Origin of the sequence: Bradyrhizobium diazoefficiens (genome assembly GCF_016612535.1) — a bacterium.
Taxonomy (GTDB): domain Bacteria; phylum Pseudomonadota; class Alphaproteobacteria; order Rhizobiales; family Xanthobacteraceae; genus Bradyrhizobium; species Bradyrhizobium diazoefficiens_C.
The window spans coordinates 2,773,074-2,830,483 of the sequence record NZ_JAENXS010000002.1 but is presented as its reverse complement, the minus strand read 5'-3'; the positions used below and the strand labels follow the sequence as shown (position 1 = coordinate 2,830,483).

Sequence of the window (57,410 nt, the reverse complement as noted above, 5' to 3'; positions counted from 1 at the left end):
GCGGCAGCCTTGCCCGCTTATACTGCCCACCCCGCGACCGCTTCCTCCAGCCACAGTGACGACATGACGACACCGACCGGCCCCCTCAGCGGCATTCGCGTTCTCGATCTGACAAGCGTGCTGTTCGGACCCTACGCCGCGCAGATGCTCGGCGACTGGGGCGCCGATGTCATCAAGATCGAGCCACCGTCGGGCGACACCTGGCGCTACACCGGCATGTTTCGGAACCGCGGCATGAGCGGCCAGTTCATGGCGGTCAACCGCAACAAGCGCAGCCTCGCGCTCGACCTGAAGCATCCCGATGGCAAGGCTGCGCTGGCCAGGCTGATCCCGACGGTCGATGTGCTCGTCACCAATGTGCGCCCCGCCGCGATGGCGCGGCTCGGCTTCGGCTATGAGGCCTGCGCCAAACTCAATCCGCGATTGATCTACGCTGCGGCGACGGGCTTCGGACAGGATGGCCCCTGGGCGGCGCGGCCCGCATTCGACGAGATCATCCAGGCAGCTTCCGGCCTCGCATCTTCGATCGGATCGGACGAGGAGCCGGAGTTCATTCCGAGTCTCGTCGGCGACAAGATCTGCGCGCACGCCATGGTCGGCGCGGTGTCCGCCGCTCTGTTCAGGCGCGAGCGCACGGGCGAGGGCCAGATGGTCGAGGTGCCGATGCTGGAAACCATCGCGGGCTTCAACAGCATCGAGATGCTGGGCGGGCACGCCTTCGATCCGCCAATCGGGCCGACCGGTTACAAGCGCATGAAGAACCGGCGCCCTGTGCGGACGAAGGACGGCTGGCTGACGATGCTGCCTTATTCGGGCGACAATTGGTGCGCCTTCTTCGAGGCCGTGGGTCGCCCTGAATTGAGTGATGAACTCGGCGTGCGCGATCCCGTGCTGCGCTTCCAGAACATCGACAAGGTCTACGACCGCATGAGCGAGATCGGGCCGACCCGCACCACGGCGGAGTGGGAGGAGCTTTTGCTGCGGCTCGACGTGCCGCATACGGCCTTCGCGCGGCTGACCGAGATTGGCGATCAGCCGCATCTGTCTGCCGTAGGTCTGTTCGCGGATATCGATCATCCGACCGAGGGACGGATTCGCCAGGCGCGGCCTGCGACAAAATTCTCCGAAAGCCCGGCCGGCATTCACCGCATGGCGCCGCACCTCGGTGAACATTCGCGCGAGGTGTTGCGCGAAGCAGGTATGAGCGACGCCGAGATCGAACAGCTGGTTGCGAACAAGGCCGTTGGCGCGCCGTAAAGCCGGCGCGCCAGTCGTTGAACGCTATCGCTTGCCGCCGGCGGACGCCGTCACGGTCGCCGGTCCAAAGCTCTGCTGCCAGTACATCTCGACTTGCTCGACCAGCGTCGGCGGCAGCGGAACGTAGTTGAGCGTTTCGGCCTGGGTCTTCCCGCTCTCCAATGACCATCGCACGAAGTCGATGGCGGCAGCCGACCTCTCCGGGGATTTCGGCTGCTTCGGCATCACCACGAACGTGGTGGCCGTGATCGGATAGGCGTCGTCACCCGGCGCGTTGGTGAGCACGAGGTGGAAATCCCTGTCCGCCGTCCAGTCGGCGCTCGAAGCCGCCGCCTGGAACGATGCGGCGTTGGGCACCACGAAGTTGCCGGCGCTGTTCTGCACCACACCGAACGAGATCTTGTCGAGCCGTTGCAGCGCATAGGCATATTCGAGATAGCCGATCGCGCCGGGCACGAGGCTGACCAGCGAGGCGACGCCGTCATTGCCTCTCCCGCCAAGGCCGACCGGCCACTCGACGGCCGTGCCTTCACCAACGCCGGTCTTCCATTGCGGGCTAACCTTGGAGAGATAGTTCGACCAGTTGAAGGTCGTGCCAGAGCCATCGATGCGATGCACGACGGTGATCGGCGCGTTCGGCAGTTTCAGTTCGGGGTTGATGGCGCGAATGGCCGGGTCGTTCCAGGTCTTGATCTTGCCGAGATAGATGCCCGCGAGCACCTCGCCGGAAAAATGCATCTGGCCTGGCTTGACGCCGTCGATGTTGACGACCGGAACGACGCCGCCGATCACGATCGGAAACTGGATCATGCCGAGCTTCTCCAGCTCCTTTGGATCAAGCGGCATGTCGGTGGCGCCGAAATCGACGGTGGCCTTCTTGATCAAGGCGACGCCGATGCTCGATCCCACCGCCTGATAGTTGACGGTGCTGCCGGTCTTTGCCTTGTAGGCGTCGATCCATTTCGCCATCACGGGCGAAACGAAGGTTGAGCCTGCGCCCGTGGTCTCGGCAGCAAAACTTTGCGTCGCAACGACGAGTGCGGTGAGGACGATCGGGAGTCTGAGATGTTTCATCATGCGTGCGAAACTAGCAGCACGCCGGGCAAGCCTCTGTGGCTTATGTCACAAAAATGTAATGGAAATTAAAACCATCTGATTTGGCTGCAACGTGATGTCGACCGCGGCGCAAACCTGGTCGCCGCCTGACGCAATTCTCTGTGATTCCGGTCACATCCCGTCCCGCCGCCTCCGGCGGGCATTCTGCCGCGGCGCGCGGCCGCCAGCTCCGGGCCAGTCTCGGCCACGGACCGCCCTTCCGCCCGCGCGGGGCGTCGTATATGAGAGTTTCGTCGCCGGAACGGACCGAAAATCGCCGGATACGGAACGGATGGTGGCTGCGGTTTCTTAATCCAAAGATCGCAATCTGACGGAAGATCGACGCAAGTGCGGACAGGCAACCGGGGTATGGCATGAAAGACCGACTGACGACGGCGCAATCCTATGGGACGATGCGGCGTTGGGGGCCTCCCGGAATTGTGATGTTCGCGGCGGCGGTCGCGCTGGCCGTGCTGACCCCGGGCGCCATCCCGGATGCTATGGCCGCGAAGCAGCCGCGCCAGACCGCCGAGGCGGTGGCGCCGCGCGAGGCCGGCGAGCCGATCATGGCGATCGTGTCGCTCAAGAGCCAGCAGGTCACGTTCTACGATTCCGAGGGCTGGATCCTGCGCGCGCCGGTCTCCACCGGCACGACCGGCCGCGAGACACCCGCCGGCGTCTTCGCCGTGATCGAGAAGGACAAGGACCACCACTCTTCCATGTATGATGATGCCTGGATGCCCAACATGCAGCGCATCACCTGGAACGGCATCGCGCTGCATGGTGGCCCGCTGCCCGGCTATGCGGCCTCGCACGGCTGTGTGCGCATGCCCTTCAACTTCGCCGAGGACCTGTTCGACAAGACCAATATCGGCATGCGGGTGATCATCTCGCCAAACGATGCCGCCCCGGTCGATTTCTCGCATCCCTCGCTGTTCGTGCCGAGCAAGGAGGCCATTGCGGCGGCACCCGGCCGTATCGGCAAACTCTCTGCCGAGGCCGAGGAGGCCACCAGGGCGGCCGACGAGACCAAGAAGGCCGCGACCGCGGCAGCAAAGGAGGCGCAATCGCTCCCCGCTTCGCTGCGCAAGCTCGAGCAGCAGAAGGCCCGCGCCGACGCCGAGAACGCCTATGCCGACAAATTGGTCGCGAATGCCAAGACCGACCAGGCCAAGGCAAAGGCCGACGAGCTGAAGCAGAAGGCCGCGACCAAGGCGGCGGATGCGGCAACCCAGCTCGACGCCGCCAAGGCCGCGGCGCAGCCCAAGCGCGATGCGGTTGCCACCACCAAGGATGCCGCCAAGGCGGCAGCGACCAGGAAGGCCGATGCAGTGAAGGCTGCGACCGACGCAAAGCTCGCGCTCGAGCCGGTCTCGGTCTACATCAGCCGCGCAACCCAAAAACTCTACGTGCGGCGGAACACGCACAAGCCGGCGCCCGATGGCGGCGGCGAGGTGTTCGACACCAGCATCGAGGTTCCCGTCACCATCCGCAATCCCGACCAGCCGCTCGGCACGCACATCTTCACGGCGATGGCGAAGAACGACACCGGCCTGCGCTGGAGCGTGGTCTCGATCGACGAAGGCGACACCGCCAAGGACGCGCTCGACCGCATCACCATCCCGCAGGACGTGTGGGATCGCATCGCGCCGACCGCATTGCCGCGCTCGTCGATCATCATCTCGGACGAGCCGCTGAGCGCCGAAACCAACTACCGCACCGAGTTCGTCGCGGTCCTGAGCAACCATCCGCAGGGCGGCTTCATCACGCGCAAGCCGACCGCGCCTTCGATGGAGATGGCCAACGACGATGGCTGGGACAATGGCGGCAACGGCTTCGGCGGCAATGGCTTCTTCTTCGGGCAGCGCGATCCCAACCCGCAGCCGGTCCAGCGCCGACGCGGCGGCCAGTACCAGTACTATCAATCGACGCAGCCGGTGCAGCGGAGCTTTTGGTAGGCGTGGAGCGGGAGGCGAGGCCTCCCGCAATTAAGGCTGCGCCGTGATCACCAGCGCTTGAATCCTGGCTTCGATCGGTCCGGATCCGTGGCGTTTTCGGATCGCCTCGGCAACGGCGTCGGTTGCGGCCTGAAGCTTGCTCGCATCCCTGGCTTCGATTTCGCCGCGCAGCGGTGTGCCCTGGCAGTACGCGGTCGCGACGTAATCCGCCGTCGGCGCGCGGCTTATCGCGGAGTGCGTTTCGATCGATATGTCGGTGAAGCCCGCGCGTTCGAGATCGGCCTTGATGACGGCCTTGTCGTGATAGCCGTGCGGCGTCCGCGCCATGAACAGAGGGGGATTGTCGGGAAATACCTTACCGAGCGTCACCGTCGCGTCATCCGCGAACACATTGTCTTCGATGCGGTCCCAGACATTGAACAGATACGTGCCCTTCGGCTTCAACACCCGCTTCGCCTCCGCGTAGCCCTTGGTGCGATCCGGAAAGAACATGGCGCCGAACTGGCAGCAGACCACGTCGAACGCGGAATCGTCGAAGGGCAGCGCCAGCGCATCCGCCTGACGCCAGGTCATGCGGGGATCTTCCCCCTGACGCTGCTTTGCGACTGCGAGCATCGGCTCGTTCAGGTCGGTCGCGACATAGCGGACACGGGGAGGCAGCAGCGCCGCTACGGACCGCGTCACCGCGCCGGTGCCTGCTGCGATCTCGAGCAGGTCCGAGGGCGACAGCGCAGCGATGCGCCCGGCAAGGTCGTCGGCATAGGCGGAGAAGATCAGCGGGACCAGATATTCGTCGTAGAGCTTTGGGACCGAGCCGGCGAAAACCTTGTCAGTGCTGGACATGTTTGCCTCGCTGAAGGTTCAGACATCAGAGCATAGCACGGATTGATCGCTCCGAAATCGGCGTGGCGTCGCGTCTTTGTCACCGCGCAGACGCTGGAGGTGGATTGCGGGCTGAGCGGGATGTAAGGCCTGATCCGTAGCCCGGATGGAGCGCAGCGCAATCCGGGACTGCTGCCTAGGCGTGAGATACCCGGATTTCGCTGCGCTCCATCCGGGCTACGCGGGTGAGCAGCGCACTCTAATGCTCGGATGAGAGCACCCGTCCGATCAAATAATCAAGCGAGACGCGCCCCGGCCCGTAAGCCATGATGGCAAGCGCCATTGCCGCCCAGGTGATATGGATCGGCCAGCCGTCGGGCACCGTGAGTTCGACGATCAGCGTCATGAACAGCAGTCCGAGCCCGGCAAACCGCGTGCCGAGGCCGAGCACGAGGAGGATCGGGAATGTGATCTCGCCGCACCCCGACAGGAAGGCCATCGCTGCCGGCACCGGATAATGATAGGGCCCACCCGGCAGATGCAGCATGAACTCGTCGCTGAACAGCGTCACCGCGGTGTCGTTGAGCCTGAGGAAGCCGGCCCATTTGAGCATGCCGGAGCGCCAGAACGGCACGGCCAGCGCGATGCGCAGCACCAGCTGAACGACCGACGGCAAGGCGATGGTCTGCACCAGATGGTTGGCCTTGTCGACGAGCAGCCCGAGTGACGGGAGGCTGCTGCTGGCCGGCATGCGTTGGTCCGCGATCATTATGCGTCTCCGAAGGCAATTGAGGTGAATGCGCCGGCCTCGATCAGGCCGGCAATGTTGGCGGCGATGTCGAAGTCGGTTGATGCGTCCAGCGCCGATGAAGCGGCCTCGCCGAGCGAGCGCCCCTCCATCAGGCAGATCGCGAAGACCGCGCCGCCGGGAGGTAGGTGCCGCACGATGACATCGAATTCGGGCCGCGTGATCAGCGCGTCTTCCGGCCTCGAGGCGTCGATGCGGCTTGTGGGTGCGCCATCGCGGTTGGCGGCAAAGATCGTCACCGCGGAAAATTCCGAGCGCACGATTTGCGCAGCCGGGTGCGGCTTGAGAACGAGATCGGCCAGGCGCTCCGGCGTGACCGCTGCGAGCTGCGCCGCCGCCAGAGGCTCTGCATCGCGCGCGTGGTAGGCGTCGAGCCAGGCCCGCTCGATGCGGGCGACATCGGCCAGCCACGGCATCGTCTGGGCGTGCTCGTACCGTGCAATGAAGTTCGGAAAGCCGTAGCCATATTCGAACAGCAGCGGCGAAGTCGGCGGGCTCTCGCGAACATGGAAGCGCGCCATGGCGCGGAAGAAGTCGGGGCCGGTGATGCGCTGCACCGCCGGATAGATTGCGGCGAGCGCCTCGATCAGACTCACCGTGACGTTGTTGCGATAGACGTCGTAGCGCTTTCCCGCCGTCCTGCCGTTCGGGCCGGTCACGACCGGCGGCGCGGCGCGCAAGGGATCCAGCAGCGCCGGCGTAAAAGCCGCGGCAAAGCAGACCGGCTCAGGCGGCATGACGGTCCTCCGCAGGCTCAGCGATGCCGCAGCGATCGAGGACCGCCTGTGCAGCGGCGGCTTCCGCCTGCAGGACCGGCCAATCCGGAATTTTGGAGTCCCATTCGATCAGCGTCGGCACGTTGCCGCAGCGTTCGATGACGATCTCGTAGAGCTTCCACACGGCGTCCGCGACCGGGCCGTCATGGCTGTCGATCAAGAGCGGATCGCCGTCGTCGTCCGCCTGCTCGTCGTGCCCGGCAAGATGAATCTCGCCGACGCGCGACAGCGGAAAATCGGCGAGATAGTCGAGCGCCGAAAATCCATGATTGGTCGCGGACACGAACACATTGTTGATATCGAGCAGCAGGCCGCATCCGGTGCGCGCGGCGACGCTGCGGATGAAATCGGTCTCGCTCATCGTCGTCTCGGTGAAGGCGAGATAGGCCGACGGGTTTTCCAGAAGGATCGGACGCCGGATCGCCTCCTGCATCTGGTCGATGTGATCGCAGACGTGACGCAGCGTTGCCTCGGTGTAGGGCAGCGGCAACAGATCGTTGAAGAAGCTGGTCTCATGGGTCGACCAGGCGAGATGCTCGGACACCATGGCCGGCTGATAGCGCGCCACCAGGCTCCGGAAGCGTGCCAGATGCGCCTTGTCGAGCGGCTGCGGTCCGCCGATCGACATGCAGACGCCATGCAGCGAGAGCGGATGATCACGGCGGATGGCTTCCAGCGCGCGATGCGGCGGACCGCCCGCGCCCATGTAATTCTCGGCATGGACCTCGAAGAAGCCGCGTTGCGCGCCATCGGCGAGGATCGCCGCGAGGTGCTCGTGCTTGAAGCTGGTGCCGGCGACGCCGCCGAGCGGAGTCGGAAAGCGGAGGGGCGTGGGCGTGGACGGGACAGGCCCGATCGCTGTGTTCATGTTGCTCCCCCGCTTTCCCGTTGGGCGATGTTCCGGTTCGGAACCTCAGACCGGCTTCAGCGAGCCCTTCTTGCCGTTCGGCAGGTCGATGCTGGTGCAGGTGCCGCCCTGCACGAATTTCCAGGCATTGCCCTGGAAGTCGGTGGTCGAGGTGCCCTGGCAGGTCGTGCCGGGCCCGGCCGCGCAGTCGTTCTGGCCCTTCAGCGCGACGCCGAAGCACTTTTCCTTCTTGGCGGCGATGGCGGCATCGGCCTCGGCCTTGGTCAGCGGGGCGGCCGTGGCCAGAGTCGCGAGGGCGGTCGACATGGCGCCGGCGAGTGCGAGCGTGGTGATGGCAAGTTTGGCAGACATCGAGTTCTCCTTTTGGGATGGCTTCGCTTGGCAAAGCGAGGGGCACATCGTCTCTTTCGTCTCGTCCACGATCCCGTTACTTTCGAGCCGCTCACGAATCCGTGAGATCGTTGGGTGAGGGCCCACTGGCCGTGCATTTGGGCCGGGATTTGCGGGCAAACTGCGCGGCAAAGCCAATGCCTAGGCGCTATCGAGACGTTAGCGGCAGAGCATTGGCGGCGGCCCACAGCGCTTGCGACAGGTAACGAACGCAGGCGCGCCACGTAGAGCGAGAGCAGGAGATGTGGCCAGTCGCGGCTTCGCCGGAGCACGGAAACCACGATGAACGTTGATCCCGCACGGCATCTTCACGCGCTTGCAAGGCTGACGGTCAGCATCCGCCTCGCCGTGTCCGCGCTGGTCCTGGCCGCGATCCTGCTGACGGCTGCGCTCTCCAGCCTGCTGTGGTGGCGGACGGCGGAGGCGACCAGCCGGCAGCTCGCCTCCACCATCAACGAGCAGATCGTGGCGGCGGTCCGGAAAGAAGTCGCGGCGATCGTCGACGAGGCGCGCGCCGCGCACACCGCGATCCGTACGCTGTTCCTCCAGAACGTGCTCGGTACCCGTGAGGCTGACAAGCGCGAGTTCGTGTTCTTGTCGCAGCTGCAATCGCAGTCGACGATCTCCTGGGTTGCCTTTGGCTGGCCCGATGGCTCGTTCTTCGCCGCGCACAAGCTCGGCGACCGGCGACTGGAGATGATGGAGATCTCGCTGACCGATCATCCGGGCCAGCGCCGCGTCGATGAATATGACGTCGTGCCCGGCGATATCGAATTCGCAAATCGCCGCTTCGAGCCGACCGGATTCCGCGTCGCCGACCAGGCATGGTTCAAGACGGGGCTCGCTGCGGACGACCCGCAATGGTTCAGGGTCATGGAGCATCCGACCGGCCAGCGGCCGTCGATCGCCTTTGCCGGCCCGATCGATGTCTATCAGGAGCGGCAGGGCGTTCTCGCCGTCAGCATCGAATATACCAGGCTTGCGCGCTTCCTGTCGCAGCTCGAGGTCGGGCGCACCGGAACGGCTTTCATCATCGATGACAGCGGCGAGCTTATCGCTGCACCGGACAAGGATGCCGACGAGCTGCACTCCGCGAAGGGCGACACCGCGCTGCTGCCGCTCGCGCAGACCGCGCGCGTGAAAGCAGGGGAGGCCGGCCGCAAGGAGGCTTGGCGAAGCCGGCTCACCTCGCAGGGCGCGGCCTATGAAGTCGCGCTTACGCCATTGCCGTTTCCCGGCTGGTCGCTGGCAACGGTGATCCCGGAGGCCGAATTTCTCGGTCCGGTCGAAACCACGCTGCGGCACCTGATCCTCGGCCTTGCCGTTGGCGCGGTACTCGCGGCGCTCGCGTCGGCGATGCTGGCGCGTTCGGTCATTGCCGCGCCGCTGTCGCGCGTCGTCGGCGAGCTTCGCCATGTCGAAGCTTTCGCACTGGAGCAGGTCCGCCGTCATCCGTCGCGGCTCAAGGAGATCGCGAGCCTGTCGGGCGCCATTGCCGAGATGGCGTCCGGACTCTCCGCCTTCCGCAAGTTCATCCCGGCCGATCTCGTCCGCGCACTTCTGCGCCAGGGCGTCGAGGCAAGGCCCGGCGGCAGCATCCAGGAGCTCAGCGTGATGTTCATCGACATCGCCGGCTTCACGGGGCTCTCCGAGCGTCTCGGCGATCGGGTCGTGCCGCTGCTGTCGCGTTATCTCGATGTCACGTCGGAGATCATCGTCGCCAATGGCGGGACCATCGACAAGTTCATCGGCGACGCCGTGATGGCGTTCTGGGGCGCGCCGCAGCCGCAGGATGATCACGCCGCGCGATGCTGCCGCGCGGCGGTTGCCTGCCGCAGGGCAATCGAACAGTCGGGCCTCGCCGACGATCTCGGCCAGCCGCTCCAGATCCGGATCGGCATCAATTCCGGCCGCATGCTGGTCGGCAATATCGGTTCGGAGCTGCGGCTGAACTACACGGTGATCGGTGATGCCGTGAACGTTGCCAGCCGCCTCGAAGGCGCCAACAAATCCTATGGAACGCAAATCCTGATCGGCGAGACGACCGAACGTCTGGCGCGCGGGGCCGTGGTCACCCGCGAGATCGACAGTATCGCGGTTTACGGTCGGGAGGAGGGGCTCTCCGTTCATGAGCTGATTGGGGTTGCGAACGAAGGCGCTATTGACGGTGAGGCGATCGGCTGGATCGCGGACTACGCGCGCGGCCTCGCCAACTATCGCGCACGCCGGTTTGCCGCGGCACTCGCCGATTTCGAAGCCGTGTTGAAGCACCGCGGCCATGACCGCCCGGCCGAGCTGATGCGCGACCGCTGCCGGCAGCTCGCTGCAGTCGCGCCCGATGCCGCCTGGCAGCCGGTGGCGGCGCTGACGTCGAAATAGCGACGGCACCCGCGGGGTCTCGCGCGCACCAGATTCAGATTGCGCGGGCTGGCCGTTCCCCCTAATAGAATTGGACAAATGACCAAATAACATGGTCGCGCGCCGAAGGGCGCGGGGCAGGGACGGGACGCGCGGCATGTCGCAGGATGGTTTTGGGCTGGCGGGGGTCATCGGCATGCCGGTGGCGCATTCGCGCTCGCCGGTCATACATAATTACTGGCTGAAAGCGCACGGCATCCGCGGCTCTTATGTGCCGCTCGCGGTGCAGCCGGAGCGGCTCGAGGACGCGCTGGACGGGCTGATCGCGCTCGGGTTCCGCGGCTGCAACGTCACCATGCCGCACAAGCAGACGGCGATGCCGATGCTCGACCGCGTCAACGAGACCGCGAAGCGGATCGGCGCCGTCAACACCATCGTGGTCGAGGCGGACGGCACGTTGTCCGGCTTTAACAATGACGGCAACGGCTTTGTGCAGAGCTTGCGTGATGCCAAGGCGGACTGGCGCGGCGATGCCGGCCCGATCCTGCTGCTGGGCGCAGGCGGCGCCTCGCGCGCGGTCGTCGTTGCGCTGCTCGAAAACGGCGCGCGCGAGATCCGCATCGCCAACCGTACTGCCGAGAAGGCCCAGGCGATCGCAACGGAATTCGGCTCCGCGGTCAGCTCCGTCGCGTGGGATGATCGCGCTGCGGCGCTCGCCGACGTCGCGCTGCTCGTCAATTGCACCGATCGCGGCATGGTCGGCAAAAGCGCGCTCGAGATCGACCTGTCGCGGCTCAAGTCCACGACGCTCACCGCCGATATCATCTATACGCCGCTCGAGACGCCGTTCCTGGCTGGTGCCCGCGCGCGCGGTTGCGTCACGGTGAACGGGCTCGGCCTTCTGCTGAACCAGGCACGGCTGGCCTTCAAGGCCTGGTTCGATGTGATGCCGGACGTGACGCCCGAGCTGATCAGGGATATCGAGGCTACGTTCTGAACCGCGTGGGGAGCTTTGCGCCATGACATTGCCGGCGGGCCCCAAGATCGACTGCCATGTCCACGCCCTCGATCCCCTCCATTTTCCCTATGGCGTCGATACGCCGTACCGGCCGAGCGGGCAGGAGATCGCGCCCGCGGCGCAGCTCATCCGCGTGTTTGACGTCTTCGATGTTCGCCACGCGCTCGTGGTCGCCACCAACACCGGCTATGGCAGCGACAGCCGTATCCTGCTCGACACGCTGAGGCAGGGCGGCGGCCGCTTCAAGGGTGTCGCGGTCGTCGAGAACGACGTCGACGTCAAGGAGCTCGAGCGGTTGAAGGCCGCCGGCGTGATCGGCGTTGCCTTCAATGTGCCGTTCCACGGCGCCGGCTATTATCGCACCGCCGCGCCGCTGCTGGAGAAGCTGACGAGCCTCGGCCTGCTCCTCCAGATCCAGGTCGAGCACGATCAGTTGTTGGACCTGCTGCCGCTGATCGAGGCATCGCCGGTGCGCCTCGTGTTCGACCATTGCGGCCGCCCCTCGGTCGCGCAGGGCGTGAAAGGCAAGGCGTTCCAGGCGCTGCTCGCGATCGGCCGCGAGCGCGACGCGCACGTCAAGCTCTCCGGCTATTACAAATTCTCCGAACTGCCGCATCCCCATGAGGACACCTGGCCGTTCATCGCGGCACTGGTCGACGCCTTCACGCTCGATCGCTGCGTCTGGGGATCGGACTATCCGTTCTTGCGCGCATCTGAACGGCTCGACTACGGGCCGCTGCTGGCGGTGCTGACAAAACTGTTTCCGGATCCGGGCGATCAGCAGCGTCTGCTGTGGCGAACGCCGGCAAAACTGCTCGGTTTCGATAGACCATAAAAACGAAAGCAAAGGGGAGGACATCATGAGGCATCTTGCAGGGACGCTCGCCGTCGCTGTTGCGGCATTGCTCTCGACGGGCGCGGCCCGTGCGCAGAGCACGGTCTACATTCCCGACGTCATTGAGCTCTCCGGCCCCGGCGCCGTCTCCGGCACAAACTGGCGCGACGGCGTCGCGCTCGCTGTCGACGAAATCAATGCCTCCGGCGGCATTCTGGGGCGAAAAATCCAGACCGAGCATCTCGACACCCAGAGCAATCCCGGCATCTCGCGCGCGCAGGTGCAGAAGGTGTTGGACAAGGACCCTTACGTGGTGCTCGGGCCGATCTATTCCGGCTCGGTCAAGGTCAACATGGCGCTGACGCAACAGGCCGAGATCCCGCAGATCGTCGGCGCCGAGGCTGCCGACATCACCACGCAAGGCAATCCCTGGATATTCCGCACCGCCTTCGGTCAGCAATTCTCGATGCCGAAGATCGCCAACTATCTGCACGACAAGCTCAAGGTGAAGAATGTTGCAGTGGTCTGGGTCAACAATGATTTCGGCAAGGGCGGCCACGACAATTTTGTCAAGGAGATGAAGACGCGCAATATCGAGATCGCGGCCGATATCTCCACCGAGCAGGGCCAGGTCGATTTCGGCTCCGACGTCATCAAGCTCAAGAGCGCCAAGGCGGACGCCGTCTTCGTCTACACCAACGAGGAGGAGAGCGCGCGCTTCCTGATCGAGGCGAAGCGGCAGGGGCTCTCGACGCCGCTGTTCGGCGAGACCACGCTGCTCAGCCAGAAAGTGGTCGAGCTCGCCGGCGCTGCGGCCAACGGCGTGCGTGGCCATGTCGGCCTCAGTGCGGATGCCCCGGTGCCCGCGATCCAGGAGTTCGCGAAGAAATTTTCCGCGCGCTTCAAATATCTGCCGGACCACAACGGCATCAAGGGCTACACCGCGGTCTACCTCGTCAAATACGTCACCGAGAAGATCGGCAAATTCGACAGCAAGGCCTTTGGTGCGGCCATGAAGGGCCTGACGCTGACGCCCGACAAGGCACCTGGCATGCTGATGGAAGCCAGCTGGGACCAGAACGGCGATATCGATCGCGCCAGCTTTCTGGCCGAGATCGTCGATGGCAAGCAGAAGATCGTCGAGACGCTGCCGAAGCTGAACGGCGGCAAGAGCGAGTGAGGGGCGCGTAGCCCGGATGGAGCGAAGCGCAATCCGGGACCTCGTCGCAACGCACCAGCTGTGCGTGGATTCGCTCGTCAACGAGCTGAGCATCAGGCTCCAGCTCGACGCGAAGGCGTGAGATGATTAATGATGTGCGGGTGATCCTCCATTGGATGCCCGTCAAACATGAAAACCACGCTGCTGAAATCCGAAGCCTACACCCGCTCGCCCTGGAAGAACGGCGGCGGCATTTTCACCGATATCGCGGATGCGCATCGTCCCGGCACCGCGGCGAAGGATTGGGATAGCCTGCTGTGGCGCTTTGCCGCCACGCCGATCGTGGCGCCCGGGCCGTTCTCGCATATGGCGGGCATCGACCGCTTGCAGATGGTGGTCGGCGGACGCGGGCTGGTGCTGAAAGCCCCGGGGCAGGAATCCGACGAGCGCGAGCCATTCACGACCGTGCGCTTCACCGGCGAGATGGAGATCGTCACCGAGCTCGAGGCCGGCCCGGTCGAGGTCGTCAATCTGATGGCGCGGCGTGGTGCGGTTGAGATCGATCTGCTGGCGCTCAGGCAGCCGGGTGACCGGCGACTAGCCGCCGGTACGCACCTGATCTACGCGGCGCGCGGCGATTGCAACCTTCGTCTCGACGGCGAGGATTTTGCGATTTCGCACGAAAATACGTTGAAGGTCGAACTGACCGGCGCCTCAACGCTCGCGCTCGTCTCGGGGTTGGCCGTGCTGGGATCCATACAACTGGTCGGCTGAGCGGTCATCCTGCACGGCGGGACGATGCGCACAATCCGTGCAACCGGCTAGGTTGACGCGGCCGCGCCGGAACACGATATGTCCGGTGATGCAGACCGCTGCCGAAGGCCAGGATATGAACGCGTCAGACAAGATCCCCACTGCTACGCAAGCCGACGCCGTCGTCGACTGGCTGACCAACGGCACGCGCGACCAGCGTTTCATCGACAACATCTTTGCGGAGATGTGTGTTCGGCTTCAGCAGGCCGGCATCCCGCTCAAGCGGTCGACGCTTCATATCCTGATCCAACACCCGCAATGGCTGGGCGCCCGTTTCATGTGGTCCGACGGCATGCGCGAGGCCGACATCTCGCGGGTCGACTTCGATGTCAGGGAGCGGCCGGAATATATCGGCAGTTCCGCCAACGAGATCCAGACCGGCGCAACTGAAGTCCGCGAGAATCTCGAACGCGATCCGGCGCTCGGCCGCAAGCACAGGCTCTATGACGAGATGCGGGCGACGGGCCTGACCGACTATGTGGCCTGGCCGCTCTACCACACCCTCGGCAAGCAGCATCTCGTCACTTTCGCGACCGACCGCCGTGGCGGCTTCGATGATGCGCATATCGCCGCGCTGAAGAAACTGTTGCCGGTGCTGGCGCTGGTCAGCGAGATCCGCGTCAAGAACCGCCTGGCGCGGACACTGCTCGAGACCTATGTCGGCGCCCATGCCGGCGAGCTGATTCTCGCCGGCGCCACGCGGCGCGGCACCGGCACCACGGTGCGCGCCGCGATCATGATCTGCGATCTCAGGGATTTCACGAAAATCTCCGACAATTGGCCACGCGACGACGTCATCGATCTCCTCAACGACTATTTCGACGCGATGTCGGACCCGATCACGCGGCATGGCGGCGAGATCCTGAAATTCATCGGCGACGGCTTGCTCGCCATCTTCCCGCTTCATGAACCCAACGCCTGCGCCAATCTATTGCGTGCGGTGACCGAGGCGAGGGGAGCCATGGTCGCTCTGAACGAGCGGAACAGCACGACCGGGCGTGCGCCGCTGAATTACGGCATCGGCGTCCATGTCGGCGACGTCATGTACGGCAATATCGGCTCGACCAGCCGGCTCGATTTCACCGTGATCGGTCCTGCCGTCAACATGGCCTCGCGCCTCGAAGCGCTGACCAAGCAGCTCGGAAAACCGGTGCTGCTGTCGCGTGACTTCGCGGAGTTGGTAGATCGGGAGTTCGAGCTCGAACGGGTCGGCCAGCATGCCGTGCGCGGTTTCAGCGAGCCGATCGAGCTGTTTGCGTTTCAGTCCGGCGCCGGGCCGTAAAGGCCACGCTGCACAAACTGATCGATCGCGAGCCGTCGGTCAATCTTCGCGTGCTGTTGCCAACGCGCGAGCGTCCAACTACGCTTCGTCTCAGCTCCGCCTGTCCATCGATTGGCCGCTCGTTCATGCCCAAATTCCTTCGCATCGGCCTCCATCAATCGAACGTGTCAGGATACACGTCGAAGGCGTGGTGCGTGCATCGGGTCGGCTCGGCGGTGTTCTTGAAATGGGGCGCCGTGGAGGTCATGGGCGCCGGAAACGGGCGCAAGGTTTACTGGTCGCGTCCGCCGCAGGAGAAAACGATACGCTGTGGCACGGCGCAGCGCGCCCAGGACTATGCGAAATCCGCGATCGCGCGGCGGCGCAGTCATGACTATGAGCCATTGGCAGGTGCTATCGCGACCCGGCGCAAATCCGCCGACGGCAGTGCCGACGTCAAGCAGGCGCTCGCCACGATCCTGATCGTCGACATCGTCGGCTCCACGGCGAAAGCCGCCAAGCTCGGCGACGCGCGTTGGACCAAGGTGGTGAGCCTCTATTACGCGGCGGTCCGCAAGGAGCTGAAGGCTTCGCGGGGCAAGGAAGTCGTGACGACGGGCGACGGCGTGCTCGCGACCTTCAAGGCGCCTGCCGCCGGCGTCAATTGCGCGACTGCGATCCAGAAAGCCGTGCGAACGCTCGGCCTCGACATCAGGGTGGGCTTGCACGCAGGCGAATACACGATGAGCGGCGGCGAGATGGTCGGTCTCGCCTTCCACATCTGCACCCGCGTCGCCGCGAAAGCGCGCGCCGGCGAGGTCCTGGTCTCGCGTGCGGTGAAGGATTTGCTCGTGACGCAGTCCACCATCCGGCTCAGAGATCATGGCAGCCACCAGCTCAAGGGCGTGCCGGCGCGGTGGCGGCTGTATCGGGTGGAAGTTTAGGGGAGCGCGAGGGCCGATATCGCTTCGTCGCTCGCCCTGTCGTGGCGCCGCCACACGGATACCAGTCCCTCCAGTTCGCGGCGAACGCGATCCACGACGCTGGCCCAGTCGCCTCGTTTGGGTTGCCTGAACAGCCGCATGGAGGAATACCACGGGCTGTCGTCGCGGTTGAGCAGCCAGCGCCAATCCGGGCTGAACGGCAACATCGTCCAGACGGGCGCGCCCAGCGCGCCGGCGAGGTGAACGACGCTGGTGTCGACCGAGATCACCAGATCGAGACGGCAAACCAGCGCTGCCGTGTCGCTGAAATCTGTGAGCCGTTCCGTCAGGTCGACGATATCGGGACGTTCTGCGAGGAAGGCCCGGTCCTGACTCGTGGCGACCGCCAGCGGCGCGACCTTCTGGGATTGCTTGGCCGCGGCCCGGCGTTCTTGGCGGTTCATGAGGTGACCAGAAATGCTGTGCTTGCGGGTCTACCGAGCGCAATCGGAGTGCCCATTGAAGCAGTTTCTGGTGCGAAGCTGGTGCGAGGCTTGGCGCGGCCTGCGCATTCCATGCCGAAAGAAGTGAGAGGCCGTCCGCAATGTCACCGCACCCCCGTGCCTTTGCACCGCTGGCACTTCACCACTTTGTCGCCCTTCTTGAGCAGGCCTTTGCCCTCACAATTTTTGCATTTCTGCTTCTTCTTGATGTTCGGGCCTTTTTCACTGACCATGGAATTCTCCTGCCGCGAGAGAGCGGTCAACTGGTGCTTTGTAGGCGCTGCGCTCGGCGAGGGTGATATCCAAACGGACGCCGACCGGGGCTCTTGAGTCCGAAACCGCATTCGCCCCAAACAAGCCGCAGTAACCTGTCGTGACAAAACCCGCTGTCACCGCAATGACCGTGTCTCACTTAACGGCTGCAGTCCAGCACTGTCACGGTAATTCTGCAATTCTGGCACGCGCGAGATCATGGGCACCGGCGTGCGTGCCGCCTTGGCATGAGGGTCGTTGCTTGGCCGCCAGATTCTCTTCAGATCATCTATTCTGCGGCAGCCCCTGCCGGGGCCGAGGTGACCCGCATCGCGAGGCTGACCGCGATCAGCACGATGAAGTTGATCGCCAGTGCCACGATGCCGATATTGAGGTCCTGGATTTGCGGCGGCAGCCATGACAATGCGTGGAAATTTACGCCGCTCAGGCTTGTCATGGCCACTGTCGCGACGCCGGCGATGAGGCCTGCCGCGGCGCCTTCTCGCGTCGCGATGTTGTGGCGCGCGAGACTGAGCACCAGCGAGGGAAAAAGTTGCGTCACCAGGCTGTAGCCCATCAGAAGCAGGGCGACGATGGTCTCTCCCCCCTTCAGCGTAAAGAATACCGCGACGAGCGCGACCACCGGCACCAGGAGCTTCGCCAGTTGCGAGACCTGCCGGTCGTCGACGGCGGGGTTGATGGCGCGATAGAGGTTATTGGCGATCAGGGTGGCGGCCGTCATCAGGATCATCGAGCCCGGCACCAATGCGGTGAGCACGCCGGTGGCGCCTATGACGCCGACGAACCAGGGATCGAAGCTCTTGACCGACAGCTTGAACAGGGCAAGGTCGATGTCCGAACCCGACAGGCCGCGAACCTGAAGCGTCGCCGCGAAGCCGACGAAAAACACGAACAGCAGAATGAGCTGATAGAGCGGCAGCACGATTGCATTCTTGCGGATCACCGTAGCGCTCTTCGCGGTGTAGATCGACGCGAACGTATGGGGCCACATATAAAAGCCCAGCGCGGTGAGCAGCACGGTCGAGGAAAACCACCACAGGCTCTCGCCGTGGGGCGGCAGCACTGCGAATCCCGGCTTTGCCTGTTCGATCGCCGCGAACATCGATCCCAGCCCGCCATAATAATGGAACGGCAGGTAAATGCCGAGAAAGATCACGATGCCGAGAATCAAGGCGTCCTTGGCGACCGCGGTCCACGCCGAGCCGTGGACGCCCGAGGTCATCACGTAGACCGCGACGACGATGGCGCCGATCCAGATGGCGAGCGTCGAGGAGATCGCACCGTAGCCGGCAACTTCGACGATGATGCCGAGGCCCTTGAACTGGAGGACGAGATAAGGGATCAGCGCCGCGATATCCACGAGCGCGACGATCACACCAAGCGCCGGACTGTCGTATTTGCGTACGAAGAAGTCCGACTGCGAATACAGCCGGTTCTCCTTCCCATAGCGCCAGATTGGCGGCAGCATGAAATAGGACAGCACATAGGCGAGCGTGCCGTAACAGAGAATGTAATAGGCGGGGGCGCCCTTGCCATAGGCGAAACCGCTGCCGCCGAGAAAGGTGAAGGTGGTGTAGATCTCTCCCGCCAGCAGCAGGAACACGAAAATCGCGCCAAAGCCGCGTCCCCCGACCGTCCACTGCTCGAGGTTCATGTCCTTGCCGCGGCGGGCGAGCAGGCCGAGCGCCAGTGCCAGCAGCGCCGCGGCGGCGATGAACGGCAGGGCGGCGTTCACGGCTCGCCCTCGCGGTTGGCGGGATCGGCCATGTAGATCACCGTCATGATGACGGAGGTGAGCAGGATCCAGGCCACGATCCAGGCGAGCAGGAATGGCAAGCCAAGAACCAGCGGGGTCGCCCGGTTGACGAAGAACGGGCCGACGATGAGGGCAAGGAACGGAATGACGGCAAGCCAACGAATGCGGCGCATGGACGAAACTCTCGTATGTCGTGAAAACCGGCCTCAAGGCCGAAAGTTCCTGCAGCGCAGCGACTGTGGATCCAGGCGGGCCATGTCGATCCAGATCATGGCGCCGCGGTTCTCTGAGCGGCCGCAAGGAACGATCCGGGTTCCCTGAAATTGAGATGCCGGCAAGGAGGCATCAGGGTGCCCATTCGTTTCCTGCGGTTGGCGATCGTGTGGTTGTTGCTTTTGGTAAGCATCTGGGTGGTGCAGCCGTACGTAACTGCGCTCTGGTTGTCTGCCTCGGCTCCCCGCACCGTGACGCCCCGTGCCGATCTCGCTGCAGCCGAGCAGGCAACCATTCGTCTCTTCAAGGAGGCATCGCCCTCCGTCGTGCATGTGTACGCGCGCGGCACGCCCCGCACATCGATCTTTTCCGACGAACAGGAAAGCAGGGTGCAATCCGGCTCGGGCATCGTATGGGATCTCGCCGGACACGTGATCACCAACAATCATGTCATCAGTGGCACGGCCGAGATCGGCGTTCGGCTGACCTCCGGTGAATTCGTCGCCGCGCGTGTGGTGGGCGCCGCTCCGAACTACGATCTCGCCGTTCTTCAGCTGGAGCGGCCAAGATCGGCGCTGCATCCGATTGCCGTGGGCCGTTCGGCCGATCTCCAGGTCGGTCAGAGCACATTTGCGATCGGCAATCCCTACGGTCTGGACCAGACTCTAACCTCCGGAATCGTGAGTGCGCTGGGTCGAAAGCTGCCGTCGGTCACCGCGCGCGAAATCAAGGGAATGATTCAGACCGATGCGCCCATCAATCCCGGAAATTCCGGTGGCCCGCTGCTCGACAGTGCCGGACGGCTGATCGGCGTGAACAGTGCCATCGTCTCCGGCTCGGGCGCCTCGGCCGGAATCGGTTTCGCCATTCCAGTCGACATCGTCAACCGCGTTGCGGCCGAGTTGATCCGCAACGGCCGCGTCCCGCTGCCGGGCCTCGGCATCGTGGCTGCCAAGCAGGACGAGGCAACGAGCCTCGGAATTGACGGGGTCATCATCGTCCGAACATTGCCCGGCTCTCCCGCCGCGCAAGCCGGCATTGAAGGCGCGACTGAGGACGGCGTGATCAGGGACATCATCACGGAAGTCAACGGCAAGCCGGTTCACAGCATGGAGGAATTGACGTCGGTGCTCGAAGACGAGGGGATCGGCAAGCCAATCGAGCTGTCCGTCGAACGCGCTGGACGAACCCGCACTGTCAAGGTGACCATCGCGGACGTCTCCCGGCTGGCCCAGCGATAATCCTGCCGGTGTCCGTCCTGAAATCCGCGATGGCAGCCTCGCGCACCGTAGTCCCAGGATGGCGAAGAGATTGGCCGGGTCCCGCTGGATATCCTGCACTGAATCGAGATCCGGGATGACGCTCAAGATTGGGGTGATTTCGGACACGCACGGGCTGCTGAGGCCGGAGGCGGAGCGCTGCCTCGCCGGCGTGTCCCACATCATCCACGCCGGCGATATCGGCACTCCGGAGATCGTGGACCGCCTAGGCCGGATCGCGCCTGTGACCGCCATCAGAGGCAACATCGATACGGGCGACTGGGCGAGGCGCTTGCCTGACACCAGAACGTTGCGCCTTGGCGGCTGCGCCCTCTACGTCCTGCACGATCTCAAGCAACTTACGATCAACCCGACGGAGCTTGGGATCGACGTCGTGATATCGGGCCATTCGCATCGCGTCGCGATCGAGACCGTCGACGGCGTGCTCTACCTGAACCCGGGAAGTGCGGGGCGCAGGCGCTTCAAGCTGCCGATCACGCTGGCAACGCTCGATCTGCATCGAAATGGCGCTCTCCAACCTGTTATTCATGATCTCAGCAACGTGTGACAGCCACATGCAGGTGCATGCGGTCTAAGTGTCGCCAGCGCAATCGGAAATGCGCTTTGTTGGTGAGCCCGGCAGGAGTATCCACCATCCTCGCAAAGTCTCGACTTCAAAGATGCATCGGCAGGAAGGAGAGACGCGATGTCCCACCCTCCGCTTGCAAGGCGCCCCCCGTAGTCCCATCGTGATGATCAGAGCTGCGGTCAGTGCGCTGCGAACGGAGCCGGCGTCGTAGGCCCCGGAGCGGCGACGTCCCCTGGCCGACTGCTGCAAACATCACTCCGCTCACGGACCAGCCTGTTCCATTCCATCGATTTCCAAAATCGCTGCATTTTACAAAATCGCGCCAATCTTCCAGCGATCTTCTTTCACGTGCCGATTTCCGTTGCGCGGCTCGAATGATCTTTCCAATGTCGTCGCTTGCAAGCCAAAGGAAAAAAAGGGGGCCCAAGTGCGCAGTCGCGGCGATTTCTGCCGCCCCGTGCGTTCCGTTCCACCGGTGCACGTCGTGCGCTTGGTCAAGTCAACAATTCAGAAACAGAGATCTTAGTACGCGCCCTCGCAGGCGAGCGGGCCGCACGCCCACTCATGTTTGTGCGTAAGCGGTGATTGTTCGACCCGCTTCTGTCAAATCACGAAGAGGAGGAAGGAAACCATGCAAAGACCAGCAGTTGTGCATTTCGCCGCGCTAATAGTTGCTATGGCAACTATGATGCCCGCACGCGCGAATCGGCCAGAACCTCCATTGCCGACTTGCCTTGGCAATCTCGGGACCAAACTGGCAGCGATCGTGCCAAGCACGCTTCCGGGCAAGATCGTTCAGGGCGTCGTTACCCCTGGGACAAGTACAGTCACGGTTCCTTATGCCAGCATCGTACCTGCTGCACCGGAACAGCCAGCCGGCGGCTCCGGCTTCAACTTCCGGCCGACGCCGATAGGACCGACGCCGGCCTTTTGTCAGGTCGCGTTCGTCTATTATCCCGGCGGCGAGGGACCGAATACCGCGGGGCCCGCTCTGGACTCGCCGGGTATCCCAAAGGGGCAGCCGGCCTACGATATCGGCCAGAAGCAGGCGATCGAGATCGTGATTTCGCTGCCACTCAATTCAGCCGACCAGGGCCCCACCAATCTTGGCGCCGTCAACGGGGCCTGGACGGGTGGCGTCATGACCATGGGGGCCCCGGGGCAGTCCGGAACACTCAACCCCTCCGGCTTCGGAGAGGGGCTCGATGGTGCCAACGCCACCTACGCGATCCGTCAGGGCTTCGTCGCTTCGATCACCGACGCCGGCGAGCAATACGCCGGCTATTTCACGCAAGGCACCCCCGGTAACGCCAACTTCGCGATTATCTCGACTGCCAACAGCCCTTACCGCGACAAGATCGCCTACGGGACCGTCGCCGACTGGATCTATCGCGGCACCTGGTATGGCAGGCAATGGGCTGACGCCATCGCGGAGGTCTATTACGGCAAGGAGCCGAAGTTGCACTACTACAATGGCGGTTCGGGCGGCGGCAACATGGGCATGGGCCAATTGCAGCACCATGGCGACGAATATGATGGCTTCCTGATCGGCGCGCCGGCCTATCGCTGGCAGCAGTTCCGGCTAGCGGACAGTTGGCCGGCTCTGGTGATGCGAAAGCTGATCCAACTCGACGGGGCCGGGGCGTTACCGACAAACGACCAGCAGACGGCTCTCTATAACGCCATCGTCAAGGCATGCGATGTCCAAGGCACCGACACTGTCGCCGACGGCATGATCGCCGATCCGCGGGTCTGCACCATGCACTTCTCCGCTGCGGCCAATATCTGCGGCGTAACGGGAGCGCCGCCACGGCCGAATTGCCTCACCGCCAGGCAGGCGGCGGCGTTCGACCGGATTTTCGATGGGCCGCGCAACAGCCACGGCGCGCGGATCTGGTATCCTTACGACATCAGCATCACCTTCCCGACCAACGCGTTGGGGACGTTCCAGAGCACCTCGTACAATTCCGCAACCTTGACGGCGAGCACGGTGGAGGTGGTGCAGTACGATCACGCCAACGCCGCCTGGCCCGCGAACAACTGCCTGTTCGTCGATCAGGAATCGCTCGAGATGGGGACGACCAATGCCACAGGGTGGGCCGCGTGTTCATCTCCCGGCGTTCCCACCACCTATGAGCGGGAAGCTGCAATCGGTTCGCGGATCGGATCCGACTTGGGGGCGCCTCCGATCGATCTCTACACGGACAACCAGGATCCGGACCTCAAGGAGATGATGAAACACGGCACCAAGATCATTCAACTCCACGGCAGCGCTGATCCGGCGATCCGCTGGCGGCATGACGTGGACTACTACAATCGCGTCGCGACCAAATTGTACGGCGGCACCAAAGCTGCGGATTATGAGAAGCTGCAGTCCTGGTACCGTCTGTTTGTCGCTCCGATGACCGGACATATCGGTGGTGGATTCGGCCCGTACTGGTACGATCCGTTCGTCGCGCTCCGGAGCTGGGTCGAGCACGGCGTCGTGCCGAAGACCATCCTCGGTGTGTCCGATTCACACGGCCTCGTTCGGGGCCGCACCCGGCCGATGTGTCCGTTCCCGCAGACTGCGATCTATAGCGGCTTTGGCAGCATCAACGACGCCAGCAGCTTCACGTGCGGCGGCAACCTGGAAGCCGGCGTGATCAGAAGTGGTACGGGACGACCGATCCAGGGCCTTCCGGTTGCCTGCGACGACGTGAAAACGGTGTTCGGGCAAGAAGACAGCGACAACCTCGATTTCAGGAGCGTTGGCCTGACTGCCAGTGAATGCTCGGAGCATCTGCCGCCGCGACATGGCGATGCCCTGACTAGACGCTAGAACTCTGCCTGCGTTAGGCTGACCTCGAGCAAGGGGCGCGTGGGCCAAACCTCACGCGCCCCAGGCGTCGTGTGATCGCCGCTTGTGCGACCGTCGCAAGGAGGCTGCAGCGCAGACGCAGCAAGACTGCGCGCGTGCCGTGGAGAACAACCCTATGGGCGATCAGGGACCCGAACTGAAATCAGCCTTCGATGCCTATCTCGGCACGAACGCCGGGGCAGGTCCGGACTATGCCGTTACCGATGCGGATGGGCACATGATCGCCGCCAAGTGGCGCCGGCCCGCGACCCGGACGGGACTGCGCAAGCTCGGCCAGAACGTCCTGATGTACCACATCGGCGGTTCGACCTCGGTGTCGATGTTCGTCAAGGGCGTGTGCCAGGGGACAGGGTCGCAACACGGCTCCGTCACGTTCCGTCCTTACGATCTGGAACTGGAGAGCGTGCGAAACGGCGTGTTCGAGATGCTGCATCTCTATCTCGATCAGGATCTGATCAACGGCTACGCCCAGCAGAATCTCACCGGGACAACCACGGTCGATATCGATCCGCTGTTCGCCATGCGGGACCCGTGGCTGCAAGGTTATTTTGCGATGCTCGTCGCCGAATTCGAGCTCTACGGGGGCATCGACAATCAGGCGCACTCGCTGCTGCTCGATCAAACGCAGCAATTGCTCATTCGCCACCTGGTCCATTGGCATTCGAACGCGATGCTTCGCAGCCGTCAGGCAACGGAGAATCTCGGTGCACCGCATCCGCTCAGCCCGCGCCGGCTGCGCGTCGTGCTCGACTATATCGAGGCCAATCTCACCTCGGAGATTGGCCTTGCCGACCTTGCGGCCCTGACCGGATTGTCCACCAATCATTTCATCCGCGCCTTTCGGGCTGCGACGCAGCGGACGCCCTACGGCTACCTGGTCGAGCGCCGGCTGTTGCGGGCCAGAGAAGCCTTGCGGCAAGATGATCTCCCGATTGGAGAAATTGCGCTGGCCACCGGTTTCCGCAACCTCTCGACCCTGACCAACACGTTCAAGCGTCATCATGGCATGACGCCCAGCGCGTATCGTGCCCGCCTGCGAGATCGGTAAACCGGAGCAGGCCCTTTCGGCGAAGGTTCGTTCGCTTCGCCTTTGATCTGTGGCGCAGGCTTGCCCAGCCGAAACTCGCTTCGCGAGCGAAGGCTGGTGGCCCGGCAGGACTCGAACCTGCAACCAGACCGTTATGAGCGGCCGGGATATCGATCAGCTTCGTTGATCTTGCTCGTTTTCGCTCAGGTTCGATCGCGTTTTCTATGTTTTGACGCAATCGTTTCTGGTGCGAAACTGGTGCGGCTGTCCGCTCGATCGTTATTGCAGACATGTACATTATATGATACATGGTCGTTATATGGGGCGGAATGTCAGGCAGCGGTCCCCACAAGATACCCGTCGTGTTCTACCGCACGCGTGGTGGGGCGGAAGTCGTGCGGGACTGGCTGCGGAGCCTGGACGATGCCGACCGTCAAGCCGTAGGCCTCGACCTCATGCGTGTCCAATACCGCTGGCCGGTGGGCATGCCGCTTTGCCGCCCGCTGGGCGACGGCTTGTGGGAGGTGCGTACGTCGCTGCCGAGCAGCCGGATCGCTCGCGTCCTTTTCAGCGTGCAGCAAGGCCGCATCCTGGTCCTTCACGGGTTCATCAAGAAGACCCAGAAGACCCCTGCGGACGACCTGATCCTTGCGCGCCGCAGAAACCGTGAATTTGAAAAATGAAGGAGACCAACATGACCGGGAAGAAGAGTGCGGCCAGGGAGAAGAAAGCAATCCGTTCCGCCGCCAAGCTCACCACGCTCGATGCCTTCCTCGGCGAAGAAGGCAAGCGCGACGAGTTCGAGGCCGTCGCCGTCAAGGAAGTCCTCGCGTGGCAGATCGAGCAGGCGATGAAGGAAAACAACATATCCCGCAACAATCTGGCCCAGCGCATGAAGACCTCGCGCAGTCAGATCGGGCGCCTGCTCGACCCCAAGGACGGCAACGTCACGCTGGCAACGCTTCAGCGCGCCGCGCGCATGGTCGGGCGGTCATTGCGGCTGGAGCTGGTTTGACAGCGCGAGTTGGGCAAACCAACGTATTCGGCGACAGTGCATCTAATTCATGAGCCTTCGAACCTGCGAAAGCGGTCAGAGAAATTAAAGTGCACTATCACCGTAACCCACAAAATCTACCAATTTCGCGGATGGCGCGCGCCCTGAGGCCAAAATTTCGTGCGTAGTGACCGTAATCCAAAACTGTCCCCGTAATCCCTCTATTATGTCAGTCAGCTCGGAGTGTTCTCTCCATCCATCGGTCTAGATCAGTCCGGTCAACTTTTCCGAGCAGATATTGGTCGCGCTCAACGCGCTCTAGGGTCTGTTGAGATTCATCTGGAATGGATTACGGCGGTGGCGAGGTAAATCATGGCCTCGAAGCTGCTGTCTGTCTTGTCGCAACGCATTGCTATGCGTTTGAATTCCTTGAGCTTGCCGAAGAAATTTTCGATCAAGTGACGCCATTTGTAAATGTCTTTGTCGATGTCGAGAGGCTGAGCGCGCCTTTGATGTTGCGAGATGACGATCTTGGCCTTGCGTTCGTTCAAGTCTTCGATGATCCAGTTGGAATCAAAAGCCTTGTCGGCGATCAAGCCACCGAACTCGATATCCTTGATCAGGGGCACGACGCCGACGGTGTCAAAGCGATGGCCGGGGAGCAGGATGAACCGCACCAGATTCCCGAGCGCGTCAGTCAGCGCGAGGATTTTGGTGGTCCAGCCGCCTTTTGACTTGCCGATGGCCTGATGGTCCCCCTTTTGCTCCCTGCCCGTGGCGGTGAACCTTGACGATGGTCGCGTCGACCATGGCGAACTCCATGTCCGGATCATCCGATACGGCATCGAAGATCCGCTTGAAAACACCGGCTTTCACCCAGTCGCGATAGCGTTTGAACACACGGTATTCCAGTTGCCGAACGTCGGCGGCAGATCCCGCCATGGGCTGCCCGTGCGGGCGATCCACAGTACAGCTTCCAGAAACAGACGGTTATCGCTTCCACTGCGGCCGGGGTCCCTCGGCTTGCCCAAACAAACCGGCTCCATCTTCGCCCATTGAGCATCTGTCAGAACGAATCGGGGCATACCAAACTCCTTTCGGAGCTTGAATCACGGACATTCCGTTCTGTGAATCCTGAATCTCAACAGACCCTAGAGCACCGCTGGTGAGAAATGACGTGGTTACGATGATGCCCTTACTTGCTCCATGTTCAAGTCGCGTGTCGGATAGCTCACGCACGAGGGAGAGTCCAACTTTCCGGTCAAGACGGTGCTTCTTCGCTTGCCAAACGGACTTGAAAAGCCCGGTGTTGCCGAGGTCTTTAATGGCAACGACGTCAACGCCGCCATCTTTTGACCCTTTCATTAGCTCGACAGAATAGCCCTCCGCTTCGAGCATATTTGCTATCAGTTGCTCGAACTCTCGCCAGGAAAGATCATCGAGGTAGATGAGCTTTCGCTGAACTCTCTGCAACAACCCGACGCTAGGAGCATACAGCGCCAGCCTCGACTGCGTGTCTGGTTCAGCGAGTACGTCGCGCCCAAAGAACTGGAAGGAAAATTGCGTGTCCACAGCAATCGGGGGTGCCTCGGGATTACGGGGATTACGGTGACAGTGCGCGAAATTCCTGCCTCCGGGCGCGCGCCGGCCGCAAAGTTGGGTAGATTTCGTGCACTGACCTCTTGCGGGACGTTACGTCCCACAACCGCCATCAAAGATTGTTGCCCTGGAGCCAGGTGCGGATGGCCTGGATGAGTTCTGTCTTGCATTCCAGCGGCAGCCAATGTCCGGAGGGCATACTCGTCACGGTCAGGTCTGCGCAGGCCGCGCGCATCGGGTCGCCCTGGCGATTTCCGGTGATGCTGCAGATCTGATCGAAGTCGCCGTTGACGAACAGCACCGGCTGCGACAGGCGGCCGCCATTGGCGGCCTTGCGCGCGTAGGCGATGTTGGCGTCGTCGTTCAGGTACCACGCGCAGGATGGGCGGAAGCCGTAGGCCTTGAACGACTGCACCAGCACGTCGAAGTCCGCCGGCGGCCAGAGAGCCGGATCAGGTTGGGTCGGCGGGGCGCGGTGCGCGGCACCGAAGCGCCCTCCATTGCGCGTGACCATCGCATTCGGCGAAACCTTGCCCATACCGGCGGGATCGCCCGGCCGAAAGATCGACGCCAGCGATGCTGCCAGGTCTGCATCGAGATCGGCGATCGCCGCCTCGAAGTGCGTCGTGTAGTAGCGGTAGTAGTCCCATTGGCCGTCCGGATATTGATCAGCCGGATAAATCGTTCGGTCGACCAGCGGGACGATTGTGCGCAGCGCGTGACCGTCGGGTTGATACGCGAGCGAGGTCAGCACGACGCCACGGCTGCGCTCCGGCTGATGCGCGGCCAATTCACCGACCACAACACAGCCCCAGTCGTGGCCAACCCAGATCGCAGACTTGCCGCCAAGGTGGTCATGGAGTTCCGCCATGTCTGCCACGACGTCCTCGATGGCATAGGCATCGTTCGCTTCAGGCACGGAAGAGCCGCCGTAGCCGCGCAGATCGGGAGCGACGCAGTGCCAACCGTCGGCGGCGAATGCCTCCATCTGGGCGCGCCACATCAAACCGAGGGTCGGCCAGCCATGGACGAAGATCATCAACGGTCCGTCGGCCGGCCCGCACGCGATGTAGTGCGTTGAGTGACGAGGCGTCGTGAAAGTGCGCGAAACCAGCGCGGAGGATGACGTTTGCAGTGCTGTGCCCGATGAGATTGACATGATTCACATTCCGCTTGAGTTCAGATCGGCTACCCCAACATCGGAAGTATCCGCGCCGGATCAATCCTGCCAGCCGGTTCTTGTGCGAGATGGGCGCGATTGACCAGGACGACGACGCGAGCTTGGCTGTCCGTCCCTACGCAACGGGTGCGAGCGGGGTAGAGAAATTCAGTCAACGGACACCAATTCGTTGCACGCATGCCGCACAGCCCGCCTGCGCTCTTCGGCGCGGCAGCCTTCACTCGCTTCGCGAGCGAAGGCTGGTGGGCCCGGCAGGACTCGAACCTGCAACCAGACCGTTATGAGCGGCCGGCTCTAACCATTGAGCTACAGGCCCCGCCGCGGGACGGCCGCGGGAACGCGCGGCCGGCAACGGTGCGCGGTTCGTTTACAGGGCCGGAGGCGGGCGTGCAATGCCGACTCGCGCGGAACGAACCGCCGGCGCCGCACCGGCGATAATTTTTGAATACCCGAAATTTGCGATTTTGCCCTTATGCTCCTGTTTTGCCCGACGTGTCAAGCCGTCCGGCGCAGCCCCCGCTTTTGGGGCCTCTGTAGGGTGCTGCGTTCGCCCGCCTTTTCTACTGTGCATGGGGTTGTTTTCGCGACTTTCGATGCGAGGGGGCCTGCCGGTCCCCTCGCGATGGCCGACGCCGTCCGGCCGCGCGTTAGTCCACCGAGACCCCGGCGAACGCCACCACCTTGCGCCACTTCTCGGTCTCGTCAGCGACCAGCTTGCCGAACTCGGCCGGCGTCATCGGCTTGGGGATGCCGCCGGTCTCGGCCAGGCGCGCGACCAGCTTCGGGTCCTTCAAGGCCTCGCCGACGGCCTTGTTGAGCAGCTCGACGATCTCGGGCGGCGTGCCCTTTGGCGCGGAGATGCCGTAGAAGCCGACCGATTCGAAGCCCGGCACGGTCTCGGCGATCGCGGGCACGTCGGGTACGCTCGGCCAGCGCTGCGGCGAGGTCACGCCCAGCGCGCGGACGCTGCCGCCGCGCGACTGCTCCAGCGCCGACGGCAGATTGTCGAAGATCAGCTGCACCTTGTTGGAGATGATGTCGGGGAAGGCGAGCGCGGAGCCGCGATAGGGCACATGGATCATGTCGCACTTGGTCATCGCCTTGAACAGCTCGGCCGACATGTGCACCGAGGTGCCGTTGCCGGACGAGGCGAACGAGATCTTGCCGGGGTTGGCCTTGCAATAGTCGATGAGCTCCTGGACCGTCTTCACCGGCATCGCGTTGGCGACGACCAGCATGTTGGTGAGTTGCATGATGCTGGCGACCGGCACGGTGTCGCGCAAAAAGTCGAATGGCAGCTTCTTGTAGAGCGAGGTCGAGATCGCGTTGTTGGGCGCGACGAACAGCAGCGTGTAGCCGTCGGGCGCCGCGTTGATCGCAGCCGCAGCGGCGATGTTGCCGCCGGAGCCGGCGCGGTTCTCGACGATGAACTGCTGGCCGAGACGGTCCGACAGCCACTGCGCCATGATGCGCGCGACGATGTCGACCGGGCCGCCGGCGGCAAAGCCGATCATCCAGTGCACGGGGCGGTTGGGATAGTCGGCAGCGGAGGCGAGAGGGGCGATGCTGAAAATGCTTGAAAGAAACACGAGCCCGAAAACAGAGTTACGCAAAATTCGCAACATGACGCCTCCCATTGTTCTATTGTCGTTGCGCCCATGCTTTCATAAAAATCGCCGTCTGCCTACATCGTCCGAAGTCGATGTTGACGCAGACGGCCGGGAATGACCATGAGATTCACGCGATCCATCCTTCTCGCCGCAGTGCTGCTCGCAAATCCGGTTGTGAGTCCTGTCGCCGCCCAAACCGGAGGCAGGCCCATTTCATCCACCACGATCAGCCTGGGTACCGCAACGCCCGGCGGCGGCTTCCCGCTCTATGGCAACGCCTTTGCCGAGGTGATGAACGCGGCAGATCACTCGCTCACCATCGTCCCGCGCAACACCAAGGGCAGCAACGAGAACATTCCGCTGCTGGAGAAGGGCGAGCTCGATCTCGCACTCGTCGCCGGCGAGCCCGCCTACGAGGCCTTTGCCGGCATCGGGCGAACGAAGGTCGCGCTGAAGATTTTGACCGCGATCTATTCCAACCCCGGCATGTTCGTGGTGCGGGCGGACAGTCCCTACAAGACGATTCATGATCTCGTCGGCCAGCGGGTCGCGTTCGGCGCCAAAGGCTCCGGCTTGCCGATCCTGGCGCGCTATATGCTCGACGGGCTCGGCCTGAAGCAGGACGAGGATTTCAAGGCGATCTATCTCGACCGTGCCGGCGACGGCCCCGCGATGGTCGAGGATGGCCGTGTCGCCGCACTCTGGGGCGCCGGCATCGGCTGGCCCGGATTTGCGGCGGTGGCCTCGAGCGCGTCAGGTGCGCGCTTCATCGGCCCGAGCGCGGAGGAGATCACGCGCATCCGCGCCAAGCATGCGTTCCTGAAGCCATTGACCGTGCCGGCCGGCTCCTATCCGAAGCAGGCCGAGCCGATCGCCTCGCTTGGCTCCTGGAGCTTTGTCCTGACGCGCGAGGATCTGCCCGACGATGTCGCCTATCGCCTGGCGAAGACGCTGCACGGCGCCGAGGTGGCGTTTTGCAAGAAGCTCGCGCAGGCCTGCGAGACCACCGCCGCAAACACGGTCGCGGCCGCACCGAAACCGGAGCTGATTCATCCGGGCGTGATGAGATATTTTCGCGAGATTGGGGTGGTGAAGTGACGGTCGCCTGAGCGACCGTCACGCTCTCACTTCCTCACCATCGCACACGCCGGGTCCGGTGGCCCGAAGGCCTTGTCGCCCGAGATCGTCGTGAGGATCTTGTAATAGTCCCACGGATATTTGCTCTCCTCCGGCGTCTTCACCTGCACCAGCCAGAGGTCGTGCACCATCAGATTGTCATCGCGCAGGTGGCCGTTGCGGGCGAAGAAATCCTCGACCGGCATCTCGCGCATCTTGGCCGCGACCTTGAGCGGATCGTCGGTGCCGGTCGCCTTGATGGCCTTGAGATAGTGCATCACGCTGGAATAGACGCCGGCCTGCCACATCGACGGCATCTTGTTCATCTTGGCGAAATAGCGCTTCGACCATTCGCGGGTCTTGTCGTCCATGTCCCAATAGAACGACGTCGTCAGCAACAGGCCCTGGGCGGCCTGCAAGCCGAGGCCGTGGATGTCGGTGATCAGCGCCAGCAGCGCCGCCATCTGCTGGCCGCCTTTGAAGACGCCGAACTCCGAGCCGGTCTTGATCTCGTTCATGTTGTTGGGGGGACCTGCGGCAATGCCGATGATCTTGGCCTTGGAGGCCTGCGCCTGGAGCACGAAGGAGGAGAGGTCGGGCGTTGCCAGCGGCGGCCGCACCGAGCCCAGCACCTTGCCGCCATTGGCGGTGATGACGCTGGAGGCGTCGCGCTCCAGCGAATGGCCGAACGCATAGTCGTCGGTGATGAAGAACCAGCTGTCGCCGCCGCGCTTGACCACGGCGTCCGCCGTGCCGACCGCGAGCGCGCGGGTATCGAACACCCACTGGATCGCGTAAGGCGAGCAGAACTTGCCGTGGAAATCCGCAGTGCCGGTGGAGTGGGTGATGAACAGCCGCTTCTTCTCGTTGGCGATGTTCTGCACCGCAAGGCCGACGGCGGAGACCGGCACGTCGACGATCAGATCGACCTGGTCGACGTCGTACCAGCGCCGCGCGATCGCGCCGCCGATATCGGCTTTGAGCTGGTGGTCGCCGATCACGATGCTGATCGGCTTGCCGAGCACGGTGCCACCGAAATCGTCGATCGCCATCTGCGCCGCGGTGACCGAGCCCTGGCCGGTCGGCGCGGAGGCCGGACCGTTCATGTCGGTGAGCACCCCGATCTTGACGATGTCGTCGGACACCTGCGCCATTGCGGCACCCGGCAGCAGCGCCGCCGCCAAGGGCATCGCTAAAAAGGCAGCCGCGACCGGCAGTCCAAATCTCATTGGATTCACGCTTGTCCTCCCCTGATCCGGCTCGTTGGCCGAAGTTGCTTGTCCCGGGTATGGCCCGGCTGAATTGGTTTCTTTTGCAACTATTTTGGGGTGGGCGTCAATCTCAGGCCGCGAAGCGGATCTGCCCGGCCGGGGAGGGATCGTAGCCGGTCAGCTCCTCGGCGCGCTGGCGCAGCCGCCGTTCGCTGAGGAACCGGATCAGGGCCTGCATCGGCGGGCGAAAATAGCTGCGCTGCCGCATCGCAAGCTCAAAATTCTCCCAGGCCAGCGGCACGAAATCGAGGCCTGCCGCGCGCGCCGCCGCGCGCGTCGCGACGCCGCAATCGGCTTGTCCGGCGCGGACCAATTCCGCGAGATCAGGCCCGGTGAGGGCCGGCGTCTCCACCCGCCGCAAATCACGCGTCGAGGTGCCCGAGCGTGTCAGCAGCACGTCGAGCAGCATCTGCGCGCCCGTGCCCTGTTGTCGCATCGCCACTCTGGCGCCCTGCGCGAGCACGTCGCCGAGACCGCACAGCCGCTTCGGATTGCCCGGCGGCAGCACGAGACCCTGCTCGCGGCGCACGAAGGCGACCAGCAAGGCATCATGCAGGTCCGGCGCGTCTCGCAGCGCCGTCACGCTGGCGTCGGAGGCGAGATTGCCCTCGGCATCTAAGCTGTGGAAGTGCACCGCCACGGCCATCACCTCGTCGCGTTGCAGGCGCTCGAGCCCGCGCGCACTACCCTCGATCATCGATCCCAGGCCGGAGCCGGATTCACGCAGGCTCCAATCCAGAAGCTCGTCCTGGCTGCCGCCCACGACCGGCGGCGGCTCCGCGGTCAGCATGCCCGCCGGACGCGCCATTCCGGACAGCACCCAGAGGTCGAGCTCGTGACGGGGAAACAGCCACTTTCCGGTCACCTTGCTGCAGGGATCGCACCTGTGGTGACGAGTTCGTAGAGCTTGCGTTCGCCAAGACGGAGATAGTCAGCGGCTTCGCTGGTCGTCAGGAATTCCATCCTGCATTCCTATGCAAATTCTTGCTCCTTTTTGACGTTCAACGCAGGTGGAATTCTGCTCTTCGACTTTTGTCCTCGCGAACCATGCCTGATGATCTCGTTGCTTTGCAACACATCCTGACACGTGTTTTGATCTTGGTTGACGATCTTGCGAGGCTCGAATGGTGCGGGCCATGCGGCTGTTGCGCCCTTGATTGCAATCGACGTGCCGGTTGATTGATTGCCGGAATTTCCCGGCGACTTCACCTCAACGCGGTCGCCGGCGCGCCTTTGGTAGTGGTCCAAGCCAGGCTCTATCTCCTGTTGCTTTCGCGGAAGGCAAGACCGTCACGAGTGCGGCGCAATCGATCATCATGATCGCGTCGTGTTCGATGGGAACTCTTCATGGCCGTTCGCCGACTGACCATTGCCCTTGCGCTTCTCTGCAGCCTTGCCGGGAGCATTTCGGCCTCGCTTGCCGCGGAGCGTGCGATCGTCCTGGCCACGACGACATTGACGCAGGATTCAGGCCTGCTCGACTATTTGCTGCCGAGGTTCCGCGACAAGACCGGCATCGAAGTGACGGTGATCGCACGACGTAGCGACGAGGTGCTCGACGGCGCGCGAAGAGGCGAGGCTGACGTGGTGTTGATGCACGCTCGGCCGCAGGAGGAGAAATTCGTCGCTGACGGCTTTGCCACGAAGCGCTTCGACGTGATGTACAACGATTTCGTGCTGATCGGGCCGAAGAACGATCCCGCCGGAGTGAAAGGCAAGGACATCGCGACCGCGCTGAAGGCGATCGAGGCCAAGGGGGCGCCGTTCGTGACGCGCGGCGATCGTTCCGGCACTCACGCGGCGGAGCTTGCACTGTGGATCGTCGCCGGTATCGACATCGCCAAGACCAAGGGCGCCTGGTATCGCGAGAGCGGGCAAGGCATGATCGCTGCCCTCGACGCGGCGCGCATGGCGAATGCCTATGTGCTTTCAGACCGCGGCAGCTGGATTGCCTTCAGGGATCGCGGTGATCTCGACATCCTCGTCGAGGGCGACAAGCGGCTGCTCAACCAGTACGGCGTAATGCTGGTGAAGCCGGAGAAGCACCCGAATGTCAGGAACGAGTTGGGCCAGACCTTCGTCGACTGGTTGATCTCGCCGGAGGGGCAGGCAGCGATCGCTGGCTACAAGGTCGACGGGCAACAGGTGTTCTTTCCGAACGCGGACAAGCCGCGCGGTTGATGGCCAACCCTCCGAACGGTTGCCAAACCGCGCGATGCGTGATCCATCATGAGGCATGACCCAGCGCTTGCCGCCCTGCCTGACGCCGATCGACACAGCGCTCGCCGCGTTGCTGCGAAGCGTTGATCCGGTCACGCCGGTCGCATTGCCGCTGACCGAGGCGGCCGGCTGTATCTCTGCGGGAATGCCGTTGCTGCCAGCCTATCCGTCGCGTGACATCGCAGTCGTCGATGGATGGGCCTTGCGCGCCAGCGATCTCGTCGGCGCTTCCTCCTATTCGCCGTTGCCCCTGACCGAGCTTCCAGCGTGGGTCGAGGCCGGCGATGTGATGCCGGTGGGATACGACTGCGTGCTCGATGCCGACGCGGTGGAGGTGTCAGGCCCGCTCGCCCAGGTGATGGCCGAAGGTGTGCCAGGGCAAGGCGTCGGACGCAGCGGCAGTGACATTGCCGAAAGCTCGCCTGCGGCCGCAGCGGGATATCCCGTCGGTGCGGCGGCACTTTTGCTTGCACGAGTCGCTGGTCGCGAAAAGCTGAATGTCAGGCGGCCGCGGCTGCGCATCGTCAACGTGCCCGATGCAACAGCGACGATGGAGATGATTGCCGAGCTCGCGCGCGCGGTGGGACTGGATGTGAGCGCGCATGAAGCCGGTGCGCGCGACGCGACCTCGATTGCGGAGGCGCTCGATGTTTCCGCCTGCGATCTCCTGCTGACGATCGGCGGCAGCGGCATCGGCCGCCGGGACGCCGTGGTCACGGCGCTGGCTCAATGTGGCGACGTGCTCGCTTATGGCCTTGCGCTCCAGCCTGGACGTACCGCAGCCGTCGGGCGGCTCGGAAAAGTTCCCGTCGTCGTGTTGCCCGGCTCGCCCGGTCGGGCGTTCGCGGCTTGGCTTGCGCTGGTGCTTCCGCTCATCGACAAATTGTCGATGCGGCAGCCGCGCCGCACAGTGACCTTGCCGCTTGCGCGTAAGATCGCTTCCAACGTCGGCATCGCCGAAATCGCGCTGCTGGCTTGGGAACATCAAGCGTGGACGCCGCTTGCGGTCGGTGAATGGCCGCTCCAAGCCATTGCCAGAGCGGATGCATGGCTGCTTGTTTCCGGCAGCAGTGAGGGATTTGCGGCAGGTATGCCCATTGATGCCTATCTAATACGGGAATGACATGGGTTCCGAGATGACGAAGGTCCCGCACTCGCAAGAGCGCAGCGCGCTGGAGCAGGAGCAATTCCTCGAGATCCTCTCGCGAGAGGACGCGCTGGCGCGCTTTGAGGCGGCGCTGTTCCCGCGTGCGATCCCGAAAGAAACGCGAAAGCTTGCCGATGCACTCGACGCGGCGTTGGCCGAGGACATCACGGCGCCGATCGACGTGCCGCCCTTCGACCGGTCGAATGTCGACGGCTTTGCCGTGCGTTCGGCGGACCTTGCTGTGGCCGGCGAGGGCGCGCCGGTGCGTCTCGCGTTGAACAGCGAAACGATTCACTGCGGCGTCGCGCCGGTGCTGCAAGTCGCGGCGGGCAGCGCAACGCCGATCGCCACCGGCGGCCCGTTGCCGCGTGGAGCCGATGCCGTGGTGATGGTCGAACACACCCAGCTGTCCGATGTTGATGCAATCGACGTCCGTCGCGCGGTGTCGCCTGGGCAATTCATGTCATACGCAGGCTCCGACATCGCGCGCGGCGAGGCGCTGCTGCGCGCCGGCACGATCATCGGTTCGCGCGAGATCGGGATGCTGGCGGCTTGCGGCATTGCGGAAGTAAACGTCGCGCGGAAGCCGCGTGTGGCCGTGATTTCAACCGGCGATGAGCTCGTTCAACCCGGCGAGGCACTCGCGCCGGCTGCGATCTACGACACCAATGGTGCGATCGTCGCAGCCGCGATCAACGAGAACGGCGGCGAAGCGATCTTCCTCGGCGCCATTCCCGACGATGAAGCAAAGCTCGAAGCCGCCATGCGCCAGGCGCTGGCGGATGCCGACATGCTGGTGCTGTCCGGCGGCACCTCGAAAGGCGCGGGCGATCTGTCCCATCGCATCATCGGCCGTCTCGGCCAACCCGGCATCATCGCGCATGGCGTCGCGCTCAAGCCCGGCAAGCCGCTGTGTCTGGCGGTGTGCGACGGCAAGCCGGTGGTGATCCTGCCGGGCTTTCCGACCTCGGCGATGTTCACCTTCCACGACATGATCGTGCCGGCGCTGCGCAAGATGGCGGGATTGCCGCCGCGCTCCGATGCCAAGGTGACTGCGGTCGTGCCGGTGCGCATCGCCTCCGAGCTCGGCCGTACCGAATTCGTCATGGTCTCGCTGGTCGAGGGCAAAGACGGCTTGATCGCCTATCCCTCGGGAAAGGGCTCTGGCGCGATCACGTCCTTCGCGCAGGCCGACGGCTTTTTGCGCATTGACGCGCTGGCGGACCAGATGCCGGCCGGCACTGAGGCCGAGGTGACGCTGTTCACGCCGCATGTACGGGTGCCCGATCTCGTCATCGTCGGCAGCCATTGCACGGGCCTCGATCTCGTCACCGCACAACTCGCGCATGTCGGCCTCACTGTGCGCTCGATTGCGGTCGGCAGCCTCGGCGGACTTGCGGCGGCGAAGCGCGGCGAATGCGATCTCGCGCCGATCCATCTGTTTGACGACAAGAGCGAGACCTACAACACGCCTTATCTCGTCGAGGGGCTCGAACTCGTGCCGGGCTGGCGGAGGATGCAGGGCATCGTGTTTCGGAAAGGCGACAGGCGTTTCGAGCGCCTCGCCGCGAAGGAGGCCGTCGCCGTCGCGCTCACTGACCCTGCCTGTATCATGGTCAACCGCAACCAGGGCGCCGGGACGCGCATCCTGATCGACCGGCTGCTTGGCGGTGCGCGCCCCGAGGGGTACTGGAACCAGCCGCGCTCGCACAATGCGGTTGCTGCGGCCGTCGCCCAGCACCGTGCCGATTGGGGCATGACCATTGCGCCGGTCGCCCATGCGGTCGGCCTCGGTTTCATTCCGCTCGCGGAAGAGCATTATGACTTTGCCTTGGTGACGTCACGCAAGCGGCGTCCCGCGGTAGAGGCCTTTCTCGACGCGCTCGGCTCGGACGAGGCGCGTGTGGCACTGGAACGAGCCGGATTTCGGCCCGCGTAGAGGAGACGACGCGGCATTCAAGCTGCGCGACGGACAGGGTAGGGGATACGATGGCAAGGCCGCTTTCGGTTGCAATCGTCGGTGCCGGTATGGGCGGGCTTGCGACTGCCGCGGCGCTCCGGCGCGTTGGCATCCATGTGATGGTCTATGAGCAGGCCTCTCAGTTCGCGCGCATCGGCGCCGGCATCCAGATCGGCTGCAATGCGATGCAAGTGTTGCGCGTGCTCGGGCTGGAAGCGCGCATGCGGAGCCAGTCGTTCTATCCCCGCTCATGGAACAACCGCGACTGGAAGAGCGGCGACATCAAATTCGACATGATTTTTGGTGAGAGCGCGGAGGAGAAGTTCGGCGCGCCCTATCTGCTTGCTCATCGCGGCGATCTACATGCGGCGCTGGCGAGCGTGGTGCCGGATGAGTTTGTGAGGCTCAACCACAGACTGGTCGGCCTCGACGAGACCGGCGAAGGCGTCCAGCTGAGCTTTGCCGACGGCACCAGCGCTGTTGCCGATGCGGTGGTCGGCGCGGACGGCGTTCATTCGGCGGTGCGCGATATCCTGTTCGACACCGCGCCGGTGAGATTCTCCGGCCGCATCGCCTACCGCACCACCTATCCGGCCGCACTGCTTGGTGAGAAGATCGACGACTGCACCAAATGGTGGGGCGAGGACCGCCATATCGTTATCTATTACGTCAAGCCGGACCGTAGCGAGGTTTATCTCGTCACCAGCCAGCCGGAGCCGAACTTCCGCATCGAATCCTGGTCGGCCAAGGGCGACGTGCGCGATCTGCGAGCATCGTTCGAAGGCTTTCATCCGCAGGTGGGCCAGGTGCTCGCGGCGTGCCCCGACGTGCATAAATGGGCGATCATGGATCGCGACGCGCTGGAGCGCTGGACCGACGGCAAGGTGACGTTGCTCGGCGATGCCTGCCATCCGATGACGCCCTACATGGCGCAGGGCGCGGCCATGGCGATCGAGGATGCCGCCGTGCTGTCGCGCTGCCTCGACGGTGTCGATCGCGACGGCATTGCCAACGCATTCCGCCGCTTCGAGGCAACGCGCAAGATGCGGACCACGCGGGTGCAGGAGACCTCGCGCGCGAACATCTGGCTGAAGGAACGGACCGATACGAGCTGGGTCTACGGCTACGATGCCTGGTCGGTGCCGCTGGCGGCCTGAGTTTGATTAAGACGCTTCGTCCAGCGCAGCCAACCGCTCGGCTTCGGCGATATCCTCGACCGTGTTGGCATTGAAGAACGGGTCGAGCGGTTCGGTCGGCCATGTCACCGTCGCGAGTCGATAGCGCGCGGTCCAGCGATCAATCCTGCGGATGTCCTCGACGACCAGCGCGTGACGAAGCTCGTTGCGTAGGCTCACCCGCCACAGACCAATCACCGGATGCGTCTGGTCGCCCGATGCGGCGACTGCGAGCTGCGCATTCTCTCGCGTCCTTGCCTCATGCAGCCGCGCGACGAGATCGCGCGGCAGGAACGGGCAATCGCCAGCGGCGCTGAGCACCCACTCGAGGTCCGGCCGATTCGCCGCTGTCCAGTCGAGCGCGGCGAGGATGCCGGCGAGCGGGCCGGGGAAGCCGGGCACGTCATCGGCAATGACCGGCAGGCGGAACGAGGCGAAACGTGCGGGATCGCCGTTCGCATTGAGGATCAATCCGTCGCACTGAGGCGAGAGGCGTGCGATCACGCGGTCCAGGATGGTACGGACGCCGATGGTCCGCATCGGCTTGTCGCCGCCGCCCATGCGCCGCGCGAGACCGCCGGCAAGCAGCACGCCCTGGGTGGGCGGAATTTCAGTCGTCACCAGCTTCACCCTTGCGCTTGTGCTTCGCCGATTCCTCTTCGACGTAAGCGAGGTTCTGGTCGTAAACAATCCGCTCCTCGCCGGCGAGGGCGATGAAGCGCTTGCCGCGCGTGCGTCCGACCAGCGTCAGGCCAACTTGCCTCGCGAGATCGACGCCCCAGGCGGTGAAGCCGGAGCGCGACACCAGGATCGGAATGCCCATCCGCACCGTCTTGATCACCATTTCTGAGGTGAGGCGTCCCGTGGTGTAGAGGATCTTGTCGGACGCATCGACGCCGTGGCGGTACATCCAGCCTGCGATTTTGTCGACCGCGTTGTGGCGGCCGACATCCTCGGTGTAGCAGAGCGGTTCGCCCTCTTTGCACAGCACGCAGCCGTGAATCGCGCCGGCCTCCAGATAGAGCGAGGGCATGGTGTTGATGGTCTGTGTCATCTGATAGAGCCAGGAGGTGCGTAGCTCAGCCTTCGGCAGCGCGACGCTCTCGACCGCCTCCAACAGCTCGCCGAAGGCCGTACCCTGCGCGCAGCCCGAGGTCTGCGTGCGTTTCTTCAGTTTGGCCTCGAAATTGGTGTGGTGCTCGGTGCGCACGACGACCACCTGGAGGTCGTCGTCGTATTCGACCTCGGTGACCGCGTCGTTATATTTCAGCATATTTTGGTTGAGGAGATAGCCAAGCGCCAGATATTCGGGATAGTCGCCGATCGTCATCATGGTGACGATCTCCTGCGAGTTCAGGTAGAGCGTCAGCGGCCGCTCGATCGGCACCTTGATCTCGACCTTGGCGCCGGTCTGGTCGGTCCCGGTGACGCTCTCCGTCAGGCGCGCGTCGTCCGGATTCGGGACGATCAGGGGTACCGGGGCTTTGTCGATTTTCATCATGGCCACGACGTTAGCATGACATTGGGATCAAGCCGATATAAGCATGCTCACAATAACGTCTACGCGGTTCCGGCCGCATGACAAGGCTGGCGGAGATCGGGTTGTGATGAAAGTCATCGGCCTTGCAGGCTGGAGCGGTGGGGGCAAAACCACGCTGTTGACGCGGCTGATTCCGCATTTCAACGCGCAGGGCCTGCGCGTCTCCGTCATCAAGCATGCACACCACCAGTTCGACGTCGACGTGCCGGGCAAGGATTCTTGGCGCCATCGCGAGGCCGGTGCGGCCGAGGTGCTGGTGGCCTCGGCGAACCGTTGGGCTTTGATGCACGAATTGCGCGGGGCGCCGGAGTCGCGGTTGCCGGAACTCCTGAGCAAGCTATCCGTGGTCGATCTGGTCGTGGTCGAGGGTTTCAAGCGCGAGCCGCATCGCAAAATCGAGGTGCATCGCGCCGCCAACGGCAAGCCGCTGCTGTTTCCCGACGATCCCGGCATTGTCGGGATCGCGACCGACTCCGCCATTGAAACGCGGCTGCCGACCGTCCATCTCGACGATATCCAGGCTGTTGCGGCATTGCTGCTGCATGCGGCGATGCCGGTCGAGGAAGCGATTGCAAGAAGCGCGGCGATGCGCTGACGAGGCACCATGGCGCAACTGTCAGACGATTGCTTTGCTTTCGGTGGACCGATCATGTCGGTCGACGAGGCCGTTGGCCTGATCACGTCACGCGTCAGCGCGATTGCCGATATCGAGACGGCGGCGCTCGTCGATGCCGACGGGCGCGTGCTGGCGCACGATGTTGCAGCGCCGCTGCCACTGCCGCCCTTCACCAATTCGGCTGTCGACGGCTACGCCGTGGGCAACGCCGACCTTCCGCAAGACACGGAACAGGCATTCCCGCTCGATGGCCGCATCCAGGCCGGCGGCCTTGCACAAGCGCCTCTCAAGTCCGGCCACACCGCGCGCATCTTCACGGGCGCGCCGATGCCGCCGGGGGCCGAGACGGTCTTCATGCAGGAAGATGTCCGGATCGATGAGGCTGGCAAGGTCGTGCTGCCACCCGGGCTGAAGTCTGGCGCCAATGTTCGTCCGGCAGGCGAGGATGTTCCGCAAGGCGACATTGCTCTACGCGCGGGCCAACGGCTGCGGCCGCAGCATGTCGCGCTTGCCGCGGCGTTCGGGTTAACCAAGCTCGAAATGGTCCGGCGCATCCGCGTCGCAGTGTTTTCGACCGGCGACGAGTTGGCGTCGCCCGGCGAGCCGCGTGCGGCCTCGCAGCTGTTCGATTCCAATCGCTTCATGCTGATGGCGATGCTGCGCCGGCTCGGCTGCGAGGTCTCAGATCTCGGCATTCTGCGCGACGAGCGCGCTTCACTTGCGAATGGATTGAAGCAGGTCGCAGGCAGCCATGATTTGATCCTCACCACCGGGGGTGTCTCGACCGGCGAGGAGGATCACGTCAAGGCAGCGGTAGAGAGCATCGGTTCACTTGTGTTGTGGCGGATGGCGATCAAGCCAGGCCGGCCCGTGGCGATGGGCATCATTGAAGGCACGCCGCTGATCGGATTGCCCGGCAATCCCGTCGCGAGCTTTGTCACCTTCGTCCACGTGGTGCGGCCGACCGTGCTGGCGCTCGCCGGCAGCCTGCCGGAACCGCTGTTGCCGATCCCCGTGCGTGCCGCGTTCAGCTACAAGAAGAAGATTGGCCGCCGGGAGTATGTTCGCGCCTCGTTGCGGCGCGGAGAGGACGGCGCGCTCGAGGCGGTCAAGTTCCCGCGCGAGGGCGCCGGGCTGTTGTCGTCATTGGTGGAGACCGACGGCCTGATTGAATTGGGCGAGGACATCACGCGCGTCGAGCCGGGCGAGGGCGTAGGTTTCTTGCCCTACGCCTATCTGCTCTGAGCGGCTGCGTTGACGCCATCGCCTCACCTCGCCATGTTGCGCCGATGACCAGAACGACACTTGATCTCACCGGGCTCAAATGCCCATTGCCTGCCTTAAAGACACGCAAGGCGTTGAAACCATTGCAGCCGGGCGATCAGCTCGAAGTCCACTGTACCGACCCCTTGTCGGTGATTGACATTCCGAACCTGATCCGCGAGACCGGCGACACGGTGGAGATCACCGAGCGAAACGACGCGCGCATCGTGTTCTTGATAGAAAAAACGAATGGTCCGATAGGCAGCGCAAATGCTGCGCTGCGCTCTTGAGCGCGTTACCGCACTGATACCGACCTTTTGTCTATCGACATCGTTCATGGCTTCTGCCCAAATTGGCTTTCGCCGCGCAGGCGCGGAGGTTGAGTCTTGTCTTCGATGCGCGGATCAACGGGCCACACACGAAGCCTGCACGTCGTATCGGGCATAGAGCCCCGTTCGAGGGGTTAACTTTTCAGACACGCGTTGACGATCCTGGCGCGTGTCGGATGATTGTGCGGAGCAGCAGGGACAACAGCTGCGCCGCAACGGGCTGAGGACCAGGATGGTAGCGGCAGGCTTGCTCAGAAGGGCGGCTGCAGGGGAGGAATGCAAATGGGCGCGTTATCGTTTCTTGATCGCGAGCATACTGTTGCGGAGCCCGGCTTCAGCCGATGGATGGTTCCGCCAGCGGCGCTGTGCATCCACTTGTGCATCGGCCAAGCTTACGCACTGAGCGTATTCAACCTGCCGATGACCAAGCTCATCGGCATTACGCAATCGGCTCCGGACGACTGGAAGCTAACGGATCTTGGTTGGATATTCTCGATCGCCATCGTATTTCTCGGCCTTTCCGCAGCAGTGTTCGGGCGGTGGGTGGAAGAAGGCGGTCCCCGGCGGGCGATGTTCACCGCGGGCCTGTGCTGGGGAGGCGGCTTCCTGGTTTCAGCGCTCGGCGTCTACTCGCATAATCTGTGGCTGATCTATTTCGGCTATGGCGTTCTGGGCGGCTGCGGATTGGGGCTTGGCTACATTTCTCCTGTGTCGACCCTGATCAAGTGGTTTCCGGACCGTCCGGGAATGGCGACAGGAATGGCGATCATGGGATTCGGCGGTGGCGCTTTCATCGCTTCGCCGCTGTCGGTCTGGCTGATGCAGAGATTCTCGACGTCCACGCACGTCGGCGTGGCGGAGGCGTTCGTCGCGCTCGGCATCATCTATTTTTGCTTCATGATGGTTGGAGCTGCGATCGTCCGTGTTCCCGCGCCGGGCTGGAAGCCGGAAGGCTACACGCCGCCGGCGGTGGCGCAGAAGTTGATCACAAAGAACGACGTCTACGTCTACGACGCGATTAAGACGCCGCAGTTCTGGCTGATCTGGTGGGTTCTCTGCCTCAACGTCACCGCGGGCATTGGTGTTCTCGGGCAGGCCTCGGCCATGAGCCAGGAGATGTTCCCCGGTCACGTCACGGCCGTTGCTGCCGCCGGCTTCGTCGGACTGCTCAGCCTGTTCAACATGCTGGGACGGTTCTTCTGGGCTTCGACCTCGGATATTATCGGGCGCAAGAACACCTATTTCTGCTTCTTCGTGCTCGGAACCCTGCTTTATATCCTGGTGCCTTGGACCGGTTCGATCGGAAGCGTAGCGCTGTTCGTACTATGCTTTGTCGTGATCATGAGCATGTATGGCGGTGGCTTTGCGACCGTGCCGGCCTATCTGAAGGACATGTTTGGCATCCGCTATGTCGGCGCCATCCATGGCGTGCTGCTCACGGCATGGTCGGCAGCCGGTGTTTTTGGTCCGGTGCTGGTGAATTATATCCGCCAGTATCAGATCGATCACGGCGTACCGAAGGCGCAAGCCTACAACACCACCATGTACATCATGGCCGGCTTGTTGGTGATTGGATTGATTTGCAATGCAATGATCAAAGCCGTGCATGAACGCTATCACATGAAGGCGGATGACCCGCGCGCGCACGATGCCGTAGCCGACGCGGCCACAGGGTCGCCTCGGCCACTTGGCGCACGGGCCTGAGGAGAAGCGAACATGGCAACGCAGACAAACAACTCGGTGAAGATAAAACTCATCCTGGCCTGGGGGTTCGTGGGAATCCCGTTGGCTTGGGGGGTCATTCAGACCGTCACGAACGCGATGAAACTGTTCCAATAGTTCCGTGCTGCTACGGTCCGGCCCAGTCCTGGGCCGGACAAGCGATGGGCCGGACAAGCGATGGGCGTCGCCAGCGGCGCGGCCCAGGCAAAGAGAGGCTTCGACTGGCGCGTCTTGCGCCGGCCGTTCGCCGCTGTGTCCGGGGTTTTCTTCCGGAACCGCTGCAATTCGTCTTTGCATCTGGCATGCCAGAGAATAGACTTCGGATATCTTCCGTTTAGAGGAGGGAATTGTCTTGCCACTGGGGCGGCGCGGGCGAACCCATCCATAAGGGAGCAAGAGAGCGGTGCGATGAGGTCGCGCTTATCCCAAGGCAACGAGGCGAATCGATGAGTCACGACGTCCATAAGGTTCGCGAATTCGAACATCCGGGCGAGGGGCGCAAGCGCGCCAAGGCCACCCCGAAGGGCCGGCAGGTCGACCCCACCGCCGCGCATGAGATCGAGCAATTGCTCGGCGACAGGCCGCGACGGCGCGATCTCCTGATCGAATATCTACATCTGATCCAGGACAAATATCGCCAGATCTCGGCTGCGCATCTCGCCGCGCTGGCCGACGAGATGAAGCTCGCCTTTGCCGAAGTGTTCGAGACCGCGACCTTCTACGCGCATTTCGACATCGTGAAGGAGGGCGAACCTGATATCGCGCCGCTCACCATCCGCGTCTGCGATTCGCTGACCTGCGCGATGCTCGGTGGTGAGAAGCTGCTCGAGGATCTGCAGAACTCATCGGGGCCCGGCATCCGCGTGGTGCGCGCGCCCTGCGTCGGCCGCTGCGACACCGCGCCGGCCGCGGAAGTCGGACACAACTTCGTCGACCACGCCACCGTCGCCAATGTGATGGCGGCCGCCAACGCCGGGGAGACCCACGCGCATCTGCCTAAATATATCGACTACGACGCCTATGTCGCCGGTGGTGGCTACAAGCTGCTTAACCGCGCGCGCTCCGGCGACTTGCCGCAGGACGATCTTCTGAAGGCGCTCGACGACGCCTCGCTGCGTGGCCTCGGCGGCGCCGGCTTTCCGACGGGACGCAAATGGCGCGCGGTGCTCGGCGAGCCCGGTCCGCGGCTGATGGCAATCAACGGCGACGAGGGTGAGCCCGGCACGTTCAAAGACCGCGTCTATCTCGAAAGCGATCCGCACCGCTTCATCGAGGGCATGCTGATCGGCGCGCACGTGGTGCAGGCGTCCGACGTCTACATCTATCTGCGCGACGAATATCCGGCCTCGCGAGAGATTCTCGAACGCGAGATCGCGAAACTCCCGGCAGGCGGTCCGACGCTGCACATGCGGCGTGGTGCCGGCGCCTATATCTGCGGAGAAGAGTCCTCGCTGCTCGAAAGCATCGAGGGCAAGCGCGGCCTGCCCCGGCACAAACCGCCTTATCCGTTCCAGGTCGGCCTGTTCGGCCTGCCGACGCTCATCAACAATATCGAGACGCTGTGGTGGGTGCGCGACATCGTCGAGAAGGGCGCCGACTGGTGGAAGGGCAACGGCCGGCATGAACGTCACGGCCTGCGCAGCTTCTCGGTCTCGGGCCGCGTCAAGAATCCCGGCATGAAGCTCGCGCCCGCCGGCATCACCGTGCGGGAGCTGATCGACGAATATTGCGGCGGCATGGCCGACGGCCACTCCTTCTACGCTTATCTGCCGGGCGGCGCGTCCGGCGGCATCCTGCCGGCGTCGATGGACGACATCCCGCTCGATTTCGGCACACTGGAGAAATACGGCTGTTTCATCGGCTCGGCGGCGATCGTGATTCTGTCGCGAGATGACAGCGTGCGCGCAGCGGCACTCAACCTGATGAAGTTCTTCGAGGACGAGAGCTGCGGCCAGTGCACGCCGTGCCGCGTCGGAACCCAGAAGGCGACGCTTCTGATGCAGAAGCCGGTCTGGAACCGCGCACTCCTAGAGGAATTGAGCCAGGCGATGCGTGATGCCTCGATCTGCGGGCTCGGACAGGCGGCATCGAATCCGCTGTCCTCCGTGATCAAATATTTCCCTGATGAGTTCAAGGAAGCGGCTGAATGACCAAAATTACTTTCGAGCTTGATGGCAAGCAGGTCGAGGCCAAAGCCGGCGAGACGATCTGGCAAGTCGCCAAACGTCAGGGCCGGGAGATCCCGCATCTGTGCTACTCACCGGCGCCCGACTATCGCCCCGACGGCAATTGCCGCGCCTGCATGGTCGAGATCGAGGGGGAGCGCGTGCTTGCCGCCTCGTGCAAACGCACCCCGTCGGTCGGCATGAAGGTCAAGACCGAGTCCGCGCGCGCGGTGTCGGCGCAGAAGATGGTGATGGAGCTGCTGGTCGCCGACCAGCCGGTGCGCGAGACGTCGCACGATCCGGAGTCGAAATTCTGGCACTGGGCCGAGACCACGGGTGTCACCGAAAGCCGCTTCCCCGCCGCTGAGCGCTGGGAGACCGACGCCAGCCATCCGGCGATGCGTGTCAATCTCGATGCCTGCATCCAGTGCGGCCTGTGCGTGCGCGCCTGCCGCGAGGTCCAGGTCAACGACGTCATCGGCATGGCCTATCGCAATCATGGTTCGAAGATCGTGTTCGACTTCGACGATCCCATGGGCGAGTCCACCTGCGTGGCCTGCGGCGAATGCGTCCAGGCCTGTCCAACCGGCGCGCTGATGCCGGCCGTGATGCTCGACGACAAGCAGACCCGCGTCACCTATGCAGACAAGAAGGTGGATTCGCTCTGCCCGTTCTGCGGGGTCGGCTGCCAGGTCACCTACGAGGTCAAGGACGAAAAGGTGATCTATGCGGAAGGCCGCGACGGCCCGGCCAATCACAATCGCCTGTGTGTCAAGGGCCGCTTCGGCTTCGATTACATCCACCATCCGCATCGCCTGACCAAGCCGCTGGTGCGGCTGCCGAATGCGAAGAAAGATTCCAACGACCGAGTCGATCCCGCCAACCCCTTCACCCATTTCCGTGAAGCGAGCTGGGACGAAGCGCTCGATATCGCCGCCAAGGGTCTCGTCAAGATCCGCGACGAGAAAGGCGTGAAGGCGCTGGCCGGCTTCGGCTCGGCTAAAGGCTCGAACGAAGAGGCCTATCTGTTCCAGAAGCTGGTGCGCACCGGCTTCGGCTCCAACAATGTCGACCACTGCACCCGTCTGTGCCACGCCTCGTCGGTCGCGGCGCTGTTCGAAGGCCTGAGCTCGGGCGCGGTGTCGGCCCCGTTCTCGGCCGCGATGGATGCCGAGGTCATCATCGTCATCGGCGCCAACCCGACCGTGAACCATCCGGTCGCCGCGACCTTCATCAAGAACGCGGTCAAGCAGAATGGCGCAAAGCTGTTCGTGATTGATCCGCGCCGGCAGACGCTGTCGCGTCACGCGACCAAGCATTTGCAGTTCAAGCCCGGTTCCGACGTCGCCATGCTGAACGCGATGATCAACACGATCATCACGGAAGGCCTGACCGACGATCAGTACATTGCCGGCTACACCGAGGGGTTCGAAGACCTCAAGGAGAAGATCAAGGAATTCACGCCGGAGAAGATGGAGCCGATCTGCGGCGTCCCGGCGCAGACGCTCCGCGAAGTCGCGCGAACCTACGCGCGCGCCAAATCCTCGATCATCTTCTGGGGCATGGGCATTAGTCAGCATGTCCACGGCACCGACAATGCGCGCTGCCTGATTGCGCTGGCGCTGATCACCGGCCAGGTCGGCCGTCCCGGCACCGGCCTGCATCCGCTGCGCGGCCAGAACAACGTGCAGGGCGCCTCCGACGCCGGCCTGATCCCGATGTTCCTGCCGGACTACCAGCCGGTCGGCCGCGACGACATGCGCGGGGCCTTCGAAAAACTCTGGCAGCAGGAGCTCGATCCCGTCCGCGGTCTCACCGTCGTCGAGATCATGAACGCGGTCCATGCCGGCGAGATCAAGGGCATGTATATCGAGGGCGAGAATCCCGCGATGTCCGACCCCGATTTGCAGCACGCGCGCCAGGCGCTCGCCATGCTCGATCATCTCGTGGTGCAGGATCTCTTCGTCACCGAGACCGCGTTTCATGCCGACGTCATCCTCCCGGCCTCGGCCTTCGCCGAGAAGGAAGGTTCTTTCACCAACACCGACCGCCGCGTGCAGCTCGCGCGCCAGGTGATCAAGCCGCCGGGCGACGCGCGGCAGGATCTCTGGATCATCCAGGAGATCGGCAAGCGGATGGGCCTGCCGTGGAATTATGCCGGCCCCGGCGAGGTCTACACCGAGATGGCGCAGCTGATGCCGTCGCTGCAGAACATCAGCTGGGAGCGGCTGGTGCGAGAAGGTGCGGTGACCTATCCAGCCGACGATCCGAACAAGCCCGGCAACGAGATCATCTTCACCACGGGCTTCCCGACTGCGAGCGGCCGCGGCAAGATCGTGCCCGCCCATGTCATTCCTCCGGACGAAGTGCCCGACGATGAATATCCGATGGTGCTGTCGACCGGCCGTGTACTGGAGCACTGGCACACCGGCTCGATGACCCGCCGCGCGCAGGTGCTCGACCAGATCGAGCCGGAGGCGGTCGCCTTCATGTCACCCAAGGACATGCACAGGAAGAAGCTCGCGCCCGGCGATTTCATTCGGCTCGAAACCCGCCGCGGTGCGGTCGAGGTCAAGGTTCGCTCCGACCGTGATGTGCCGGAGAACATGGTGTTCATGCCGTTCTGCTACGCGGAAGCGGCGGCGAACCTGTTGACCAATCCGGCGCTCGACCCGTTCGGCAAGATCCCGGAGTTCAAGTTCTGCGCGGCGCGCGCGGAACGGGCGGAGATGCGCGACGCCGCGGAATAGCAATCCGCGAAAAACAACCCCATGCACAGTAGAACGGGGTTGAATGGGTTGAAGAATTTCGGCGTTGCCGAAAAACGGCTTGCGGCGTCGGGCAAAACACCTGTATTAATGCATGATCACCAACCGCGCCGGCTTCGCCGCTCGCAACGACGGCGGTAGACGTACTCCATGTCCAAAGTCACGCCCGCCACCCGCGCGCTCACGGCCGCCGGCGTTGCCTTCGCCGTTCACGCTTACGACTACGATCCCGACGCCGAGAGCATAGGCCTCCAGGCGGCTGCCGCGCTCGGTGAGGATCCGGCGCGCGTCTTGAAGACGCTGATGGCGCAGGTCGACGGCAAGCCGGTCTGCGTGGTCGTTCCGTCCGATCAGGAAGTCTCGATGAAGAAGCTCGCCGCGGCCGTGAGCGGCAAGTCGGCGAACATGATGAAGCCGCCTGAAGCCGAGCGCGTCACCGGCTACAAAGTCGGCGGCATCAGCCCATTCGGGCAGCGCAAGCAGGTCACCACCGTGATCGAGCAGAGCGCGCTCGCGCATGACCAGGTTTATCTCAACGGCGGACAGCGCGGCCTGCAGGTGCGCCTCAAACCGACTGACGTGCGGGAAGTTCTGAATGCGGTCGCGGCGGACGTGGTCGCGTGAGGATCTCGTTCTACTGCTTCTGCAACAGCTTGAGCCGGCAGCGCAACGCCTCGCGGATATGCGCGCGCGCGAGCTGTTCGGCCTTGTCGCCGTCGCGCGCGGCGATCGCCTCGATGATGGCCTGATGCTCGCCATGGCTCGTGGTCGGCCGAGCCGTCACGGTGAAGGTGGTGGGACCGAGCAGGGCGATCCAGTCCTGCAATTCGCGCGAAGCGTTGTCGAGATAGCGGTTGCGCGCGGCGCGGCAGATCGCCTCGTGGAAGGCGCGGTTGAGCCTTGCCATTTCGACGACATCGGTCCCTGATGCCTCGACTAACGCTTGCTCGACATCCCTGAGCGCATCGATCTCCGGTGCAGATGCGTGCTCGGCGGCGAGGCGCGCGGCGGCGCCTTCCATGATCTCGCGCATGGCATAGAGCTCGAGCACTTCTGAAATGTCGAGGTTGCGTACGATCAGCCCGCGGCCGCCGGCGGGCTCAACGAAGCCGCGTGCGGCAAGGCGGCCAAGGGCCTCGCGCACCGGCGTACGGCTAACCTTCAGCCGCTGCGCGACCTCCTCCTCGCGGAGGCGATCGCCGGCCCGGTAGCTGCCGGCCTGGAGTGCCTCGCAGAGCGAGCGGAACACGGCTTCGCCCAGGGCCACGCCGCCGCCGCGCGCGATCGATCCGCCTGCCTTTGCCGGGCGTCTGGCCATGGTTCCTCGGACCGCAAAGCGCATCCTGCCCATGCAGAGATGCGGCTTGCGCGATTATTGTATATCTTTGTATACAAACGTGCGCAATGGCTGCCAGGCTTGACCGGGACCGCCGGCGCGCAGGATGTCTCTAACTTCGTCGCATCGGACAAACGGCATGGGCGGCAAATACGATGTGCTGGTGATCGGCGGCGGTAATGCGGCGCTGTGCGCAGCGATCAGCGCCCGGCGCGGCGGCGCTTCCGTGCTCGTGCTCGAAGGCGCGCCAAAATTCTATCGCGGCGGCAACACCCGCCACACCCGCAACATGCGATGCGCTCATGATGCCGCTACCGAAATCCTAACCGGTCCCTATACCGAGGAGGAATTCTGGGAGGATCTGCTGCGTGTCACCGGCGGGCAGACCGACGAGGTGCTCGCCCGTCACATGATCCGGGAGTCCAAGGACATCCTGAACTGGATCGTGGAGCAGGGCGTGCGCTGGCAACCCTCGCTCGGCGGCACGCTGAGCCTTGGTCGCACCAACTCCTTTTTCCTCGGCGGCGGCCGGGCGATGCTGAATGCGCTCTATCTCACCGCCGAGCAACTCGGCGTCGACGTCGAATACGATGCCGAGGTCACCGACCTCGTGATCGAGGACGGCATGTTCCTCGCCGCGCGCCTCAAGCGGCCGATCAACGGCGAGACCGAGATCCGCGCGACGTCGCTGGTCGCCGCTGCCGGCGGCTTCGAGGCCAACATCGAATGGTTGAAGCAGTATTGGGGCGAGGCCGCCGACAATTTTCTGATCCGCGGCACGCCCTATAATCGCGGCTCGATCCTGAAGATGCTGCTGGACAAGGGCGTGCAGGAGGTCGGCGACCCCACCCAGTGCCACGCTGTTGCGATCGATGCCCGCGCGCCGAAATTCGACGGCGGCATCATCACGCGTCATGACTCCGTCGTGTTCGGCATCGTCGTCAACAAGCATTCGCAGCGCTTCTATGACGAAGGCGAGGACATCTGGCCCAAGCGCTATGCGATCTGGGGCCGGCTGGTCGCGGCGCAGCCCGACCAGATCGCCTATATCATCTTCGATTCGACCGTTGTGACCTCGTTCATGCCGACGCTGTTTCCGCCGATCGCCGGGCAAACGGTGGCGGAGCTCGCCAGCAAGCTCGAGCTGGATCCGGCCGCGCTGGAAAAGACCATTACCGAATTCAACGCCGCGGTGCGGCCCGGCACCTTCGATCACACCATTCTGGACGATTGCCGCACGGAAGGCGTCACGCCGGAGAAGACCCATTGGGCACGGCAGATCGAGACGCCGCCTTATCTCGCCTATCCGGTGCGGCCCGGCATCACCTTCACCTATCTCGGCACGCGCGTGACCAAGGAGTCGCGTATGCTGATGGCTGACGGCAAGCCGTCGGCCAACATGTTCGCGGCCGGCGAGATCATGGCGGGCAACGTGCTCGGCAAGGGCTATGCGGCCGGCATGGGCATGACCATCGGCAGCGTGTTCGGGCGGATCGCAGGACGGGAAGCAGCGAAACATGCACGGAACTAGGATTCTCGACGAAGCCGACCGTCTGATGACGGTCTGCAATTCCTGCCGCTATTGCGAAGGATTGTGTGCGGTGTTCCCGGCGATGGAGATGCGGCGCGCCTTCTCCGACGGCGATCTCAACTATCTTGCCAACCTCTGCCATTCCTGCGGCGCTTGCTACGTCGACTGCCAGTTCTCGCCGCCGCACGAGTTCAACGTCAACGTTCCGCAGACGCTCGCCGTCGCACGCGCCGAGTCCTATGCGACCTATGCATGGCCGCAGGCGCTGTCGGGAGCCTTCACGCGCAACGGGCTCGTCATCAGCATCATCGCCGCACTCAGTATGGCTGCCTTCATCTTCGGCTTTGCGGCCCTCAACGACCGCAGCGTGCTGTTCGGCGTCCACACCGGCCCCGGCGCTTTCTACAAGCTGATGCCGCACAACGCGATGGCCGCGCTGTTCAGTGCCGCCTTTCTTTATGCGATCCTGGCGCTGGTCATGAGCGTCCGCGCCTTCTGGCGCGACATCGGCACGCCGATCGGCGGCCGTGCCGATAGCGGTTCGATCTTCCAGGCGATCCGCGACGCCGGCGAGCTGCGCTATCTCCATGGCGGCGGCGTCGGCTGCTACAACGAGGACGACAAGCCGACCGACCGGCGCAAGCTCTACCATCATCTGACGTTCTATGGCTTCCTGCTGTGCTTTGCAGCGACCTCGGTGGCCACGCTCTATCACTATCTCCTCGGCCGCGAGGCGCCGTATCCTTTGTGGGACCTGCCCGTGGTGCTGGGCACACTCGGCGGTATTGGCCTTATCGTCGGGTCGATCGGTTTGTTCGTCGCCAAATCGCGCCGGGCGAATGAGCTGCTCGACGAGAACCGCTACGGCATGGACGTCGGCTTCATCGCCATGCTGTTCCTGACCGGCCTCACGGGAATGCTGCTTCTGGTTCTGCGCGAGACCGCGGCCATGGGCCCGCTGCTCGCGCTGCATCTCGGCGCGGTGTTCGCGCTGTTCATCACCATACCCTACGGCAAGTTCGTGCACGGGATCTATCGCTTCGTGGCCCTGGTGCGCTATGCGCAGGAGCGGCGAACGGCGGCGTGAGCCGTCACGCCGAACTGAAGCGGCCGTCGTGCAGAAACGCGATCGTCTGCCCGATCGCGACGTTATGGCGAGGCAGTCGGGTATGGGACGCCTTGACGATGGTGTGGTCGGCTATGCCGGCGAGTTTGGTACTCGCGACGGAGACCCTTCCGTCATTGGGTCGCGGTAGCACAAGGGCCGAGGCGATCGGCGCGATGGTGCGGCATCCCGCGATGACGCCGATCGCATAATCGGGTAGCGGCAGGTCGGCAAGCACCGGGTCCTGGGTGGTAGAAAGCTGCAAGCCTGCCGGGCCGAAAACGGCGCGGTAGATCGAAAGATCCTTCAGGAGATCGGCGACCTCGCTGCCGCCATTGGGCGTGCCGAGCATCACGACGCGGCCGAGCCGCGCCGGACGTCGTCTCGAAAGATAAACTCGCGTGAGCAGCCCGCCCATGGAGTGGGCGACGAAGTGGATCGCGCCGCCGCATTGTTCAGCGAATGCCGCGATCGGCGGGTGGATCTCCTCCGCGAGTGCCTCAAGCGGCTTCTTGCGGCTGGAATAGTCGAGATTGAGCGTCGCGAAGCCGCGACGCTGTAACGCTCGATCCAGCTTCTTCAGTGTCCAGGAGCCGACGCCGATGCCATGCAGCAGCACCACGCCGTCGCACAGCGCGTGCGCTGGTGCGACGGCGGTGGGTTGCGTGTCACGCAACTTCCCGCTCCGATGCTGCCGTCGCCTGCTCGCGCGCCATCGTCGTTGCCGTGACGTAGTCGGTCTTGCCGGTGCCGAGCAGCGGCACCTTGTCGACCACCATGATCGCTGCGGGAACGGTCAACTCCGACGCGCCGATCGCCTTGGCCTGGGCCTGCATCGCGCTGCGCTCGGCGTTCTTCTCCGTCGTCAGCAGCACGATGCGCTCGCCCTTGCGCTGGTCGGGGATCGACACGGCGACCGAGCCGGCCTGCGGCCACAGTGTCGTCGCGATGCTCTCGACCGCCGACAGCGAGACCATTTCGCCTGCGATCTTGGCAAAGCGCTTGGCGCGGCCCTCGATGGTGATGAAGCCGGCCGGGTCGATCGCCACAATGTCGCCGGTGTCGTGCCAGCCCTCGGGAAGCACTTCGAGCACGCCGGGATTTTCGGCCCGCAGATATCCGAGCATGACGTTCGGCCCACGCACCGAGAGGCGGCCACCTTCCTCGATGCCGGGGACCGGATCGAGCTTGCTTTCCATCAGCGGCGACAAGCGGCCCACGGTGCCCGGACGATTGGCCATCGGCGTGTTCATCGCCAGCACCGGGGCCGTCTCGGTGACGCCATAGCGTTCGAGGATGCGGATGCCGTAGCGTTCCATGAACACCTGCCGTGTCCGATCCTTGACCGCCTCGGCGCCGGCGATGACGAGCCGTAGCGTTCGGAAGTCGTAGGCATGGGCCGAACGCGCGTAACCGGAGAGAAACGTATCGGTGCCGAACAGGATCGTGGCGCCGGTCTGATAGATCAGCTCCGGCACGAGCCGGTAGTGCAGCGGCGAGGGGTACATGTAGATCGGAATGCCCGCGAGCATCGGCATCATCATTCCGCCCGTCAGCCCGAAGGAGTGGAACACCGGCAGCACGTTGAACACCTTGTCATTGGCGTTGGCGTCGACCCGCGCCAGCGCCTGCGCCGCGTTGGCAAGGATGTTGCGATGAGACAGCACCACACCCTTCGGAGTACCTTCCGAACCCGACGTGAACAGCACGACGGCCGCATCGTTTGCCTGGCGGGCGACACGGGGTGCGGTGCCCGCCAACAGGCCCTTGATCTTGTCGGTGGTGCCGATCGAGGCCCGGACATCCTCGAGATAGACTACTCGGGCCTCTGCGGAGATCGCAACCATCAGCTTGTCGAGCTTGCCCTTCTCGATGAATGCCCTCGACGTCAGCACGGTCTTGACCTGCGCGGCCTTCATGGCGGCAAGCACGTTGACCGGGCCGGCGGAGAAGTTGAGCATCGCCGGAACCCGGCCGATGCTTTGCAGCGCCATGAAGACGACCGCGACGCCCGCGGAATTCGGCAGCAGCACGCCGACATTCTCGCCGGCCGATGTGCCGGTCTCGAGCTTGCGGCTCAGGAGCTGCGCGCCGAGGATCATCTTGCGATAGGTCAGCTTGGTGCCGAGCGCGTCCTCGACGATCACCTTGCCGGTGTCGCGGTCGCGATAGGCGTGTCCGAGCGCTTCGAACAGCGTGGGATCGAGCATGGCGTTCTTGACCATCGCATCGATCATGACATCCTGGAGCGCAGCGCCCGCGGCGTTGCGGCGCGCCTTGCCTTTCAGCTGCTCATCGATCGGGAGCTTGACCGGCGGCAGGATCGTGACCGTGATCCGCGGAAACCACGAGCGCTTGATCTGGCTGCTGTTGAGGTAGTTGAGATGCGAGCGCTGCGCGCCTTCGATGCGGATGGGCACGACCACGGCATCGGCCTTGTCCGCGATCATCGCGGTGCCGTCATAGACCTTCATCAGTGAGCCGGAGACGGTGATGCGTCCTTCCGGGAAGATCACCACCGGTTCTCCGGTAGCGACGAGCTTGATCAGGTCACGCGCGGCCAGCGGCTTGGTCGGGTCCATGGTGTAGTGCTTGACCACGCGCAGGAACGGCTTGGCCCACCAGGCCTTGGAGATGCCGGTATCGACCGCGAAGCTCGCGTCGATCGGCAGCACGGCGTGCAGCAGCGGGCCGTCGATCAGGCTGACATGATTGGGCGCGATCAGCATGCGCGTGCCGGGAGGCGGCAGGTTTTCGAGCCCGCGAACCTCGGTGCGGAACAGGGCGCGGAACAGCAGTCCGCCGAAATCGCGCACGCCTTCCTTGCCCCATTTCGTCAGCACGAACCAGACGGCGCCGAAGCTCGCGATGCCGAGCCCGAAGAAGATCCAGCCAACATGCAATCCGCCGGCCTGCAACAGTGCGACGAACAGCGAGCCGACCACCATGAAGGCGGCCTGCAGCACGTTGCCGGCGGCGATGATGCGGGCGCGTTCGGTCGGTGCCGACCATGCTTGCACGGCAGCAAAGGAGGGAACGACGAACAAGCCGCCGCCGAATGCGAAGGCGACGAAGTCGATGAGCATGCGCAGGGCGGCGAATGATGTCGCGAAGTCGGCCGCGGCGATGTCCTGCCCCTGGGCGGTCACGGCGATGGCCCATGCGAGATCGAGACCGGCAAACCCCATGATGATGGCGCCGATCGGCACCAGCGCGAGGTTGGGCCGAACGTGGCTGAGGCTGGCCGCAAACAGCGAGCCAATGGCAATGCCGATTGCGAAGGTCGCAAGGCACAGCGTCACCACACCCTCGCTGCCACCGACGACGTCCTTGACCAGTGCGGGCAGCAGCGACAGCACGATCGCGCCGACCAGCCAGAACCACGAGACGATCACCGTGCCGTCCCACAGCCGGTGGTCGGCGTACAGCGTCTTCAGAAGGCCAAGCGTCGATGTCCAGGGATTGGCGTCGATGGGCAGATCCGGCGCGGACGGCGTGGTGGCAGGAATGCGTGAGGCGAAGTCCCAGGACAACAGCGCCAGCACGACCACGGACGATGCGACCCAGCCCATATGGGCGGAGCCGGCCACGAACTGGCCGCCGGCGACGGTGCCGAGCAGGATGGCCATGAAGGTCGCGCCTTCGACCAGCGCGTTGCCGGTCGCGAGCTCACCGAGCTGGAGCTGGTCCGGCAGCATGGCGTATTTCACGGGGCCGAACAGGGCGGCGATGGCGCCGAACAATGCGAGCGCTGCGAACAGCAGCGGCACCGAGTGCAGGAAGAAGCCGGCGGCAGCAAAGCCCCCGGCGAAGATCTCGGCGAACTTCAATCGCCTTGCGCTCTATAATGAATTCGGCGACTTCGGTGGGGTGATCCTGACAGTCAATCGGGAGACGGTTCAGGCGCTGACGGCACGGCTTGCCGGCGTTCCGGCCGAGGAC

General features: G+C 63.8%; 50 protein-coding genes, 1 tRNA gene and 3 pseudogenes (1 of these 54 only partly in view). 31 read left to right on the top strand and 23 right to left on the bottom strand.

The annotated features are described in order from the left end of the window. The first annotated feature begins 63 nt into the window (after positions 1–63). Positions 64–1,257, top strand: coding sequence for a CaiB/BaiF CoA-transferase family protein (locus tag JJE66_RS30085; protein WP_200518134.1), 1,194 nt, complete (start codon positions 64–66; stop codon positions 1,255–1,257). 24 nt (positions 1,258–1,281) lie between these two features. On the opposite strand, the gene pstS is transcribed toward JJE66_RS30085, so the two are convergent. Then, entirely contained in the window at positions 1,282–2,334 is a 1,053-nt protein-coding gene (gene pstS / locus JJE66_RS30080) for a phosphate ABC transporter substrate-binding protein PstS (RefSeq protein ID WP_200518133.1), read from the bottom strand. 392 nt (positions 2,335–2,726) lie between these two features. On the opposite strand from pstS, the gene JJE66_RS30075 reads away from it, so the two are divergent. After that, a complete protein-coding gene (locus JJE66_RS30075) occupies positions 2,727–4,310 on the top strand; it encodes a L,D-transpeptidase (RefSeq protein ID WP_200518132.1) in 1,584 nt (527 codons plus the stop codon). A gap of 30 nt (positions 4,311–4,340) precedes the next feature. Here the strand turns inward: JJE66_RS30075 and JJE66_RS30070 are convergent, their stop codons facing one another. The 5 genes from JJE66_RS30070 to JJE66_RS30050 all read right to left on the bottom strand — a co-directional run bounded on the left by JJE66_RS30070 (position 4,341) and on the right by JJE66_RS30050 (position 7,935). Next, a complete protein-coding gene (locus tag JJE66_RS30070; RefSeq protein ID WP_200518131.1) occupies positions 4,341–5,153 on the bottom strand; it encodes a class I SAM-dependent methyltransferase in 813 nt (270 codons plus the stop codon). Positions 5,154–5,391: 238 nt separating this feature from the next. Next, complete coding sequence (locus JJE66_RS30065) at positions 5,392–5,901, bottom strand: DoxX family protein (RefSeq protein WP_200518130.1); 510 nt, start codon at positions 5,899–5,901, stop codon at positions 5,392–5,394. Continuing rightward, entirely contained in the window at positions 5,901–6,677 is a 777-nt protein-coding gene (locus tag JJE66_RS30060; protein ID WP_200518129.1) for a DNA-binding domain-containing protein, read from the bottom strand. Before JJE66_RS30060 ends, JJE66_RS30065 begins: the two co-directional genes overlap by 1 nt. Further along, entirely contained in the window at positions 6,667–7,584 is a 918-nt protein-coding gene (locus JJE66_RS30055; RefSeq protein ID WP_200518127.1) for a DUF692 domain-containing protein, read from the bottom strand. The genes JJE66_RS30060 and JJE66_RS30055 overlap by 11 nt, the downstream gene beginning before the upstream one ends. A gap of 45 nt (positions 7,585–7,629) precedes the next feature. Then, on the bottom strand, positions 7,630–7,935 hold the full coding sequence (locus JJE66_RS30050) for a DUF2282 domain-containing protein (RefSeq protein WP_200518126.1): 306 nt from the start codon (positions 7,933–7,935) through the stop codon (positions 7,630–7,632). Between the two features lie 321 nt (positions 7,936–8,256). Between JJE66_RS30050 and JJE66_RS30045 the strand changes: the two genes are divergently transcribed. From JJE66_RS30045 to JJE66_RS30015, 7 genes are all read left to right on the top strand, one after another. Continuing rightward, positions 8,257–10,353 (top strand): adenylate/guanylate cyclase domain-containing protein, encoded by a 2,097-nt coding sequence (locus tag JJE66_RS30045; RefSeq protein ID WP_200518125.1) that lies wholly within the window; start codon positions 8,257–8,259, stop codon positions 10,351–10,353. 136 nt (positions 10,354–10,489) lie between these two features. Next, a complete protein-coding gene (locus JJE66_RS30040; protein ID WP_200518124.1) occupies positions 10,490–11,329 on the top strand; it encodes a shikimate dehydrogenase in 840 nt (279 codons plus the stop codon). 22 nt (positions 11,330–11,351) lie between these two features. Beyond that, entirely contained in the window at positions 11,352–12,185 is an 834-nt protein-coding gene (locus tag JJE66_RS30035) for an amidohydrolase (protein ID WP_200518123.1), read from the top strand. A gap of 25 nt (positions 12,186–12,210) precedes the next feature. Then, entirely contained in the window at positions 12,211–13,365 is a 1,155-nt protein-coding gene (locus JJE66_RS30030) for an ABC transporter substrate-binding protein (protein ID WP_200518122.1), read from the top strand. 168 nt (positions 13,366–13,533) lie between these two features. After that, a complete protein-coding gene (locus JJE66_RS30025) occupies positions 13,534–14,118 on the top strand; it encodes a HutD family protein (protein ID WP_200518121.1) in 585 nt (194 codons plus the stop codon). A gap of 115 nt (positions 14,119–14,233) precedes the next feature. Then, positions 14,234–15,439: an adenylate/guanylate cyclase domain-containing protein gene (locus tag JJE66_RS30020; protein WP_200518928.1), complete on the top strand. Its 1,206-nt coding sequence runs from the start codon at positions 14,234–14,236 to the stop codon at positions 15,437–15,439. Positions 15,440–15,564: 125 nt separating this feature from the next. Further along, entirely contained in the window at positions 15,565–16,362 is a 798-nt protein-coding gene (locus tag JJE66_RS30015) for an adenylate/guanylate cyclase domain-containing protein (RefSeq protein WP_200518119.1), read from the top strand. Here the strand turns inward: JJE66_RS30015 and JJE66_RS30010 are convergent. The 4 genes from JJE66_RS30010 to JJE66_RS30000 all read right to left on the bottom strand — a co-directional run bounded on the left by JJE66_RS30010 (position 16,359) and on the right by JJE66_RS30000 (position 19,046). After that, the gene (locus JJE66_RS30010; RefSeq protein WP_200518117.1) at positions 16,359–16,805 is read right to left on the bottom strand and encodes a glycosyltransferase family 9 protein; all 447 of its coding nucleotides are present in this window, start codon (positions 16,803–16,805) and stop codon (positions 16,359–16,361) included. The two genes, JJE66_RS30015 and JJE66_RS30010, sit on opposite strands and share 4 nt — an antisense overlap. A 143-nt stretch (positions 16,806–16,948) precedes the next feature. Continuing rightward, entirely contained in the window at positions 16,949–17,077 is a 129-nt protein-coding gene (locus JJE66_RS38540; RefSeq protein ID WP_256374932.1) for a hypothetical protein, read from the bottom strand. A 308-nt stretch (positions 17,078–17,385) separates the two neighbouring features. Beyond that, a complete protein-coding gene (locus JJE66_RS30005) occupies positions 17,386–18,852 on the bottom strand; it encodes a sodium:solute symporter (RefSeq protein WP_200518115.1) in 1,467 nt (488 codons plus the stop codon). Continuing rightward, entirely contained in the window at positions 18,849–19,046 is a 198-nt protein-coding gene (locus JJE66_RS30000; RefSeq protein ID WP_200518114.1) for a DUF3311 domain-containing protein, read from the bottom strand. The genes JJE66_RS30005 and JJE66_RS30000 overlap by 4 nt, the downstream gene beginning before the upstream one ends. Positions 19,047–19,223: 177 nt before the next feature. Between JJE66_RS30000 and JJE66_RS29995 the strand changes: the two genes are divergently transcribed. From JJE66_RS29995 to JJE66_RS29970, 6 genes are all read left to right on the top strand, one after another. Beyond that, positions 19,224–20,327 carry a S1C family serine protease gene (locus JJE66_RS29995; RefSeq protein ID WP_200518112.1) on the top strand — a complete coding sequence of 368 codons (1,104 nt, stop codon included), beginning with the start codon at positions 19,224–19,226 and terminating at the stop codon, positions 20,325–20,327. Between the two features lie 115 nt (positions 20,328–20,442). Then, a complete protein-coding gene (locus JJE66_RS29990) occupies positions 20,443–20,913 on the top strand; it encodes a metallophosphoesterase family protein (protein WP_200518110.1) in 471 nt (156 codons plus the stop codon). 787 nt (positions 20,914–21,700) lie between these two features. Continuing rightward, entirely contained in the window at positions 21,701–23,755 is a 2,055-nt protein-coding gene (locus JJE66_RS29985; RefSeq protein WP_200518109.1) for a tannase/feruloyl esterase family alpha/beta hydrolase, read from the top strand. 154 nt (positions 23,756–23,909) lie between these two features. After that, positions 23,910–24,842 (top strand): helix-turn-helix domain-containing protein, encoded by a 933-nt coding sequence (locus tag JJE66_RS29980; protein WP_200518102.1) that lies wholly within the window; start codon positions 23,910–23,912, stop codon positions 24,840–24,842. Between the two features lie 341 nt (positions 24,843–25,183). After that, complete coding sequence (locus tag JJE66_RS29975) at positions 25,184–25,504, top strand: type II toxin-antitoxin system RelE/ParE family toxin (protein WP_311979974.1); 321 nt, start codon at positions 25,184–25,186, stop codon at positions 25,502–25,504. 11 nt (positions 25,505–25,515) lie between these two features. Then, positions 25,516–25,836, top strand: a complete 321-nt coding sequence (locus JJE66_RS29970; RefSeq protein WP_200518098.1) for a helix-turn-helix domain-containing protein — start codon at positions 25,516–25,518, stop codon at positions 25,834–25,836. A gap of 314 nt (positions 25,837–26,150) precedes the next feature. Here JJE66_RS29970 and JJE66_RS29965 read toward each other — a convergent pair. From JJE66_RS29965 to JJE66_RS29945, 5 genes and pseudogenes are all read right to left on the bottom strand, one after another. After that, positions 26,151–26,900: pseudogene (locus tag JJE66_RS29965) on the bottom strand (IS5 family transposase). Then, a complete protein-coding gene (locus JJE66_RS29960) occupies positions 26,806–27,387 on the bottom strand; it encodes a restriction endonuclease (RefSeq protein WP_200518096.1) in 582 nt (193 codons plus the stop codon). Before JJE66_RS29960 ends, JJE66_RS29965 begins: the two are co-directional and overlap by 95 nt. 139 nt (positions 27,388–27,526) lie before the next feature. Then, positions 27,527–28,453: an alpha/beta fold hydrolase gene (locus JJE66_RS29955; protein WP_246756591.1), complete on the bottom strand. Its 927-nt coding sequence runs from the start codon at positions 28,451–28,453 to the stop codon at positions 27,527–27,529. Positions 28,454–28,834: 381 nt separating this feature from the next. After that, positions 28,835–28,910, bottom strand: a tRNA-Ile gene (locus JJE66_RS29950). A gap of 331 nt (positions 28,911–29,241) precedes the next feature. Next, on the bottom strand, positions 29,242–30,219 hold the full coding sequence (locus tag JJE66_RS29945) for a tripartite tricarboxylate transporter substrate binding protein (protein ID WP_200518092.1): 978 nt from the start codon (positions 30,217–30,219) through the stop codon (positions 29,242–29,244). Between the two features lie 105 nt (positions 30,220–30,324). Between JJE66_RS29945 and JJE66_RS29940 the strand changes: the two genes are divergently transcribed. After that, positions 30,325–31,302, top strand: a complete 978-nt coding sequence (locus JJE66_RS29940; protein ID WP_200518091.1) for a TAXI family TRAP transporter solute-binding subunit — start codon at positions 30,325–30,327, stop codon at positions 31,300–31,302. Positions 31,303–31,328: 26 nt separating this feature from the next. Here the strand turns inward: JJE66_RS29940 and JJE66_RS29935 are convergent, their stop codons facing one another. The 3 genes and pseudogenes from JJE66_RS29935 to JJE66_RS29925 all read right to left on the bottom strand — a co-directional run bounded on the left by JJE66_RS29935 (position 31,329) and on the right by JJE66_RS29925 (position 33,839). Further along, positions 31,329–32,558, bottom strand: coding sequence for an ABC transporter substrate-binding protein (locus JJE66_RS29935; RefSeq protein WP_200518089.1), 1,230 nt, complete (start codon positions 32,556–32,558; stop codon positions 31,329–31,331). Between the two features lie 103 nt (positions 32,559–32,661). After that, positions 32,662–33,554, bottom strand: a pseudogene (locus JJE66_RS29930) (substrate-binding domain-containing protein). A 9-nt stretch (positions 33,555–33,563) separates the two neighbouring features. Next, positions 33,564–33,839, bottom strand: a complete 276-nt coding sequence (locus JJE66_RS29925; protein ID WP_200518087.1) for a hypothetical protein — start codon at positions 33,837–33,839, stop codon at positions 33,564–33,566. Positions 33,840–33,938: 99 nt separating this feature from the next. Here JJE66_RS29925 and JJE66_RS29920 point away from each other — a divergent pair, with 99 nt between their 5' ends. Genes JJE66_RS29920 through JJE66_RS29905 form a run of 4 tightly spaced genes read left to right on the top strand, consistent with a single transcriptional unit; the run spans position 33,939 to position 39,075 of the window. Then, positions 33,939–34,772: an extracellular solute-binding protein gene (locus JJE66_RS29920; protein WP_200518086.1), complete on the top strand. Its 834-nt coding sequence runs from the start codon at positions 33,939–33,941 to the stop codon at positions 34,770–34,772. Positions 34,773–34,827: 55 nt separating this feature from the next. Beyond that, positions 34,828–35,934 carry a molybdopterin-binding protein gene (locus JJE66_RS29915; protein WP_200518082.1) on the top strand — a complete coding sequence of 369 codons (1,107 nt, stop codon included), beginning with the start codon at positions 34,828–34,830 and terminating at the stop codon, positions 35,932–35,934. A gap of 13 nt (positions 35,935–35,947) precedes the next feature. Next, a complete protein-coding gene (locus JJE66_RS29910; protein WP_246756589.1) occupies positions 35,948–37,897 on the top strand; it encodes a molybdopterin biosynthesis protein in 1,950 nt (649 codons plus the stop codon). Positions 37,898–37,947: 50 nt separating this feature from the next. Further along, on the top strand, positions 37,948–39,075 hold the full coding sequence (locus tag JJE66_RS29905; protein ID WP_200518078.1) for an FAD-dependent monooxygenase: 1,128 nt from the start codon (positions 37,948–37,950) through the stop codon (positions 39,073–39,075). Positions 39,076–39,081: 6 nt separating this feature from the next. Here the strand turns inward: JJE66_RS29905 and mobA are convergent, their stop codons facing one another. Together mobA and fdhD are read right to left on the bottom strand one after the other, a co-directional pair. Continuing rightward, positions 39,082–39,723 (bottom strand): molybdenum cofactor guanylyltransferase MobA, encoded by a 642-nt coding sequence (mobA, locus tag JJE66_RS29900; RefSeq protein WP_409362845.1) that lies wholly within the window; start codon positions 39,721–39,723, stop codon positions 39,082–39,084. Next, positions 39,704–40,594 carry a formate dehydrogenase accessory sulfurtransferase FdhD gene (gene fdhD / locus JJE66_RS29895; protein WP_200518076.1) on the bottom strand — a complete coding sequence of 297 codons (891 nt, stop codon included), beginning with the start codon at positions 40,592–40,594 and terminating at the stop codon, positions 39,704–39,706. The genes mobA and fdhD overlap by 20 nt, the downstream gene beginning before the upstream one ends. 106 nt (positions 40,595–40,700) lie before the next feature. On the opposite strand from fdhD, the gene mobB reads away from it, so the two are divergent. The 8 genes from mobB (at position 40,701) to ybaK (ending at position 50,120) form a co-directional block, all read left to right on the top strand. After that, positions 40,701–41,228 (top strand): molybdopterin-guanine dinucleotide biosynthesis protein B, encoded by a 528-nt coding sequence (gene mobB / locus JJE66_RS29890; protein ID WP_200518072.1) that lies wholly within the window; start codon positions 40,701–40,703, stop codon positions 41,226–41,228. 9 nt (positions 41,229–41,237) lie between these two features. Next, positions 41,238–42,494 carry a gephyrin-like molybdotransferase Glp gene (glp, locus tag JJE66_RS29885; protein ID WP_200518071.1) on the top strand — a complete coding sequence of 419 codons (1,257 nt, stop codon included), beginning with the start codon at positions 41,238–41,240 and terminating at the stop codon, positions 42,492–42,494. 44 nt (positions 42,495–42,538) lie between these two features. Next, the gene (locus JJE66_RS29880) at positions 42,539–42,802 is read left to right on the top strand and encodes a sulfurtransferase TusA family protein (RefSeq protein WP_200518070.1); all 264 of its coding nucleotides are present in this window, start codon (positions 42,539–42,541) and stop codon (positions 42,800–42,802) included. Positions 42,803–43,117: 315 nt separating this feature from the next. After that, positions 43,118–44,545, top strand: coding sequence for an OFA family MFS transporter (locus JJE66_RS29875; RefSeq protein ID WP_200518069.1), 1,428 nt, complete (start codon positions 43,118–43,120; stop codon positions 44,543–44,545). A gap of 12 nt (positions 44,546–44,557) precedes the next feature. Continuing rightward, positions 44,558–44,680 carry a hypothetical protein gene (locus JJE66_RS38535; RefSeq protein WP_283818527.1) on the top strand — a complete coding sequence of 41 codons (123 nt, stop codon included), beginning with the start codon at positions 44,558–44,560 and terminating at the stop codon, positions 44,678–44,680. Positions 44,681–45,009: 329 nt separating this feature from the next. Next, positions 45,010–46,713 (top strand): NADH-ubiquinone oxidoreductase-F iron-sulfur binding region domain-containing protein, encoded by a 1,704-nt coding sequence (locus JJE66_RS29870; protein WP_200518067.1) that lies wholly within the window; start codon positions 45,010–45,012, stop codon positions 46,711–46,713. Then, positions 46,710–49,478 (top strand): formate dehydrogenase subunit alpha, encoded by a 2,769-nt coding sequence (gene fdhF / locus JJE66_RS29865; RefSeq protein ID WP_200518066.1) that lies wholly within the window; start codon positions 46,710–46,712, stop codon positions 49,476–49,478. The genes JJE66_RS29870 and fdhF overlap by 4 nt, the downstream gene beginning before the upstream one ends. Positions 49,479–49,646: 168 nt before the next feature. Beyond that, positions 49,647–50,120, top strand: a complete 474-nt coding sequence (ybaK, locus tag JJE66_RS29860) for a Cys-tRNA(Pro) deacylase (protein ID WP_200518065.1) — start codon at positions 49,647–49,649, stop codon at positions 50,118–50,120. A 10-nt stretch (positions 50,121–50,130) separates the two neighbouring features. On the opposite strand, the gene JJE66_RS29855 is transcribed toward ybaK, so the two are convergent. Then, positions 50,131–50,814, bottom strand: coding sequence for a GntR family transcriptional regulator (locus tag JJE66_RS29855; RefSeq protein WP_200518063.1), 684 nt, complete (start codon positions 50,812–50,814; stop codon positions 50,131–50,133). Between the two features lie 157 nt (positions 50,815–50,971). Between JJE66_RS29855 and tcuA the strand changes: the two genes are divergently transcribed. Continuing rightward, on the top strand, positions 50,972–52,363 hold the full coding sequence (gene tcuA, locus JJE66_RS29850) for an FAD-dependent tricarballylate dehydrogenase TcuA (protein ID WP_200518062.1): 1,392 nt from the start codon (positions 50,972–50,974) through the stop codon (positions 52,361–52,363). Beyond that, the gene (tcuB, locus tag JJE66_RS29845) at positions 52,350–53,450 is read left to right on the top strand and encodes a tricarballylate utilization 4Fe-4S protein TcuB (RefSeq protein WP_200518061.1); all 1,101 of its coding nucleotides are present in this window, start codon (positions 52,350–52,352) and stop codon (positions 53,448–53,450) included. Before tcuA ends, tcuB begins: the two co-directional genes overlap by 14 nt. Positions 53,451–53,454: 4 nt before the next feature. Here the strand turns inward: tcuB and JJE66_RS29840 are convergent, their stop codons facing one another. Both JJE66_RS29840 and JJE66_RS29835 read right to left on the bottom strand, forming a co-directional pair. Then, positions 53,455–54,144, bottom strand: coding sequence for an alpha/beta fold hydrolase (locus tag JJE66_RS29840; RefSeq protein WP_200518058.1), 690 nt, complete (start codon positions 54,142–54,144; stop codon positions 53,455–53,457). Next, a pseudogene (locus tag JJE66_RS29835) lies at positions 54,137–57,307 on the bottom strand (acyl-[ACP]--phospholipid O-acyltransferase); the annotation flags it as partial. The pseudogene JJE66_RS29835 and the gene JJE66_RS29840, both read right to left, overlap by 8 nt. Between JJE66_RS29835 and JJE66_RS29830 the strand changes: the two are divergent. Continuing rightward, positions 57,282–57,410: the beginning of a WHG domain-containing protein gene (locus JJE66_RS29830; RefSeq protein WP_200518924.1), read on the top strand. Its footprint extends 363 nt past the window's final position; the window shows 129 of its 492 coding nt (coding positions 1–129); the start codon lies at positions 57,282–57,284; its stop codon lies off the right edge, out of view. The pseudogene JJE66_RS29835 and the gene JJE66_RS29830 sit on opposite strands and share 26 nt — an antisense overlap.

Coding starts and splice junctions, on each gene's coding strand:
- fdhF (WP_200518066.1), top strand. CDS start 46,710: ATGACCAAAATTACTTTCGAGCTTGATGGCAAGCAGGTCGAGGCCAAA.
- JJE66_RS30030 (WP_200518122.1), top strand. CDS start 12,211: ATGAGGCATCTTGCAGGGACGCTCGCCGTCGCTGTTGCGGCATTGCTC.
- tcuA (WP_200518062.1), top strand. CDS start 50,972: ATGGGCGGCAAATACGATGTGCTGGTGATCGGCGGCGGTAATGCGGCG.
- JJE66_RS29915 (WP_200518082.1), top strand. CDS start 34,828: ATGACCCAGCGCTTGCCGCCCTGCCTGACGCCGATCGACACAGCGCTC.
- JJE66_RS29990 (WP_200518110.1), top strand. CDS start 20,443: ATGACGCTCAAGATTGGGGTGATTTCGGACACGCACGGGCTGCTGAGG.
- tcuB (WP_200518061.1), top strand. CDS start 52,350: ATGCACGGAACTAGGATTCTCGACGAAGCCGACCGTCTGATGACGGTC.
- JJE66_RS30045 (WP_200518125.1), top strand. CDS start 8,257: ATGAACGTTGATCCCGCACGGCATCTTCACGCGCTTGCAAGGCTGACG.
- JJE66_RS30055 (WP_200518127.1), bottom strand. CDS start 7,584: ATGAACACAGCGATCGGGCCTGTCCCGTCCACGCCCACGCCCCTCCGC.
- JJE66_RS29945 (WP_200518092.1), bottom strand. CDS start 30,219: ATGTTGCGAATTTTGCGTAACTCTGTTTTCGGGCTCGTGTTTCTTTCA.
- JJE66_RS30065 (WP_200518130.1), bottom strand. CDS start 5,901: ATGATCGCGGACCAACGCATGCCGGCCAGCAGCAGCCTCCCGTCACTC.
- JJE66_RS38535 (WP_283818527.1), top strand. CDS start 44,558: ATGGCAACGCAGACAAACAACTCGGTGAAGATAAAACTCATCCTGGCC.
- JJE66_RS29920 (WP_200518086.1), top strand. CDS start 33,939: ATGGCCGTTCGCCGACTGACCATTGCCCTTGCGCTTCTCTGCAGCCTT.
- JJE66_RS29880 (WP_200518070.1), top strand. CDS start 42,539: ATGACCAGAACGACACTTGATCTCACCGGGCTCAAATGCCCATTGCCT.
- JJE66_RS30015 (WP_200518119.1), top strand. CDS start 15,565: ATGCCCAAATTCCTTCGCATCGGCCTCCATCAATCGAACGTGTCAGGA.
- ybaK (WP_200518065.1), top strand. CDS start 49,647: ATGTCCAAAGTCACGCCCGCCACCCGCGCGCTCACGGCCGCCGGCGTT.
- JJE66_RS30070 (WP_200518131.1), bottom strand. CDS start 5,153: ATGTCCAGCACTGACAAGGTTTTCGCCGGCTCGGTCCCAAAGCTCTAC.
- JJE66_RS30035 (WP_200518123.1), top strand. CDS start 11,352: ATGACATTGCCGGCGGGCCCCAAGATCGACTGCCATGTCCACGCCCTC.
- JJE66_RS30000 (WP_200518114.1), bottom strand. CDS start 19,046: ATGCGCCGCATTCGTTGGCTTGCCGTCATTCCGTTCCTTGCCCTCATC.
- JJE66_RS29955 (WP_246756591.1), bottom strand. CDS start 28,453: ATGATCTTCGTCCATGGCTGGCCGACCCTCGGTTTGATGTGGCGCGCC.
- JJE66_RS30085 (WP_200518134.1), top strand. CDS start 64: ATGACGACACCGACCGGCCCCCTCAGCGGCATTCGCGTTCTCGATCTG.
- JJE66_RS29875 (WP_200518069.1), top strand. CDS start 43,118: ATGCAAATGGGCGCGTTATCGTTTCTTGATCGCGAGCATACTGTTGCG.
- pstS (WP_200518133.1), bottom strand. CDS start 2,334: ATGATGAAACATCTCAGACTCCCGATCGTCCTCACCGCACTCGTCGTT.
- JJE66_RS30025 (WP_200518121.1), top strand. CDS start 13,534: ATGAAAACCACGCTGCTGAAATCCGAAGCCTACACCCGCTCGCCCTGG.
- JJE66_RS29905 (WP_200518078.1), top strand. CDS start 37,948: ATGGCAAGGCCGCTTTCGGTTGCAATCGTCGGTGCCGGTATGGGCGGG.
- JJE66_RS30040 (WP_200518124.1), top strand. CDS start 10,490: ATGTCGCAGGATGGTTTTGGGCTGGCGGGGGTCATCGGCATGCCGGTG.
- JJE66_RS38540 (WP_256374932.1), bottom strand. CDS start 17,077: ATGGTCAGTGAAAAAGGCCCGAACATCAAGAAGAAGCAGAAATGCAAA.
- JJE66_RS30010 (WP_200518117.1), bottom strand. CDS start 16,805: ATGAACCGCCAAGAACGCCGGGCCGCGGCCAAGCAATCCCAGAAGGTC.
- JJE66_RS29910 (WP_246756589.1), top strand. CDS start 35,948: ATGACGAAGGTCCCGCACTCGCAAGAGCGCAGCGCGCTGGAGCAGGAG.
- JJE66_RS30050 (WP_200518126.1), bottom strand. CDS start 7,935: ATGTCTGCCAAACTTGCCATCACCACGCTCGCACTCGCCGGCGCCATG.
- glp (WP_200518071.1), top strand. CDS start 41,238: ATGGCGCAACTGTCAGACGATTGCTTTGCTTTCGGTGGACCGATCATG.
- JJE66_RS29970 (WP_200518098.1), top strand. CDS start 25,516: ATGACCGGGAAGAAGAGTGCGGCCAGGGAGAAGAAAGCAATCCGTTCC.
- JJE66_RS29940 (WP_200518091.1), top strand. CDS start 30,325: ATGAGATTCACGCGATCCATCCTTCTCGCCGCAGTGCTGCTCGCAAAT.
- JJE66_RS29855 (WP_200518063.1), bottom strand. CDS start 50,814: ATGGCCAGACGCCCGGCAAAGGCAGGCGGATCGATCGCGCGCGGCGGC.
- JJE66_RS29870 (WP_200518067.1), top strand. CDS start 45,010: ATGAGTCACGACGTCCATAAGGTTCGCGAATTCGAACATCCGGGCGAG.
- JJE66_RS30075 (WP_200518132.1), top strand. CDS start 2,727: ATGAAAGACCGACTGACGACGGCGCAATCCTATGGGACGATGCGGCGT.
- mobB (WP_200518072.1), top strand. CDS start 40,701: ATGAAAGTCATCGGCCTTGCAGGCTGGAGCGGTGGGGGCAAAACCACG.
- JJE66_RS29980 (WP_200518102.1), top strand. CDS start 23,910: ATGGGCGATCAGGGACCCGAACTGAAATCAGCCTTCGATGCCTATCTC.
- JJE66_RS30020 (WP_200518928.1), top strand. CDS start 14,234: ATGAACGCGTCAGACAAGATCCCCACTGCTACGCAAGCCGACGCCGTC.
- fdhD (WP_200518076.1), bottom strand. CDS start 40,594: ATGATGAAAATCGACAAAGCCCCGGTACCCCTGATCGTCCCGAATCCG.
- JJE66_RS30060 (WP_200518129.1), bottom strand. CDS start 6,677: ATGCCGCCTGAGCCGGTCTGCTTTGCCGCGGCTTTTACGCCGGCGCTG.